Here is a 57671-nt window from a genome sequence, read left to right as displayed (position 1 = left end):
TACCCATCCAGCGTTATGACTTCACGTTTCATACCCCTGCCACTTTAATGTCACCGAACGACTTGCTCAACTGGTTGCCGAATGCCGTCAGGTCGTTGTCCAGCTTTTGCGTGGTTATCTTCGCATAGATTTGGGTGGTCTTGATGTTGGTATGACCCAAAACACGGCTTACGCTCTCTATCGGCATACCCTTGCAGAGAGCCAGGGTTGCGAATCCATGTCTTGAGCAATGGAAGCTAATCGACTTATTTACACCACATTCCCGTATCATCTTCTTCAACGGCTTGCATATAGACCAATAGTTCAGATTTGGGAAAACGAGATTGTCCTCTTGGAACGGACGGTAACGCTCAATTATCTGCAAGGGGATGCCCAGCAGCTTTACTTGGAACGGTACGCCCGTCTTGTGCCGTTTGGAAACAATCCACTTCTCGCCGTTCACCTCCACAATGCGGTCGGTGGTCAGTTCCTTGATGTCCACGAAAGAGAGGGCGGTGAAGCTCGCAAACACGAACAGGTCACGGATGTATGCAAGCTTCGGGTCTGCGAACTCGTGCGTCATCACCGCTTTCAACTCGTCCTCCGTCAGAAACTCACGCTCCTTGACGTTAGGGCTGATGTGGAACTGCGCAAACGGGTTTCTCGGTATCAGTCCGTTGAAGTGCGCACGCATCACCACGCCTTTCAGCCACATGCACTTCTCCCATATCGTGCCGTTGCGCAATCCCGCTTCCGTGGAGAGATATACCGCAAACTCCTTGATGAAGTCGGGCGTAAGTTCCAACATCGACATGTCGCTGCGCTTGTAGAACGACTTGATGAACGCCGCCACATAGTTCCTTGCCACTACCCTTGACTGATAGGTCGCCAGTTTCCTGTCCTTGCCGACACGCTTCTTGAACACCTCGTTCTCACGGTCGAAGGCTTTGAGCAGCGTCTCATACTCGCCGCCGATGCCCTGATAGGCGTTGCGCACCATCTCTGCCGTCACAAACGCCTCACGGTCGGATATGCGCTGGTAGTGTTTGATGATTTGCGCCTTGATGTTGTCGAGCGCAAGGTTTGTTTCCCTCGCCTCCACGCTCTTGCCTTTGGCACGATTGCCCTTTGCGTCCCATAATGTCTTTGGGATGCTCCGCTTGCAACTGAACTGCGCCACCGTTCCGTTGATTGTAACCCGTCCCATGATGGGGACAATTCCGTTCTTCTCCTTGCTGCCGTTCGCATAGAACAGCACGCGAAATGTGCTCCTTGTCATACTCGTTCTTTTTTGGTTGCAAAACTATAAATCAACGAGTTAAACCTTGACAAGCAAACCTACGCAGAGCGCAGCAAACGGAACGGTGACAGTTAAATCTGCACTTTCATCGGGTAACGAATAGGAAACCGTTCTCCTGCTTCAATCCGCTTAGAAACGGTTTTCAGCCCTCTTCCCAACTTCCGTGATTTTCCCCTAACTACTTAATTCACAGATTATATTGCGTTAATCTGCCGAATTTGCGAGGTTTTCCCATAGATTTTTCGTATTTTTGTCGGAAAATCCGAAAATAGATCCGACAAGATATGGAGTACAATTTCAAGGAGATCGAGCCAAAGTGGCAGCAGCGCTGGCGCGAACGGAAGACCTACAAGGTGGAGACGGACCCCTCGCGTCCGAAATTCTACGTGTTGGACATGTTCCCCTACCCCTCGGGGGCGGGACTTCACGTCGGGCACCCGCTGGGCTACATCGCCTCGGACATCTACGCACGCTACAAACGGCTGAAGGGTTTCAACGTCCTGCACCCGATGGGTTACGACGCCTTCGGACTTCCGGCCGAGCAGTATGCCATCCAGACGGGCCAGCATCCGGCCGTCACCACCGAACAGAACATCGCCCGCTATCGCGAGCAGCTGGACAAGATCGGCTTCTCGTTCGACTGGGACCGTGAGGTGCGCACGTGCGACCCCGCCTACTACAAGTGGACGCAGTGGGCCTTCCTCGAGATGTTCTCCCACTACTACGACCGCAAACGCCAGCAGGCCCGTCCCATCGAGGAGCTCACGGCCGCCTTCGCAAAGAGCGGCACCGAGGGGATCAACGCCGCCTTGACGCAGGAGCTGCACTTCACGGCCGACGAGTGGAACGCGTGGGACGAGAAGCGCCGCGAACAGGTCCTGCAGAACTACCGCCTCGCCTTCCGCGCCGACACGATGGTCAACTGGTGCCCGAAACTGGGCACCGTACTGGCCAACGACGAGGTGCACGACGGACTGTCGGTGCGCGGCGGCTATCCGGTCGAGCAGAAGCGCATGAAGCAGTGGCTGCTGCGCGTGACGGCCTATGCCCAGCGGATGCTTGACGGGCTGGACCGGCTCGAGTGGAGCGATTCGCTCAAGGAGATCCAGCGCAACTGGATCGGACGGTCGGAGGGCGCGCAGGTCTTCTTCGACATCCAGGGTTCGGAGAAGAAGCTGGAGATCTTCACGACGCGCCCCGATACGATCTTCGGCGTGACGTTCATGGTCATCGCCCCCGAGCACGAGTGGGTCGGCGAGCTGACCACCCCGGAGAACCGTGCTGCCGTCGAGGCCTATCTCCAGGAGACGAAGAAGCGCTCGGAGCGTGACCGCATCGCCGACACGAAACGCGTGAGCGGCGTGGCGACGGGCTCCTATGCCGTCAACCCCTTCACGGGGCGCGCCATTCCGATCTACATCTCGGACTACGTGCTGGCCGGCTACGGGACGGGCGCCATCATGGCCGTTCCGGCCCACGACTCGCGCGACTGGGCCTTTGCCCGCCACTTCGGGCTGCAGATCACGCCGGTGGTCGAGGGCGGCGACGTCGAAAAGGAGTCCTACGACGCCAAGTCGGGACGGATGATCAACTCGGACTTCCTCAACGGCATGGATGTCAAGGAGGCCATTCAGGTGATGTTCCGCGAGGTCGAGCGCCGCGGTCTGGGCAAACGCCTGGTCAACTACCGCCTGCGCGACGCCATCTTCTCGCGCCAGCGCTACTGGGGCGAGCCCTTCCCGATCTACTACAAGGACGACACGGCCTATCCGCTGCCGATGGACAAGCTGCCGCTCGAACTGCCGCCGATCGAGAACTTCGGCCCCACGGAGCAGGGCGAACCGCCGCTGGCCCGCGTCAAGGGGTGGCAGACTCCGGAGGGTTACCCCTATGAGCTGTCGACCATGCCGGGCTTCGCCGGATCGTCGGCCTACTACCTGCGCTACATGGACCCGCACAACGAACAAGCACTCGTGGGCCGGGAGGCCGACGAGTATTGGCGCAACGTCGACCTCTACGTCGGCGGCATCGAGCACGCCACGGGTCACCTCATGTACTCGCGTTTCTGGAACATGTTCCTCTACGACCTGGGCTACGTCTGCGAGGAGGAGCCCTTCAGGAAGCTCGTCAACCAGGGCATGATCCAGGGCCGGTCGAACTTCGTCTACCGCGTCGTCGGCACCAACAAGTTCGTCTCGCTCGGGCTGCGCGACCAGTACGAGACGCAGGAGATCCACGTCGACGTGAACATCGTCCGCAACGACCTGCTCGACCTCGACGCCTTCCGGGCGTGGCGTCCGGAGTTCCGCGATGCGGAGTTCATCCTCGAGGAGGGCAAGTATGTCTGCGGCTGGGCCATCGAGAAGATGTCGAAGTCGATGTACAACGTCGTCAACCCCGACTACATCGTCGATACCTACGGCGCCGACACGCTGCGCATGTACGAGATGTTCCTCGGACCGCTCGAGCAGTCGAAACCCTGGGACACGAACGGCATCGACGGTGTTCACAAGTTCCTGCGCCGCTTCTGGCGGCTCTTCTACAACCGCGACGGAGCGTTCAGCGTTTCGGACGAACAGCCCACCGAAAAGGAGCTGCGCACGCTGCACAAGACGATCAAAAAGGTGAGCGAGGATATCGAAAACTTCTCGTTCAACACCTCGGTGGCCGCCTTCATGATCTGCCTCAACGAACTGGGCGACTGCTCGAAACGGGCGATCCTCGAACCGCTCGTGGTGCTGATCGCCCCCTTCGCCCCGCACATCGCCGAGGAGCTCTGGGAGGCCCTCGGAAAGAGCGGCTCGGTATGCGATGCACAATACCCGACCTATGACGAAAAACACCTCGTACAGAGCTCGTTCGAATACCCGGTATCGGTCAACGGCAAGCTGCGCTTCAAGAAGGAGTACGCCACGTCGATGACCCCGGCCGAGATTCAGGCCGACGTCGTCACGGCCCCCGAGGCCCAGAAGTGGATCGAGGGCAAGACCCCGAAGAAGGTGATCGTCGTCCCGGGCAAGATCATCAACATCGTCATCTGACCCCGGGGCAACCGAACCGCCCACACCCCGATCAGCTCCGACGAACCGCCAAGAGAGAGAGTCCCGGCCACGCCCGGGACTCTTTTCCACCCGAAACCCCCAAAACCGGAAACCATGAACCGAACCCTTTTATCCATTCTGTCACTTCTGCTTATGAGCGTCAGCGCATCGGCTCGGGAGTATGGCCAGGCCGCCACGATCCGTATCTGGGACAACGCCTCAGCCCCCCACAGCAACGGAATCACCACCCCCGAAGAGGAGCCCGAACCCAACCGGCTGGCCAACACCTCGACGGCCGAACTCTTTCTCTATCCGGCCGACACCTCGCGCCATGCCTCGACGGGACTGGGCGTCGTGATCTGCCCGGGCGGCGGCTACTCGCGTCTGGCCATCGACCACGAAGGGGTCCAGGTGGCCCGCTGGCTTGCGGAGAACGGCATCACGGCTGCCGTCCTGAAGTACCGCCTGCCGAACGGTCATCCGGAGGTTCCGCTCGAGGATGCCGAACAGGCGCTGCGGCTGCTGCGCGGCGAGGTTCCCGGCGCCGAGGACTTCGTCTGCCGGGAGGTCGGCATCATGGGCTTCTCGGCCGGAGGCCATCTGGCTGCCTACACCTCGACGATGGGGAGCGTAAGACCGGACTTCTCGCTGCTCTTCTATCCGGTCATCACGGCGAATCCCGGACATCAGGGATCATTCAACCAGCTGGTGGGCAAGGAGAACCGCACGGCCGAGACCGACGCCCGCTATTCGCTCGAAAACCAGGTGACACGACAGACACCCCCGGCCCTGCTGCTGCTTTCGGACGACGACCGCACCGTACCGCCGGTGAGCAGCACGCGCTACTACAACGCCCTGAAGGAGCACGGCGTGAAGGCCTCGATGCACATCTACCCCACGGGCGGCCACGGATGGGGCATCCGCGACTCGTTCCGCTACAAGGCCGAGTGGCAGGCGGCACTGCTCGACTGGCTCAAAGCCTTCGAAGAGTAACCGGCCGGCCCGAACGGATGCGGCGGACACCCCCGAACGGGATGTCCGCCGCGTGATTTTCAACGCGGAGGGCCTTGCCGTTTCCCGATTATTCCGTATCTTTGTCACCAAAATACAACTATTCATGGCAGACAACTCCATATTGACCCGCCTCGACGGGCTGAAGCTCAAGTACGAGGAGATCGGGCAGAAACTCACCGACCCCGAGGTGATCGCCGACGTCAAGCAGTTCGTGCAGCTCAACAAGGAGTACAAGGAGCTCGAACCGATCATCGAAACCTCGGAGCGTTACCGCACGGCCCTGGCCAACCTGGCCGAGGCCAAGGATACCTACGCCAACGACAAGGACGAGGAGATGCGCGAGATGGCCCGCGAAATGATCACCGAACTCGAACCGCAGATCACCCAGTTCGAGGAGGAGATCAAGCTGCTCCTGATCCCGAAGGATCCGCAGGACTCGAAAAACGCCATCATGGAGATCCGCGGCGGCACGGGTGGCGACGAAGCCGCCCTCTTCGCCGGCGACCTGCTGCGCATGTATACGAAGTACATCGAGTCGAAGGGGTGGAAGTACGAGATCACCTCGGCCTCCGAGGGTGCCGCCGGCGGATACAAGGAGGTCGTCATGAAGGTCACGGGACAGAACGTCTACGGTACGCTCAAGTACGAATCGGGCGTCCACCGCGTGCAGCGCGTGCCGCAGACCGAAACGCAGGGACGCGTCCACACGTCGGCCGCTTCGGTGGCCGTGCTGCCCGAAGCCGAGGAGTTCGACGTCGAGATCTCGATGAACGACATCCGCAAGGATATCTTCTGCGCCTCGGGCCCCGGCGGACAGTCGGTCAACACGACCTATTCGGCCATCCGCCTGACCCACATCCCGACGGGTATCGTCGTGCAGTGCCAGGATCAGAAATCACAGCTCAAAAACTTTGACAAGGCCTTCGAGGAGCTGCGCACGCGCGTCTTCAACCTCGAATACTCGAAATACCTCGACGAGATCGCCTCGAAACGCAAGACCATGGTCTCGACGGGTGACCGCTCGGCCAAGATCCGAACCTACAACTATCCCCAGGGCCGGATCACCGACCACCGCATCAACTACACGATCTACAACCTGGCGGCCTTCATGGACGGCGACATCCAGGACTGCATCGACCACCTGATCGTGGCCGAGAACGCCGAACGTCTGAAGGAGAGCGAACTCTAAAGACAATATCCGGCGCCGGAACAACGTTTTATACAGAAATTTCCTGTTCCGCATGATGAAACGAACGATCACAGGGCTCCTTGGCGGAGTGTTTCTCCTCCTTTTCCTTTCGGCACACGCCGCAGCGCCGAAACCCGAACCGTTGTATATCGTCAACGGGAAGGTCGTGGAGCAGATCCGCACGATCCCGCCCGAAGAGATCGAACACGTCGAGATGCTGCCGGCCGACGAACAGACCATCGCCCGCTACGGCGAACGGGCCATGCACGGCGTGATGCTCATCACGTTGCGTTACGACGAGCCGGCCCGCTTTCAGGCCGACACCACCTTCGGAAGCTACATCGCCCGACAGGTGCGCTGGGACGATGACGAACCGGTCGCACGGGTCGTCCTGCGCTATACCATCACACCGGAGGGGACGATCCGCATCGACGACACCCTGGAATCGACCGACAACCGCCTCAAACGCCGGGTCGTGAAGGCCGTCGAAGAGGCGCCGCGCTGGCTGCCGGCCCAAAAGGACGGCAAGGCCATCGCCAGCCAGGGCATTCTGAGCATTCAGCTCCCCGAAGGGCGTCCGATGCCCCGGCGCGTGGAGCTGGTCTACCGTTAACAAGAACAAAGGAGACGGGCCGAAACCAACAGGACCGGACACAACATAAGACGAGGAGACAAGGGTCCAGAAACCCATGTCGAAACGCGAGCGAACCGAGAGTAAAGACTGGAAGAGCCAGAAAAAGGGCAAGGAGAGACCTGAAGAAAAACTCCGACACCCACACCCGCATTTCATGAATTCATCACCTCAAAAAACCGGAAACGTATGAAAACCAACTCCCTCAAGGCGTGGATCGTCGCCATACGGCCCTACAGTCTCGGCAATGCCGTCATTCTGATCCTCGTGGGTTCGGCGCTGGTCTGGACCGACGGTTCGTTCCACACGCTGCCGGCCGTGCTGTGCCTGGCCTTCGCCCTGTTGATGCAATGCACGGCCAATCTGGTCAACGACCTCTGGGACTTCCTCAAGGGGGCCGACCAGCCCGACCGGCTGGGCCCCGACCGCGCCTTCGCCAAGGGTTTCATCACCCTGCGCGCCATGAAGGCTGGCATCATCGGCTTCACACTGGCCTCGGCAGCCGCCGGAATCGGCATCCTCGCCTGGGCGCTGCATCACGACATGCTCGCCTGGGGCGGCTGGGAACTGGTGGCCGTCGGCGCCGCCTGCGTCCTCTTCGCCTACTTCTACACCGCTGGGCCATGGCCCCTGGCCTATCACGGACTGGGGGACGTGGCCGTCATCCTCTTCTTCGGACTCGTCCCCGTGAGTTTCACCTATTATGTGCTGACCGGCACGTGGACGTGGGAGGTCATCGTCACGGCGCTGGCCTGCGGACTGGTAATCGACACCATGCTGATGATCAATAATTTCCGCGACCGAGAGGAGGATGCCCGCTGTCAGAAGCGCACGATTGTCGTGGCGTTGGGCACGCGGTTCGGCAGCTGGAGCTACTTCTTGCTGGGCACCGCGGCCGTCGCACTCTGCCTGACACTGCTGGCCGGAGGCCGCCCATGGGCGGCCCTGCTGCCGCTGATCTATCTGGCGGGGCACGTGGCCACGTGGCGCAAGATGGTCCGCATCGACCACGGCGACCAGTTGAACGTCTGCCTCGGAGAGACGGCCCGCAACATCATGCTCTTCGGAGCGCTGCTTACCGTCGGAATCCTCCTCGGATGAGGATGACGCAAAAACATGAATGAATCCCGACATATTACCCTGAGCGAGCTGCAGCGCCGCGTGAAGGCGGCCCTCGAGGGGCAGTTTGCGCTGCCTCTGTGGGTGAGTGCCGAAATCTCCGACCTGAAGGTCAACTACTCGGGCCACTGCTATCTGGAACTGGTCGAAAAGGGTGGCGAAAACGGCGTCCCCACGGCCCAGGCCCGCGCCGTCATCTGGCGTTCGCAATACCCGCGCGTGACCGCCTACTTCGAGGCCGAAACCGGACAGCGGCTCGCTCCCGGACTGAAGATCCTCGCCAAGGTGCTGGTCACGTACCACGAGCTGTACGGCTTCTCGCTGCAGATCACGGAGATCGACCCCTCGTTCACGCTGGGCGATCTGGAGCGTCAGCGCCAGCAGACCATCGCGCAGCTGCAGCAGGACGGCGTCTGGGAGATGAACCGCGAAGTGGCGATGCCCGTCGTCGTACAGCGCGTAGCCATCGTCTCGAGCGCCAACGCCGCCGGCTATCAGGACTTCTGCAAGGAGCTCGCGAAGAGCCCCTACCGCTTTGAAACGCACCTCTTCGACGCCTTCATGCAGGGCGAAGCCGCCGAGCAGTCGATCATCGACGCGCTGTGCCGCGTGGCCGACCGCCTGGAGGAGTTCGATGCCGTGGTGATCATCCGCGGCGGAGGCTCGCGCAGCGACCTGAACTGCTTCAACGCCTACCGCCTCTGCTCCTATGTGGCGCAGTTTCCGCTGCCGGTCATCACCGGTATCGGCCACGACAAGGATACGAGTGTCGCCGACATGGTGGCCCATACGGCGCTGAAGACCCCGACGGCCGTCGCCGGATGGCTCGTCGAGCGAATGTCGGGGATTGAGGGGTGGCTCGACAACGCCGCCCTGCAGCTGCACGACGGCGTGCTGCGGCTGACCCGCGCACAGCAGCTGCGGCTCGAGGAGATGGCGGGTGATCTGCGCCATCTGCCGGCGGGGCTCATCCGCCAGCGCCGGCTGGAGCTGGAGGGCCGCAGCGAGGCTTTCCGGCAGGCCGTCGGGGCCTTCATCCGCCAGGAGCAGCAGCGCATAGTCACCTCGGCGGAGCTTATCGAGAGCCGCTCGCCGAGGCGCATCCTCCGCATGGGATTTGCCGTGGTGAGGGGGCAGGGGCGGGCCGTCCGGTCGATTGCCGAAGTGACAGCCGGGCAGCGGATGGAGGTCGAGGTGGCCGACGGCCGTTTTACGGTCGAGGCGCTCGCGGAGTCCGAAGCGGATCCCGACAAGGAGTAGAAAACAAGCGACCGGGAAAAAGCAGCCGGCAGAAACGGAAATTCAGTCTGCAGTCGCAGGAACCAACCGAACGACACAAAACTCAGAAGCCGGGAATCCGGCACCAACGATATGGCAAAAAAACAACAGGAGGAACCGAGTTACACGGAGGCCATTGCCGAGATCGAACGCATTCTCGGCCGCTTCCGCAGCGAAGAGATGGACGTGGACAGTCTGGCCGCCGAGGTCAAGCGCGCCACGGAGTTGATCGCCCTGTGCAAGGCGCGTCTGCACAAGGCCGAAGAGGAGGTGAACAAAATCCTCGAGGCATGAAACGGCTGATCCGCTGGGCGCTGAACCACATCCCGCGCCCCGTACTGCAACGCATGGCGTCGTGGACCGTGCCCGTCGTGGGGCTCTTCTACCGGGGACGCGGCGTGGAGTGTCCACTCTGCGGGTCGAAATTCCGCCGCTTCCTCCCCTACGGCTACGTCACTTCGCGGGCGAATGCCCTCTGCCCGCGGTGCCTCTCGCTCGAACGGCACCGCCTGCTGTGGCTCTACCTGACGCGCGAGACCGATCTGCTGACCGCCTTCCCGCGCACGCTGCACATCGCTCCCGAGGTCTGCATCATGCGCCACCTGAAGCCCCACTTCGCCGATCATCCCGGACAGTACGTCACGGCCGATCTCGAGAGCCCGCTGGCCGACCTGCACTTCGACGTGCAGCAGATCCCGCTGGCCGACAACTCGGTGGAGGTCGTCCTCTGCAACCACATCCTCGAACATGTGGCCGATGACCGCAAGGCGCTGCGCGAACTGCACCGCATCCTGAAGCCCGGCGGCTGGGGCATTCTCCTTTCGCCCGTCGACCGCGACTACGAGCACACTTACGAGGACGACTCGATCACCGATCCCGACGAGCGCACGCGCATCTTCGGGCAGTACGACCACCGCCGCATCTACGGCCAGGATTATGTCGAGCGGCTGCGCGGGGCAGGATTCGAAGCGGCCGACATCGACTACGCCGCATCGCTCACCGACGAGGAGCGACGTCGTTACGCGCTGCCCGACGACCACATCTACGTGGTCTACAAGCACTGACCCGGAGGCGAGGTCAGGAGCGTCGCGCCACGAGACAAAGAGCCCCCTCCGGATGGCGATGTTCGGTAACGTGGCTAAATCCCGCTCCGGAAAGTTGCCGCGTCAGGGTCGCCGCTGAATAAACGGTCATGCTACCGACCCGACGGGCCCATTTGATCCACCGGAGATCGTCGGGATCACCGGCTTCACAGACAATCAGAAAATAACCTCCGGAGCGCAAGACGCGCGCCATAGAATAAAAACGCCGTGAAAAATATCAGTAGAGGTAGAAGACAATGCCGATGAAGTGGCAGACAACCGCCAGATTGATCAGCAGATGCCATACCATGTGGTGGTAGCGGAACCCCTTGCGGGCGTAGAACCACGCCCCCACGGTATAGAACACCCCGCCGGCGGCAATCAACCACAACAGCTGCACGGAAGCATGACGGATGAAGAGCGGCAGAAAAAAGACGATCGTCCACCCCATCACCAGATAGATCGTCAGGCTCACGGCCGGAATCGACCGCCGCGACAGCGACTTGTAGAAAACCCCGAAAAGCACCATCACCCACTGCAGCACTGCAATCAGAATCCCCTGCCAGCCCCCGATCACCGACAGCGCAATGGGCGTATAGCTCCCGGCAATGGCCACGTAGATGAAGATGTGGTCCAGGATGTGGAAAACCTCCTTGTGTCGCGACGCCGGATGCATCGCGTGGTAGAGCGTCGAGGCCAGAAACATCAGAAAGATCGAGATCACGAAAACCGACACGCTCACCGATGCCACAAGCCCGTCGGGATCATGCACATAGGCCCATACCGCCGCAAAGGGCAACGACACGAGTGTCAGCATCGCCATCACGCCGTGGGTCACCGTATTGGCCACCTCTTCCCCCAAAGTCGGGACATAAAGCCCTTTTTTTGTCTTCATCACTCAACCATTAGATTCAACGTGTCAAATTTATAATTTTTTTTCATATCTTTGCCATCAAGGTTATCAGGTCAGGTTAAAGAGAGTCGAAAATGGACTTTTCACGCTACGAAAATCTCCGCACCCTGGTGCGGACCAACTTCTCGGAACAGACCCAGCGTCTGGTCGACGAAGCGCTCGAGTATGCCGAGTCCAAACTCGACGGCCTGACCCGCTACGACGGCTCGCCCCTCATCGGACATGGCGTCGCCGTGGCCCGGATCGTCATCTCCGAGATCGGCCTCGGACGGAATTCGACCCTCTCGTCGATCCTGCACGACGTGGTGCGCATCGCACACAAGCAGCTCCCCGACGAGGAGTTCCTCGCCCTGACCCGCGACATCCAGAGCCGATTCGGCGACCAGGTCGTCGGAATCACCATGGGGCTGGCCAACATCTCGGAACTCAAACTGAAGGTCGCCAAGGAGCAGGCCGACAACTTCCGCGATCTGATCGTCAGCTACTCCGAAGATCCCCGCGTGATCCTCATCAAGCTGGCCGACCGCCTCGAGGTGATGCGCTCGCTCGGGATCTTCCCCCACGAAAAGTGGCGCAAAAAGAGCTGGGAGTCGATGAACCTCTACGCACAGATCGCCCACAAGCTGGGTCTCTACTCGATCAAGAGCGAACTGGAGGACATCGCCCTCAAATACCTCGAACCGAAGGGCTACGAACACATCGTCAACAAACTCGAGGAGAGTGCCGACGAGCGCAAGGCCTTCATCGCCCGCTTCATCGTGCCGATCGAGCAGCGACTCAACCGCCTCGGCATCAAGTACCACATCAAGAGCCGCACCAAGTCGATCTTCTCGATCTGGAACAAGATGCAGAAGCAGCACGTGCCGTTCGAGGGTGTCTACGACATCTTCGCCATCCGCATCATTATCGACTGCCCGCGCGAACAGGAGAAACCCCTCTGCTGGACCGTCTACTCGATCGTCACGGACTTCTATACGCCCAACCCCAACCGCATGCGCGACTGGATCTCGATCCCCAAGTCGAACGGCTACGAGTCGCTGCACACCACCGTCTCGGCCGAAGGCCGCTGGGTCGAGGTACAGATCCGCACCGAACGCATGGACGAGGTCGCCGAACGCGGTATCGCCGCACACTGGCGCTACAAGGGGGTCGGCCAGGGGGCCCAGACCAGCGAAATGTGGCTCAGCCGTCTGCGCGAGCTGATGGAGGATACCACCCACTCGCTGGCACAACGCTTCGACGCCAAGCCCGCCTCGGGCGAGATCTTCGTCTTCACGCCCAACGGCGACCTGCGCAAACTGCCCGAAGGGGCCACGCTGCTCGACTTCGCCTTCGACATCCATACGTCGCTCGGCTCGACGTGCGTCGGCGGCAAGGTCAACAACCGCGCCGTCTCGATCCGCGAACCGCTCCACAACGGCGATATCGTCGAGATCCAGACCCAGAAGAACCAGACCCCGAAATCCGACTGGCTCTCGTTCGTGGTCACCTCGAAGGCCCGCAACAAGATCAAGTCCTTCCTGCGCGAGGAGCAGGCCAAACATACGCGCATGGGCCGCGAAGAGCTCGAGCGAAAACTCAAGAACTGGAAACTCCCGATCTCGATCGACGAGGCGGTGGCCTATCTGGCCCGCCACTTCCGGCTGCGGCTCGGCACGGAGGTCTACGGGCTGATCGCCACCCAGAAGCTCGACTTCGCAACCATCAAGGAGCTCTTGTCGCGCCACCTCTCGGGCGAGGCCGAGGAGGAGCGCCGCGCCGCGGCCGCCGAGGTCGAACGCCAGAAGGCCGCTCAGCACGCCGCTCAGGAAAAATCCCCCCAGCAGCAGGATGCCCTGGTCATCGACGACGACCTGTCGAAAATCCAGTACAAGCTGGCCAAGTGCTGCAACCCGATCAAGGGCGACGAGATCTTCGGCTTCGTGACGATCAACTCCGGCATCACGATCCACCGCTGCGACTGCCCCAATGCCAAGCGCATGCGCGAAAACTACCCCTATCGGGTGGTCGAAGCCCGCTGGCGAGAGTCGGCCGAGGGAGCCTTCCGTGTCTCGATCCGCATCGTCGCGGCCGACACCACCGGCATGGCCAACCACATCACCGAGGTGATCATCCGCGATCTGAAGCTCAACATCCGATCCATCAACTTCGCCGCGGCCGGCAACGGTTGCATCGCCGGTACGGTCTCGGTCGAGGTGCCCGGTACGGGGGTCGTCGATACGCTGATCCATCAGATCCTGCGAATCAAGGGGGTTCAGCGAGCCTACCGCGTCAACTGATCCCCCCGCCTCCGATCGAAACTCCTTTCGAAATCTTTTTTCATTTTTATCCACCTTACGATAAATGAATAACAACTCAATCAGCGTCGTATTTGCCGACTCGTCGCATGCGCACTACGCTCCGCGTATCTGCCAGTTGATCTACGAGTCCGCCTTGCAGCGGGGAACGGGTATCGCCAAGCGATCACCCGAATACATCGCAGCAAAAATGACCGGTGGCAAGGCCGTCGTGGCGCTGGACGGTGAAAAACTGGTCGGGTTCAGCTACATCGAGTGCTGGGGCCATGGCGATTTCGTCGCCACCTCGGGACTGATCGTCGCTCCCGAGTACCGACACATGGGACTCGCAGAGCAGATCAAACGACGAACCTTCGAGCTGGCCCGACGACGATTCCCGTACGCGAAGTTATTCAGTATCACCACGTCGCTGCCAGTCATGAAACTGAACTCACGCATGGGATACGTCCCCGTGACCTTCTCCGAACTCACCGAAGACGAGGAGTTCTGGAAGGGTTGCGAGGGGTGCTGCAACTACGACATCCTCCAGCGAAACAACCGCCGGATGTGTCTCTGCACCGGAATGCTCTACGACCCGGCCAAGGAGCCACCCAAAAAGCAGTCCCGCCTGGCCCCCTATGTCATGTTCCTGAAGAACAAGTTCAAAAAGATCTTTCACCTGAAGTAAAACCGAAAAAAGCAACGATCATGGATAACAAGAAGAAAAAAGTAGTGCTGGCTTTCAGCGGAGGTCTCGACACCTCGTTCTGTGCCAAATACCTCTCCGAAGAGAAGGGTTACGATGTCTACACGGCCATCGCCAATACGGGCGGTTTCTCGAAGGAGGAGCTCGCCCGCATCGAAAAACGCGCCATGGAGCTCGGCGCCGTCAAGCACGCCACGCTCGACATCGAGCAGGAGTACTACGAAAAGAGCATCCGATACATGGTCTTCGGCAATATCCTCCGCAACGGAACCTACCCCATCTCGGTGAGCTCGGAGCGTATCTTCCAGGCCATCGCCATCATCGAATACGCCAAGCAGATCGGCGCCGATGCCGTGGCCCACGGTTCGACGGGCGCCGGCAACGACCAGGTGCGCTTCGACCTGACGTTCCAGATCCTCGCCCCCGGCATCGAGATCATCACCCCGACACGTGACATGACCCTCACGCGCGAATACGAGATCGACTACCTGCGCAAGCACGGCATCACGGCCGACTACAAGAAGATGGAGTACTCGATCAACAAGGGGTTGTGGGGCACCTCGATCGGCGGCAAGGAGACCCTCCATTCGGAGCAGACCCTGCCCGAAGAGGCCTACCCGAGCCAGATCACGGCCCAGGGTGAGGAGCATCTGAAACTCTCGTTCGAAAAGGGCGAACTCTCGGCCGTCAACGGCAAACCCTACGCCGACAAGGTCGAGGCCATCCGCGCCGTGGAGGCCATCGGTTCGAAGTTCGGCATCGGCCGCGACATGCACATCGGCGACACGATCATCGGCATCAAGGGCCGTGTGGGCTTTGAGGCCGCCGCGCCGATGCTCATCATCGCCGCCCACAAGATGCTCGAAAAGCACACGCTCACCAAGTGGCAGATCTACTGGAAGGATCAGGTGGCCACGTGGTACGGCATGTTCCTCCACGAGGCGCAGTATCTCGAACCCGTCATGCGCGACATCGAGGCGATGCTCGTCTCCTCGCAGCGTAACGTCACGGGTACCGTCGAGCTGATCCTCCGCCCGCGGAACTACACGCTCGTGGGCGTCGATTCGACCTACGATCTGATGAAGACCGACTTCGGCGAGTACGGCGAGGTCAACAAGGCCTGGACGGCCGACGACGTGAAGGGTTTCACGAAGGTCCTCGGCAATCCGATCAAGATCTACTACAACGTCCAGAAACGCAACGAAAAGACCGAAAAATGATCCGCGTCGGTATCATCGGAGGCGCCGGCTACACGGCCGGTGAGCTGATCCGTCTGCTGATCAACCACCCGCAGGCGGAGATCCGCTTCGTCCACAGCTCGTCCAACGCCGGGAACCTCCTCACGGAGGTCCACGGCGGGCTGGAGGGCGAGACCCGCATGCGCTTCTGCGCGGAGTACGACCTGAGGGAGGTCGACATCGTCTTCCTCTGCTCGGCTCACGGTCAGAGCCGCACGTGGCTCGCGGAGCAGAAACTCCCCGAGGAGCTGCGGCTGATCGACCTGGCGCAGGACTTCCGCGACGAATCGGAGGGATTCGTCTACGGATTGCCGGAGATGAACCGCGAGCGGATCCGTCAGGCCCGCCGCGTCGCCAATCCGGGCTGTTTCGCCACGGCCATCCAACTGGCACTGCTGCCGCTGGCTGCCGCAGGTCTGCTCCGGGACGAGATCCACGTGACCGCCATTACGGGCTCGACCGGTGCCGGCGTGAAACCCTCGGCCACGACCCACTTCAGCTGGCGGGCCTCGAACCTCTCGGTCTACAAGGCCTTCACGCATCAACACCTGAAGGAGATCGGACGCAATCTGCAGCTGCTGGAGCCCTCATTCAACAGCGAGATCAACTTCGTGCCGATGCGCGGCGACTTTACGCGCGGCATTCTGGCCAGCGTCTACACCTCCTGTCCGCTCGACGAGGCCGAAGCCCGGCAACTCTATGCCGACTGCTATGCCACGGCCGCCTTCACCCACGCCGTAGAGCACGATGTCGACCTCAAACAGGTCGTCAACACCAACAAGGCCCTCGTGCAGGTGGCCAAGCACGGCTCGAAACTGCATGCCGTCTCGGTCGTCGACAACCTGCTGAAGGGTGCCTCGGGACAGGCCGTGCAGAACATGAACCTCATGTTCGGGCTCGACGAGCGCGAAGGATTGCGTCTGAAGGCCAGCGCCTTCTAACGAGGGGAGGGACACGAAGCCGGGAGCACAGGCCGAATGTCTGCGTGGGGATCCGGGGGATCCGAAGCGAGGCAACGGCCCGGGCGACACGGCCGGATGGCACAACAGGGCAACACGGCCGGGCGACATGGACCCGGGCGGCACGGCCGGATGGCACAACAGGGTAACACGGCCGGGCGACACGGCCCCGGGCGGCACGACCCCGGACGGCACGGCCCAGGCAACACGGCCCCGGACAACACGACCCCGGACAACACGACCCGGGCGGCACGGCCGCTCCCGAAAACGAAAACAACAGAACTTTCATCATGGAACTATTCAACGTATATTCACTCTATCCGATCGAGCCGGTGCGGGGCAAGGGGTGCTTCGTCTACGACGAGCAGGGTACCGAATACCTCGACCTCTACGGCGGTCATGCCGTCATCTCGATCGGCCACGCACAGCCTGACTACGTCAAGGCCGTCTCGGAGCAGGTCGGCCGGCTGGGCTTCTACTCCAACTCGGTGCAGAACTCGCTGCAGGTCGAACTCGCCCACCGGCTGGGCCGCGTCTCGGGATATGACGACTACCGGCTCTTCCTCTGCAACTCGGGCGCCGAGGCCAACGAAAACGCCCTGAAGCTCGCCTCGTTCCATACGGGCCGCAGCAAGGTGCTGGCCATCGAGCGGGCCTTCCACGGCCGCACGTCGGGCGCCGTAGCCGTGACGGACAACCCGGCCATCTCGTCGCCCTTCAACCGCACGCCCAACGTGGAGTTCACCCCGCTGAACGACCTCGAGACGGCCCGCGCGAAGCTCTCGACCCGGGAGTTCGCCGCCGTGATCGTCGAGGGCATCCAGGGCGTCTCGGGCATCCACTGCCCGACGGACGACTTCCTGCGCGAACTGCGCAAAGCGGCCTCCGAGACCGGCACGCAGCTCATTCTGGACGAAATCCAGTCGGGATACGGCCGCACGGGACGCTTCTTCGCCCACCAGCAGGCCGGCATCCGCCCCGACCTGATCACCACGGCCAAGGGAATGGCCAACGGTTTCCCGATCGGAGGCGTGCTGATCGCCCCCCACTTCGAGGCGCGGCCCGGCATGCTGGGAACCACCTTCGGAGGCAACCATCTGGCCTGCGCGGCGGCCATCGCCGTACTGAAGGTGATCGAGCGCGACGGTCTGGTCGAGAATGCCGCCCGGGTGGGGCAATACCTGCTCGACGAACTCCACGCCATGAAGGAGCTGAAGGAGGTCCGCGGACGCGGTCTGATGATCGGCATCGAGATCGACGGCTCGGGTTCGGAACTCCGCAAGCGGCTGCTCTTCGAGAAGCACATCTTCACGGGCGGAGCCGGCGCTTCGGTCGTGCGGCTGCTGCCGGCGCTGTGCCTCACGCGCGAGCTGGCCGACCGCTTCCTCGAGGCCTTCCGCGAGATGGTGCAGAACCGATAACCGGCGAAAGGCCGGCAGGACGGGGCTCCGATTGACGACGAACCCCGCAACCCAACCGCTGAAGTCCGGCTGAAGATCCGGAGCTCAGACCGCGACCCGGCCCGCCCGACGGTCGCACCGGGTTCCCGAAAACCCGCAACAAAAATGAGTCGGGAGAAGCTCGACACTCCTCCCGCCGCCGATTCCCGGCTGAAGGGGACCGGCGTTACAGGAAAAACAATCGATGAGATGAAAAAATTCACTTGTGTACAGGATATCGGCGATCTGAAACAAGCCCTCGCCGAGGCATTCGAAATCAAACGAAACCGCTTCCAGTTCACCGGACTGGGCCGCAACCGCACGCTGCTGATGCTCTTCTTCAACTCGAGCCTCCGCACGCGCCTCTCGACCCAGAAGGCCGCCATGAATCTGGGCATGAACGTCATGGTCCTCGACGTCAACCAGGGTGCCTGGAAACTCGAAACCGAACGCGGCGTGGTGATGGACGGCGACAAGGCCGAACACCTGCTCGAAGCCATTCCGGTCATGGGCTCCTACTGCGACGTGATCGGCGTGAGGTCGTTCGCCCGCTTCCAGAACAAGGCCGAGGATTACGAGGAGCGTGTCCTGGAGCAGTTTATCCGCTACTCGGGCCGCCCGGTCTTCTCGATGGAGGCCGCCACGCGCCACCCGCTGCAGAGCTTCGCCGATCTGATCACCATCGAGGAGTACAAGCAGACCGAACGCCCGAAGGTCGTCATGACCTGGGCTCCCCACCCCAACGCCCTGCCGCAAGCCGTGCCCAACTCCTTCGCCGAGTGGATGAACGCTGCCGGTTACGACTTCGTCATCACCCACCCCGAAGGCTATGAACTCGATCCGAAATTCGTCGGCTCGGCCCGCGTCGAGTATGACCAGCGCAAGGCCCTCGAGGGTGCCGACTTCGTCTACGCCAAGAGCTGGGCCGCCTATGCCGATCCGAACTACGGCAAGGTCCTCTCACGCGACCGCTCGTGGACGGTCGACTCGGAGAAGATGGCTCTGACGAACAACGCCTACTTCATGCACTGCCTGCCCGTGCGGCGCAACATGATCGTCACGGACGAAGTGATCGAATCGCCGCGCTCGCTGGTGATCCCCGAGGCCGCCAACCGCGAAATCTCGGCCCAGGTGGTGCTGAAACGTCTGCTGGAGGGGCTGCAATGAAATCGGTCACGGTCATGAAGATCGGGGGCAACGTCATCGACAACCCCGAAGCATTGAAGCGTTTTCTCCGCGAGTTCGCCGCCGTCGAAGGGGCCAAGATGCTGGTCCACGGCGGCGGGAAACTGGCCACGCGTCTTGCCGAACGCCTCGAACTGAAGGTGCAGATGGTCGACGGACGCCGCATTACGGACAAGGGTACGCTCGACGTGGTGACGATGGTCTATGCCGGGTTGGTCAACAAACAGATCGTCGCCGGGCTGCAGGCCGTCGGATGCAACGCCATCGGGTTGTCCGGGGCCGACGGAAACGTCGTGACGGCCCGCCGCCGCAACCCCGAACCGATCGACTACGGCTTCGTAGGCGACATCGAACGGGTCGACTCCGAACTGCTCGGACGACTGCTGGATGGGGGGCTGGTGCCCGTCTTCTCGGCCATCATGCACGACGGGCACGGCACGCTGCTCAACTGCAACGCCGACAGCGTCGCTTCGGCCGTGGCTCTCGGCGCCGCACGCCTGGCACCGGTCGATCTGGTCTACTGCTTCGAGAAGACCGGCGTGCTGCGCGATCCGGAGGACGAACGTTCGGTCATCCCCGAAATCACAGCCGAAAGTTTCGCGGCCCTCAAGGCCGACGGGACGATCAGCAAGGGGATGATCCCCAAGGTGGAGAATGCCCTGAAGGCCGTCAGCCAGGGGGTGCGCAGCGTCACGATCCGCAGCTCGGCCCACCTCGCGGACGGCATCGGAACCGTCATCCGCTAAACTTTGGGTCCCGTCCCTGTAAGTCCCGACAAATCCCAAAAACAGCATGAAGCCGAAAACCAAGGAAGCCGTCGAACTGCTGCAGGCGTTGATCGCAACGCCCTCCACGTCGCGTGACGAGGCCCGCACGGGCGATCTGCTCTTCGCCTTTCTGGCGGACCACGGAGCCGCCCCCGAACGACTCTACAACAACGTCTGGGCCCGCGCCGAGGGGTTCGACCCCCGACGCCCCACGCTGCTGCTGAACTCGCACCACGACACGGTGCGACCGGCCGCCTCCTACACGCGCGATCCCTATGCGCCGACCCTTGAAGAGGGGCGGCTCTACGGGCTGGGAAGCAACGACGCCGGAGCCTCGGTCGTCTCGCTGGCCGAGACCTTCCTCACGTTCCGCACGCGCCGGCTGCCCTTCAACCTCGTTGTGGCCCTCTCGGCCGAGGAGGAGTGCATGGGCGAACACGGCATGCGGGCCCTGCTGCCGGCCCTCGGACCGATCGACATGGCGCTGGTCGGCGAACCCACCGGCATGCAGGCCGCCACGGGTGAACGCGGGCTGGTCGTCCTGGACTGCACGGCCCACGGCCGCAGCGGACATGCCGCCCGCGGCGAAGGAGTCAATGCCCTCTACATTGCGATGGACGACATCGCCCGGCTGCGCACGTTCCGTTTCGAACGCGAATCGCAGCTGCTCGGCCCCGTCGGCATCGCCGTGACGCAGATCGGGGCCGGCACGCAGCACAACGTCGTTCCGGACACGTGCCGCTTCGTCGTCGACGTGCGTACGACCGACGCCTACTCGAACGAGGAGGTCGTCGAACAGCTCCGCGCCGCGCTGCACTCCGACGTCGTACCGCGCTCGACGCGCATCCGCGCCGCCGCCGTGGGCGACGACCATCCGCTGGTCCGCGCCGCACGGGCCGTCGGACGGCAGACCTTCGTCTCGCCCACAACCTCCGACCGCACGCTGATGCCCTTCCCGTCGCTCAAGATGGGACCCGGCGAGTCGGCCCGATCCCACTCGGCCGACGAATTCGTCCTCGTCGCGGAGATCGACGAGGCCATCACCATCTACGAACAATACATCGAACAATTAGCCAAACTGTACGCATGAGCAGCACCAAACTTTGGGACAAGGGTTTCGAACCCGACAAGATGATCGAAGAGTACACCGTCGGCAACGACCGCGAACTGGACCTCCAGCTGGCCCGTTACGACGTACAGGGGTCACTGGCCCACATCGCCATGCTCGAAAAGATCGGGCTCCTCACGGCCGACGAGCTCCGCACGCTGACGGCCGGTCTGCAGGAGATCGCCGCCGAGATCGAGGCCGGACGCTTCGCCATCGAACCCGACACGGAGGATGTCCACTCGCAGGTCGAGCTGATGCTGACCCGCCGGCTGGGCGACGTCGGCAAGAAGATCCACTCGGGGCGTTCGCGCAACGACCAGGTGCTGGTCGATCTGAAACTCTTCCTGCGCGACGAACTACGCCAGATCGCCGACGCCGTGCGCACGGTCTTCGACCGCCTGCAGGAGCAGAGCGAGCGTTACCGCGACGTGCTGATGCCCGGATACACCCATCTGCAGATCGCCATGCCCTCGTCGTTCGGATTGTGGTTCGGCGCCTATGCCGAGACGCTCGTCGACGACATGCGGCTGCTCACGGCCGCCTGGCACATCGCCAACCAGAATCCGCTCGGTTCGGCCGCCGGATACGGTTCGTCATTCCCCCTCGACCGCACGATGACCACCCGTCTGCTCCACTTCGAGACGCTCCACTACAACGTCGTCGCCGCCCAGATGAGCCGCGGAAAGAGCGAACGTGCCGCCGCTGCGGCCATCGCCGCCGTGGCCGCCACCATCGGACGGCTGGCCATGGATGCCTGCCTCTTCATGAGTCAGAACTTCGGATTCATCTCGCTGCCCGACGAGTTGACGACCGGTTCGAGCATCATGCCCCACAAGAAGAATCCCGACGTCTTCGAGATCATGCGCGGCCGCTGCAACCGCCTGCAGTCGCTGCCCAACGAGATCGCCCTGCTGACCACCAATCTCCCGGTCGGCTACCACCGCGATCTGCAACTGATGAAGGACATTCTCTTCCCGGCCATCGGGGAGATCAAGCGCACGCTCCGGATGTGCGACTTCATGCTGGCCCACGTGCGGGTCAACGACCACATCCTCGACGACAGCCGCTACGACTACCTCTTCACGGTGGAGGATGTCAACCGGCTGGTGCTGCAGGGCGTGCCCTTCCGTGAAGCCTACCGCCAGGTGGGCATGGCCGTCCAGCGCGGCGAGTACCGTCCCACGCGCGAGGTACACCACACCCACGAGGGGAGCATCGGAAATCTCTGCACCGCAGAAATCCGCCGCAAGATGGAGGCCGTCATGCGCGAATTCGAGACTCCGGGATTGCAGGAGGAGTTGTAATGAGGGGGCCGGGGGGGGGTAGAGCCCTGTGCCGTGTTGTGCGAGTTGATGGGTCCTGACGGCACAAGGGCCCGGCGTCCCGAAATCGAGGCTTTCGGACGTCGGCACCGCTGTCCCGTCGTCCCGGTCGACGGCTCCATCCGCTGTCGCAGCGCAAAAAACGAAAAATAAAAAAGGGCGAATCGACCGTTCCTGCACCGCGGAGACTAATCGCAAAGAAAGCCCTCATGCAAGCCCTTTCCGAAACGCGGAAATCTGTACCGGCAGGCAAAAGAGTCACAAGACAGCACGGCATATCCAAATTATTTTACCTATCTTTGCAAACAGGGTTTCCCTCAGAAGAAAGACTCGAAAATGAATTAGAGACATATAGACATATCGTTTACAAGGCGTCAGCTTTCATTCCTGTTCTTGAAACTTCGACACTTTCAGAGCAGCCAGGAGTAAAGCGGGGACGCCCACGGGAACGTGGGCTTTACTCGTTTATTTGGTTGCAAGGTAGTCGAAGACCTCAAGAACAGATAAAAGTACTGTCCCACGTCTTTTTTTATCGTATTCGGTCCTGCGGGGGCAGGCGGGACAACCTAACAACTAATCCGACATGAAGAAACTGCTGTTTTTGGGATGGCTCCTCGCCGCGGCACTGACCGCCTGCGACAAGGACAACGGACAAGACGGGGCCGGGCCCTGCCCCGTCACCGACATCGAACTCCCGCAATCGAGCGCACAGGCTCCCATCGAACCCGGAAGCACGGTCGAAATCCGGGGATACGGATTCGAGGCCGATTGCGAAATCTGGCTCTTCGAAGAGACCCGGACCGCAGCATCCGCAGGGGTGCAGGCCGAGATCCTCGAAGTTTCCGCCTCCGCCCTCCGCTTCACGGCTCCCGACCTCTGCGGGCCCCAAAGCATCGAACTCCGGCAGGACGGCGGGGCCTGGAATATCGGCACGCTGGTCTTTCCCGAAGAGGAGGAACAGCCGGCCGAGATACTTCCCCGACGAATCTCCCACATCAAGGTCACCTACCCGGACGACCTCTCCTTCGTCCAGCAATTCGCATACGACGAACAGGGCCGCATCACGTCCATCACGGAGATGGACCAGCAATACGCCTATTCCGGAACCACGGCCCAGGATGAAGTGACCGAAATCTCCTACGAGAACGACCGCATCGTCATCACCGAACCCTCCGGCGCACAGTCGATCCTCACGCTGGCCGACGGCCGGGCCACAACCATCACCGGCGTCGCGGCCAACAACCACTACCCCGACGACTACACCTTCACCTACGACGCAAACGGGTACATCGCAACCAGCACCTGGATCGAGAATCCCGAAAAGACCTACTCCGCAAAGAGCATCTATACCGTCGTGAACGGATGTATGACGCAGGTCCGGGAGGCCGAAGATTCCGAGGAGTGGTATGGCGGGAATGCCTCCTACACGAACAACCCCGAACGTCCGAACAACCTCAACATCGACCTCTACGGAATCAGCGACTTCATCACCTCGACCGATCTTGACCGGATCTATCTGGTCGGAGCCGGAGGGAACCGGCTGAAAAAGCTCCCGTCCACGGTCGATTACGGGGAGAACGGAATCGACACCTATCGCTATACAATGGAGGGCGAATACATCTCGAAGATCGAAATCGACGAGGACGGCGAACCCCTCACGATTCTGGAAATCTTCTACGCGGACTGAAATCCCGAACCCGACACAAAAAGGGCCCCGAACTTTCGGAGCCCTTTCTTTGCGTAATATCGCGCGGGGTGCGGACTACTTGATGCGCTCGTAGTATTCGCGCGTACGGGTGTCGACGCGGATCTTGTCGCCCGTGTTGATGAACAACGGCACGCGGATCGTGGCACCCGTGTTCACCGTCGCCGGCTTGAGCGAGTTCGTCGACGCCGTATCGCCCTTCACTCCCGGCTCCGTATAGGTCACCTCCATGTCGACGATCGGCGGGAGCTCGGCCGAAAGAACCGTCTCCTTCTCCGTGTGGAACATCACCTCGACGATCTGGCCGTCGGCCATCAGGTCGTAGTTGTTGATCAGGTTCTTGTCGATGATGATCTCCTCGAAGGTCTCCGTGTGCATGAAGTGCATGCCCAGGTCATCCTCGTAGGTAAACTGGTACGGACGACGCTCGACACGCACCGGCTCGATGCGGGCGCCGGCCGAGAAGGTGTTGTCCAGCACACGGCCGTTCTCCAGGTTCTTGAGTTTCGTACGTACGAAAGCCGGGCCCTTGCCGGGTTTCACATGCTGGAAATCGACAATCTGGAACGTCTTGCCGTCCAGCTCGATGCACATGCCGATCTTGATATCTGCGGTTGTTGCCATAGGTATTGTATTTTTTAAGTGTTTTTGCGTCGATGGATCTTGCGGCCCCAAAGGTACACAAAATATCCCGAAATTCCTAATCCCGGCCGGACAGGCCTCCGCGGAGGCAGAATCGCCAACCCGACAGCCCGCATCCGCCCCTCATGCCGCTCGGCTACAACTCGATCGCCTTGCAGCGAAGACCCAGCTGGCGGATCTTCTCCAGCGTCCGCGGAAGAGCGTAGCGCATGTTGCGGAAGGCCTTCTCGCTGTCGTGGAAGACGACGATCGCACCGGGGGCCAGATACTTCGTCACGTTCTTCAGACACGTGCGCGGCGAGAGCTGCCGGTTGTAGTCGCGCGAGATGATGTCCCACATCACCAGCTTGTAGCGCTGCCCCAGCAGGCGCGCCTGCGCCGGCGTGATCTGCGCGTAGGGCGGGCGGAAGAGCTCCGTATGCAGCAGATCGTTGGCAAAGTCGACATCCTCCGTATAGCGCTCGAGGCTCATGCCCCACCCCTTCTGATGCGAATAGGTATGATTGCCGATCTTGTGTCCGGCATCCAGAATCCGCTGGTAAAGGTCGGGGTACATCTCCACGTTCTTGCCCAGCACGAAGAAGGTCGCCTTGGCATCGTACTTCTCCAGCGTCGAGAGAATCCACTCGGTGATGCCCGGCGTGGGGCCGTCGTCGAAGGTCAGAAAGACCCCGTCCGGGTCGTTGATCTCCCAGATCAGGTCCGGCATCAGACGCCGGATGATTTTTGGCGGTTTCAAGCGCATACGTCCGCAAAAATAATCATTTTCCGTGCCTTTTGGAAAAATAGTTGTATATTTGTGGATGTTCAGTTCATTGCAATCGATTATGAAACGCTTTTTTCAGGGAATGGGGATCGTCATGATCCTGTTGACGATGGTGGGATGTGACGCCTTCAAGACGTTGAGCAAGAAGAAGGCTGCCCAGGGCCGCCCCTACGAACTCATCGTCGTATGCCCTCAGATGGAGTGGAACGGAGAGCTCGGCGACTCGCTGAGAGCCATCTTCACCGCACCGGTACCCTACCTGAACCAGGACGAACCCCTGTTCGACGTGCTGCGCGTCACCGAACGCGGTTTCAAGGACATGATTGCCGACCACCGCAACATCCTCAAGGTGGTCGTCGACCCTGCGCTCCAGGAGGCCTCGGCCGCCGTGGAGTATGACGTCACTTCCGAACCCCAGATCGTCATCACGCTCCAGGGCCCCGATGACAACGCCGTGGTCGGATACCTCTCCAAAAACCGCAACAACCTGCTGCACGTCCTCGAACAGGCCGAACGCGACCGGGACGTCAACTCCTATACCTCGTTCAACAACCCCGGCATCGAAGCCGCCGTCCGCAAACTCTTCGGCATGGAGATCCGCGTCCCGAAGGGCTACGTGCTGGCCAAGCAGACCGACGACTTCCTCTGGGCCCGTTACGAATACCCCACCGCCAGCCAGGGCTTCTTCATCTACGCCTACCCCTACGAAGGTCCCGAATCGCTCACGCCCGAGGCACTCGTCAAGGCCCGCAACGAATTTGCGGCGCTGATCCCCGGACCCTCCGACGGCTCCTACATGACCACTTCGGACGCCTTCGCCCCGGATTTCCGCATGTTCCGGCTCGAGGGTCGGCTCTGGTGTGAAATGCGAGGCTTTTGGGATGTCTACGGCGACTTCATGGGCGGTCCGTTCGTCAGCTACACCACCGTCGACACCAAGACCAACCGCGTCATCACCCTCGACGGCTACGTCTACGCGCCGGATCTGAACAAACCCCGCAAGCGCAACTACATCCGCGGCATCGAGCACCTGCTCTACACGATCCAGTTCCCCGACGCCGCCACGCAGAAATAAAACGCTGTGACGAAGGCCGGAAGACCCTTGCCGGAAACCCCGGATGAACCGCTCCGACGCCCCAGACCGGAGCTGCGAAACACGGCGCAAACCGACGAACAACGAAGAGATCCGGCAAACGGTCCGGCCGGATATGCAACGTACGTCAGACGGAACGTACGTAGGATGGAAAGTACATGCCGCAGATCCTGACATACCTCTTCATCGCGCTCTATTCGGTCACGATCCTCAGCATCATTCTGGTCATCATCACCGACAACCGGAACCCGCTGAAGACCCTGCCGTGGGTCATCGTGCTCCTCTTCGCACCCGTAGTCGGTCTGGTCTTCTACTTCTTCTTCGGGCAGAACCTCTCCAAACAGCGCATCATCTCCCGCCGGACCCGCAAACGCATCTCCATGCGGCTGGTCGAGGCCCAGGATCCCTCGCGGCCCGAGATTCCCGAACACTGGCAGCCTCTCGCCCGCCTGCTCAAGAGCACCATTCACGCCGTGCCGCTCTACGGCAGCCGCATCACCCCCTACACCGACGGTGCCTCCAAAATGGAGGCCCTGCTCGATGAAATAGCCCGCGCACGCCACCATATCCACCTCCAGTACTACATCCTCTGCAACGATCGGACCGGAAGCCGGCTGTGCGACGCCCTGCGCGCCAAGGCCCGCGAAGGGGTTCAGGTCCGCATCCTCTACGACGACGTCGGCAGCAGCAGCGTCAAGAAATCCTTCTTCGCGTCGCTCCGCCGCGACGGAATCGAGGTCCGCGCCTTCCTCCACGTCCGCTTCCCGCGCTTCACCAGCAAGATCAACTACCGCAACCACCGCAAAATCGCCGTCATCGACGGCCGCGTGGGATTCATCGGCGGCATGAACATCGCCGACCGATACGTCTACGGCACCGACTGGGGCATCTGGCGCGACACCCACTTCCGCATCGAGGGAAACGGCGTGGCCGGACTCCAGGCCTCGTTCCTGAGCGACTGGTCGGCCACCACCAAACAGCGCATCACCGGAGCCGAGTACTACCCGCCGACCCGGCACTTCACCCGCGACGTGCTGCAGATCGTCCCCAGCGGCCCCTTCGGCAAGTGGCGCACGCTGCTCCAGGCCGACAGTTACGCCGTCGCCCGGGCCTGCCACCGCATCTGGATCCAGACCCCCTACTACCTCCCCTCCGAGGTGCTGAACTCCGCCCTGCAGACCGCCGCACTGGCCGGAATCGACGTACGGCTGATGCTCCCGGCACGCTCCGATTCGCGCGTGGTCGACCTCGCCTCGCACTCCTATCTGGACGACATGATGAAGGCCGGGGTGAAGATTCTCTTCTACACCCCGGGATTTCTCCATTCCAAACTCCTGATTGTCGACGACGATCTGACGGTGATCGGCTCTGCGAACATGGATTTCCGCAGTTTCGAGCACAACTTCGAGGTCAACGCCTTCCTTTACGACGCCGAATTCACGGCCCGCATGGCCGCCATCTTCGACCACGACGCCTCGAACTCCCATCCGCTGACTCCGGCCGAATGGTTCAACCGCCCGCGGCCGCAGCGGTGGGCCGAATCGCTCATGCGCCTCTTCTCGCCGCTGCTCTGAGGCCGCGGCTACGGAACGTTGCTTCCGGGCTCTGACGCCCCCGGAACGACAGAAGCCGCCCTCGGGGAGCGGCTCGACAAATCGGGATCACGCGACAGGGCCCTACCGGCCGGGGGGGGGTCAGAGTTCCACAATGCCGTTGCGGATGGCGTAGACCACCAGCGAGGCCGTATTCTTGCAGCCGGTCTTTTCGAGGATATTGGCCCGGTGCTTGTCCACCGTACGCTTCGAGATGAAGAGGGCATCGGCGATCTCCTGGTTCGAAAGCCCCTGGCATACGGCCACCAGAATCTCCCGCTCACGTGCCGAAAGCTGTTCATCCGGCGCGTCGTCGCGGGTGCGCATCCGCCCCGTCAGCGACGAAAGCAGCTGCGGCGAGAAGTAGCTCCCGCCGGCCATCACCGCATCCATTGCCTCCAGCACGTCGCCGATGTCGGAATCCTTCAGCAGGAAGCCCTTCGCCCCGGCCTCCACCATGCGCGAATAGTAGCTCTCCTCGCCGAACATCGACAGCGTAATGATACGCAGTTCGGGATGGCGCGCCAAGGCCCGTTCGGTGGTCTGCGCCCCGTCCAGCCCCGGCATCGCAAAGTCCATGAAGACGATATCCGCCTCCACACGGTCGATCATCGCCAGAAACTCCTCGCCGCTGGCGGCTTCGCCCACGACGTGGCACCCGGCGCAATGCTCCAACAGCCCCCGCAGTCCGTTGCGGAAGAGCGAATGGTCGTCTACGAGGATGATGCGGCGGTCCATGTCAGCGGCGGCGTTTGCGTTTGCGCGGTGCGGGAGCCGGCTCCTGCTGCGTATTCACCCGGATGGCGGCCCGCATCCCCTTGCCCTTCGACGAGGTGATGTCGAACGTCCCGCCCAGCGAGTTGATCCGCGAGGCAATGTTCGAAAGCCCCATGCCGCAGTCCATCATCGCCTGCGGATTGAATCCCCGGCCATTGTCCGAATAGTCGAGCGCCAGCTCCGGTCCGTTCTGCGACAACGACAGGTTCACCTCCGTGCAGGCGGCATGTTTGAGCGAGTTGTTGATCAGCTCGCAGATCACCCGGTAGAGGATCACCTCGATGTCCGTATCATAACGCTCGCTGCGCAGGTTGGTCGTGAAGCGGATCTTCACGTTGTGCATCGCCGCGCTCTTGTCGATAAAGTTCTGCACGCCGCGCGCCAGTCCGAAATCGTTCAGCACGTGGGGCGAGAGGTTGTTCGAGATCTCGCGCAGCGAACGGATCGCCTCGTCGATCACATAGGTCGTATTGGCGATGATCTCGCGCTGTTCGGGGCTCTGCTCCCCGCGCGAAAGGGCCGACAGCGACATCTTGGCCGACGACAACAGCGGCCCCAGTCCGTCGTGCAGCTCCTTCGAGAAGCGCGAACGAGCCTTCTCCTCGGTGCGCAATACGGCCGTGAGGATCCGTTTGTTGAGCAGCGACCGCTGGCGGTTCAGCCGCGCAATGTACTTGAAGAGTTTGTGGGCATACATCACCCCGATCGAAAGGCAGACCGAGATCACGATGCCCAGATAGGCGAACCACCACCGCGAGATCACCTCCACGCCCGACTCCACGAGCAGCTGGATCAGCCGTTCGACGGACAACAGCGAGAAGCCCACGATGAAGAGGATCCACACCGAATTGTACTTCGTGGTGTGGACCAGACGCAGTGCATAACCCGTGGCCACGCACTGGATGACGATCGAAATGACCAACAGAATCCGGATGAGCATAGGCGGTACTCTTTTTCTACTCCCTACAAAGATACGAAACGGCAGCCAATCGGCCGCACGATTCGGCCGTTATTTTCGGGATTCGGGCTCTCCGTCGCACGCCGCGGGGAAAAAGCGCCGCAGATGCTTCAGCTGGCGGTAATCCGTCAGATCGGTATGTACGGGAACCACCGAGACGTATTTGTTGCGCAGGGCCCACTCGTCCGTATCCTCCGCCTCGGGCTCGCCGTCGACGAAGGCCCCCGTCAGCCAGAAATACTCCCGCCCGCGCGGATCCTCGTGGCGGTAGAACTCCTCGCGCCAGAAGCCCCGGTTCTGACGGCACAGCCGGATGCCGCGCAGCTCCTCGGGACGCCCGACGGGAACGTTCACGTTCAGACACAGCGGCAGCAGGATCTCCCCGGCGAGCAGGTCGCCGATGATCCGCCGCCCGTAGAGCACCGCCCCGTCGAAGTCGGCATCGGCGCCGTGGTCGTCGAGCGACAGCCCCACCGAGGGACATCCGTAGAAACTCCCCTCGATGGCTGCACCCATCGTCCCCGAATAGAGAATATTGACCGCCGAATTCGAGCCGTGGTTGATGCCCGAGATCACCAGGTCGATCCGCTGCTCGCGCAACAGGTAATCGAAGGCCATCTTCACGCAGTCGACCGGCGTCCCCGAAAAGGAGTAGACCTCAAGCCCCTCATCCTCGCGGATCTTGCGCAGGTAGAGCGGATTGTACATCGTGATGGCCTGGCTCATGCCGCTCTGCGGCGTCTCGGGGGCCACGGCCACCACCCGGCCGAAATTCCGCGCCACCTCGATAGCTGCGGCAAAGCCTTTCGATGCGTAGCCGTCATCGTTGGTGACCAGTATCAATCGTTCGTTTTCCATCTTCTTCGTTTTTTCGGTCTTGCCGTCCGAAGCGTTGTCCCGCGCAGTCGGGCTGCGATTCGGGGATCGCAGCCTCCCGTCGGCAGGCCACGTCCGGGGCATCCTCGTCGGGACCTTAGCCGGCCCCCTCACCGGGGAGGGACAATGCCGGCATGGCATCTGCGGCGGACTCTTCGTCGGGTCCTGCCGGAGTTGGAACGGCTCGGGAGGAGCTCTCCGGGGCGGACAGCGGAGACAAAGATACGAATAAATCGCTCTTTTTTCGCGCTTTCCTATGTCGTTTCGTTTTTTCTCCTTATCTTTGCGCTCCCGACAGGGCGTATATCGACCTCTTTCATTGGGCGGTAGAGCAACGCGGAGGGGGGGGTGAGCAACGGGAGGCTCGCAGCCGGTGGAGGACCGGGAAACGGACAATCCAACGGAGTGGACAAGCCTTCGCCGAGCACCTCTCACACCGCAGGATTATCGGAAAAAGTCCGGTATGGTAGCCAGACCACAGCGGGAATGTCGAGTGCGAAACTTTAAAAAATTTGTTGCAACAATGAACAAGGACGCAATCATCAAGCTCGTCAACGAGCAGATGTGGCCCAAGACGGATGCTGACGTACCGTCGTTCAAGGCCGGTGACACGATCACCGTATCTTACCGAATCATCGAGGGTAACAAGGAGCGCCTGCAGAGCTTCCGCGGTGTCGTGATCCAGATCAAGGGTTCGGGCAAAACCAAGATGTTCACCATCCGCAAGGTCTCGAACGGCGTAGGCGTAGAGCGTATCTTCCCCCTCTACTCCCCTCACATCGACAAGATCGAAGTCAACAAGATCGGTGTCGTACGTCGCGCCCGCATCTACTATCTCCGCGATCTGACCGGAAAGAAGGCCCGCATCAAGGAGAAGCGCATGACCCGCACGGAGAAATAGGCTTCGGCGGAAATCGCACGAAAAAATGTCTCACGGTTGTCCGTGAGACATTTTTTTTGCACCTCGAAACGGCATGGAGCACCCGTCAACGCACGCCCGTCAACGCACGCCCGTCTGTCCGCCGGGCCTTCCTCCTCTCAGCCGCTCCCTCCTCAGCCCCCTCCCTCAAAAAAACGGGGCACTCCCCATCGAGAGCGCCCCATTTTTCCGAATCCAGACTCCGCGGAACTACTCCACCGGAATATCCTTGTTCACGTTCTTCGAACCGATCAGTGCGTAGTAGAGCAGGAAGGCCAGGCTGACGATGATCACCCAGTAGCTCGACAGATAACCGGCGATGTCGGCCACGTAGCCCTGGATCAGCGGAAGGATACCGCCGCCGCAAACCATCATCATGAAGATACCCGAACCCATCGAGGTGTATTTGCCGAGGCCCTCGACCGCCAGGTTGAAGATGCCGCCCCACATCACCGACGTGCACAGTCCGCACAGCGTGAGGAACATCACGCCGATCGGCACCTCGATCATTGCGAAGCCCGTACCCGTGAAGACCGGCATGCGGCCCGCAACCGTCGTCGGGGCGAAGATGCCCAGCAGCACGAAGACGATGGCCAGCAGGCTCACGAATGTCAGCTGCACGCGGCTCGAGACCTTGCCGCCGATCATGCCGCCCAACAGCCGGCCGACCATCATCAGGAACCAGTAGGTGCCCACCAGCGATCCGGCCGCGGCGGCTGCCATGCCCATACCGCTCGTTGCGGCATCGGGAGCTGCCGTCAGGAAGAGGTTCATGAAGTTCGGAATACCCACCTCAATGCCGACATAGATGAAGATGGCTACCGTACCCAGCACGAAGTGACGGAACGACAAGGCGCTGTGCGTGTCCTTCTTCTCGGCCTTGGCCTCCTGAATGGCATACGGCTCGGGGATCTTCACGGCCAGCAGCACCACGAAGACCACGGCAAAGATACCCATGGCGATGAACAGGGCGGGAGCCGCATCGCTGATCGTCGCATTGGCGGCATTGCCCATCAGGTAACCCACCAGAATCGGCACGATCGTCGCCGAGATCGAGTTCAGCGAACCGCCGAACTGGATCAGCTGGTTGCCCTTCTTGCCGCCGCCGCCCAACGTGTTGAGCATCGGGTTGACCACCGTGTTGAGCATGCACATCGAGAAGCCCGAGATGAAGGCGCCGGCCAGATAGATGCCGAAGCTGCCCGCCTCACCCGAGAGAAACTGGATGCCCACGCCGATAAAGCCCACGGCAATGGCCACCAGTGCCGTCTTCTTGTAACCGATGCGCTTGAGCATCAGACCCGCCGGCAGCCCCATGAAGGCATAGGCAATGAAGTTGGCGGCGTTGCCCAGCTGCGACATCCAGTTCGCCACCGAGAACTGGTTCTTCACGATTACGCCCAGCGGGTTCGTGAGGCCCGTCACGAACGAAATCATCGCAAACAGCGCGAACATCATGATGATGGGCAACGTGTAGTTTTTCTTTTGCGTTTGTTCCATATGGTTTTAGAAATGTTAGGTTAATTGAGTCCGAGTCATCGGTCCCGCTCCGCCACATAGGCGCAGAGGTTCACAAGCGCCGAACGATACTCCGAATCTTCGTAGTCCGAAAGCATCTCGACGGCCCGCGTGATATAGCCCTGCATCACCTCGCCGGCCTGACGGAGGCCCCCCTCCTGCTCCACCGTCGAGCGGAGGTACTCCACCGCGGCATCATCCTCGTGGCAATGGGCAAGCCGTTCGAGGAGCTCCGCACGCCGTTGCTCCGCGGCGTCCTCGAGTATGACCAGCAGCGGAAGCGTGATCTTGCCTTCACGCAGGTCGTTGCAGGCCGGTTTGCCGGTCTGGGCCGTCGGCGTATAGTCCAGGATGTCGTCCTGGATCTGGAAAGCCATGCCCAGCGCCTCGCCGAAACGGCGCATCGTCGTCACCTTGTCGCGGGTCGCCCCCACGGCCAGGGCGCCGGCCGAGGAGCTGATCCCCAGCAGACAGGCCGTCTTCTTGTAGATGATTTCGAGATAGGACTTGCGTGTCATCGTCCGGTTGGCAGCACATTCGTCCTGCAATACCTCTCCCTCACATAATGCAGCCATGGATCCGCAGATGTGCGTCACCAGGTCGAACTGCCCGCTCTGAAGCCCGATATTCATATTCCGTGCCAGGATGTAGTCGCCCAGAATAACGGCCTTGTGCGACTGCCAGCGGGCATTCACCGAGGCCCGGCCCCGGCGCGTGTCGGATTCGTCGATCACGTCGTCGTGGATCAGCGACGCCACGTGGATCATCTCCACCAGCATGGCCGCCAGGCAGGCCCGACGCCCCGTCGAGGCCCCCTTGACCGAGGCATTCATCGCCGCAGAGAGCATCACCAGCGTCGGCCGGATCCCCTTTCCCCGCGCGGAAAGCGCATAGCGCAACATATCGGAGAGCAATTCGCCCTCGGCCGTGAACTGCCGTTCAACAAACTCTTCGAACGCGGCCAGTTCCGCCGTGACGGGCTTGCGGATGTTTTCAAGCGTAATCATACTCGCAAAGATAGTCATTTTTCCCAATCCTGACTCGGACTCTCGCGCTTTTTTCGTACCTTTGGCCGTTGATTAAGAGTCGATGAAATGAATTTCAACCGCAAGAACATCGTCGGGATGATCCCCGCGATCGCTGCCATCCTGATCTTTTTCGTGGCCGCGGCTCTCTACTGCGCCCCGCAGTTCCGCGGCGAGGTCCTCCCGCAGCACGACGTCATCCAATACGAAGGCATGGCCCGGGATATCTCCCGGATGAGGGCCCAGACCGGCGAGGACCCCCAGTGGACCGGAGGTATGTTCGGCGGAATGCCCGCCTATCTGATCAACGTCGCCTACCCCGCTCAGCTGGTCAAAAACCACGTCGGAAAGGTCGTCCGTTGGATCGACACCCCGGCGGCCTTCCTCTTCTTCGCCATGCTCTCGATGTGGCTCATGCTCCTGATCTGCGGCGTGAACCCCTGGGTCGGGGTCGTCCCGGCACTGGCCTACGGCTTCTCGACCTACTTCCTGCTGATCATCGGCGCCGGCCACATCACCAAGATGTGGGCGCTGGTCTACGCCCCGCTGATGATGGGCGGGGCGTGGGCAACCCTGCGCCGCAACGTCTGGGCCGGAATGGTCCTGACGGCGCTGGCCACCTCGCTCGAAATCGGCGCCAACCACCCGCAGATCACCTATTATTTCCTGGTGGCCATGGCCGCCCTCTGGATCAGCGAAGGCATCGTCGCGCTGCGGGAGAAGCACCTCAAACAATTCGCCGTACGCACGGCAGCCCTCGCCGCGGCCGGACTGCTGGCCCTGGGATCGAACTTCGCCCCGCTCTGGTACACCGCCCAGCACTCGAAGGAGACCATCCGCGGCGGCTCGGAGCTGGCCGCCGCAGACAACGGCGGCGCCACCTCGGAAAGCGACTCCCACGGTCTGGACCTCGACTACGCCACGGCCTGGAGCTACGGCAAGACCGAGAGCTTCAATCTGCTGATCCCCGACTTCATGGGCCGCGAATCGGCCGCGCCGCTCCCCGCCGACGGACAGACCGCCGCCGAACTGACCGACATCGGCCGGCAGCTGGGCGCCCCCTCGCTCGGAAGCTGGGCCGCCCAACTTCCCGCCTACTGGGGCGAACAGCCCTACACCGCCGGCCCGACCTATCTCGGGGCTGCGGCCATCTTCCTGGCCCTGCTCGGTGCCATCTGGACCAGCGGCCGAAACCGTTGGTGGATCCTGGCCGTCTCGCTGCTGATGCTGCTGCTGGCCTGGGGCCGCAACTGGATGGGATTCACCGAACTGGCCTTCCGATACCTGCCCGGATACAACAAGTTCCGCACCGTCTCGATGACGCTCGTCGTCATCCAGTGGGCCGTGCCGCTGCTCGGTGCCTTCGCCCTGATGCGCATCTGGCGCGAGGAGATCCCCCGCGAGCGCTTCTGGAAGGGATTGGCCTGGGCCGCCGGCGTCACCGGAGGTCTCTGTCTGCTCTTCGCCGTGGCCGGAGGCTCGCTCTTCGACTTCGGGCGCGCGGCCAGCGCCGAACAGATGGGCGAAACCTTCCGCCAGCTCTTCCAGGCCAACGGCCTCCAGAGCTACGTCGACCGCGGCATGGATGTCGAATGGGGCGACGCCGTGGCCCGCGGAATCGCAGCCGACCGGCAGGCCATGATGCAGGCCGACGCCTGGCGTTCGCTCCTCATGGTGCTCCTGGCCGCAGGCTGCATCGCCCTCTGGGGGCTGAAGAAGATGGGCCGCAGCGTGCTGATCGCCGCACTGGCCTGTGTAATGCTGATCGACCTGGTGCCGGTCGACCGCCGCTTCCTCTCCTCGGAGGATTTCGTCTCGCCCCGCAGCACGCAGGTCTCCCCCTCGGCCGCCGACCGGGCCATCATGCAGGACAAGGATCCCGGATACCGCGTGCTGAACCTCACGGTCAGCCCCTTCAACGACGCCACGACCTCCTATTTCCACCGCTCGGTAGGCGGTTATCACGGCGCCAAACTGGCCCGCTATCAGGATCTGATCGACCGCTATCTGAACGATCTGAACCCCGCGGTGCTCGACATGCTGAACACCCGCTACGTGATCGTCCCCGGCGAGGACGGCCAGCCGCAGGCCCAGCGCCGCACGACAGCCTGCGGTGCGGCGTGGTTCGTCGATTCGCTGGCCGGCGCCGCTTCGGCCCGGGAGGAGATCGACCTGTTAGGGCAGGTCAACCTCCGCACGACGGCCGTCGTAAACACCGCACAGGCCGAAGCGGTCGCCGCTCGGCAGATGCCCCTCGGGCAGGACTCCACGGCCCGCATCAAGCTGGTGGAGTACCGCCCCAACTACCTCCGTTACGAATATTCCACGCCCGAGGAGGCCGTCGCGGTCTTCTCCGAAATCTACTACGACAAGGGGTGGAAAGCCTATGTCGACGGTATCGAAAGCCCCGCCTTCCGCGCCGACTACGTGCTGCGCGCCATGCGCCTGCCGGCCGGGCAACACACCGTCGAGTGGCGTTTCCGCGCCCCGGCCTGGAACACCGTCGAGGCCGTCACGGGCATCTGCTCGGCGCTGATCCTGCTCGGAACCCTGGCCGCCATCATCGTATTTGCCCTTCGCAAGAAAAAATCCGCACACCATGAAGGATGACAAAAGACTCAAACGCAAGGTTCGGAACTCCTACATCATCTCGACCCTCAGCATCACGCTCGTCCTCTTTCTGCTGGGATCGGTCGGCTATCTGATGGCCGCCGCCCTGCAGGTCGCAAGGACCCTTCAGGAGAGCGTCGCCGTGACGGTCGAACTCTCGAACGACCTCTCCGAGGAGCAGCGCGCCGAGATCGAAAAGCGGCTCGCGGCCGAGGATCTCATCGCCACGATCACCTTCTCGTCGAAGGAGGCGAAGGCCGAAGATACGGAGTTCCGCCGCATGTTCGGCGCCGAATTCGAGGAGGTGCTCGAGGAGAATCCGCTGCTCGACTCGTTCGAACTGACGCTCACCGCCGCATCGGCCGACCAGGCCCTGCTCGACGACCTGATCGGTGCCCTCGAACGCATCCCCGGCGTCGAGCGGGTCTCCTATCCCGCCCGGGTCGCCGAACGCCTCCACGCCACGGTGAGCAAGATCCGCCTCATCCTGATCCTCTTCGGCGGAGCGCTGCTCGTCGTCTCGCTCGTGCTGCTGAACAACACCATCCGGCTGGCCATCTTCTCGAAACGCTATCTGATCAACACGATGAAGCTGGTCGGCGCCACCAAGTGGTTCATCATGAAGCCCTTCCTCGGAAACAGCATCACGCAGGGGATCATCGCCGGCGTGGCCGCCTCGCTGCTCTTCGGCCTCGCGGTCTACGGCCTCAACGAGGCGGTGCCCGAACTGCTCACGCTGGCCGAAATGCGCCGGCTGGGTATCATCCTCGGCGCCATGATCCTCGGCGGCGTGCTCATCTCGGGACTCTTCACCTGGGTGGCTCTCAACAAATTCGTCAACATGAAGTCAAACAAGATATACCTTTATTAAATGAAAAAGAATCCCGCCAAAACGCCCGAGCAGCAGCCGGAAAACCCCCGCATGCCCCTCTCGCGTAAAAACTACATCCTGCTGGTCATCGGCCTTGCCACCATCCTCGTCGGATTCCTCCTGATGGCCGGCGGTGGCAGCGACTCCCCCGACGAGTTCAACTACGCCATGTTCTCCTGGCGGAGAATCACCCTCGCACCGATCCTCGTGATCGGCGGTTTCGCCTTCGAGATCTACGCCATCCTGAAACGCTTCAATTAACCCGTTCGCCTTCACACGATGGATACACTGCAAGCCATTCTGCTCGGCATCGTACAGGGAATCACCGAATTCCTCCCCGTCTCGAGCAGCGGTCACCTCCAGATCGCCAAGGAGCTGCTCGGCGTCCAGCTCGAAGAGAACCTCACCTTCGACGTCACACTCCATGCCGCAACCGTTCTGAGCACAATCGTCGTCCTGTGGAGCCAGGTCCGCCGACTCCTCACGGGGCTCTTCTCCCGCAGGTTCAACGACGAACAGGCCTACGTCCTCAAGATCCTCCTCTCGATGATCCCCATCGGCATCGTCGGGTTTCTGCTCAAGGACCGGCTCGACGCCCTGCTCAACGCCCCCTATATTCTGGTTGTCGTCGGCGCCATGCTCCTGCTGACAGCCGTCCTGCTCGCCTTCGCCTACTGGGCCAAACCCCGCCAGAAGGAGTCGATCTCCTACCGCGACGCCCTGATCATCGGTCTGGCGCAGGCCTGCGCCGCCATGCCCGGACTCTCGCGATCGGGGTCGACCATCGCCACCGGGCTGCTCCTGGGCAACAAAAAAGCGGCTGTCGCCCAGTTCTCGTTCCTCATGGTGCTGCTGCCGATCCTCGGCGAGACGTTCCTCGAGGCGGTCAAGGGCGAACTCACCGCCGGCGTCGGGACCGTGCCCCTCATGGCCGGATTCCTCGCCTCGTTCATCACCGGATGTCTGGCCTGCCGCTTCATGCTCGAGATCGTACAGCGCGGACGGCTCATCTGGTTCGCCGTATACTGCGCCGCTGCCGGACTGGTATCCATCATAAGCTATCTCTGCTGATGAAACAGACCCCCGATCTGCACGGCATCAACTTCGAGGAGGGCTACATCGCCGTACTGGACAAACCGCTGCGCTGGACCTCGACCGACGTGGTCCGCAAGATCAAGTTCTCGCTCCGCAAACTCGGCTACCGCCGCATCAAGGTCGGCCACGCCGGAACGCTCGACCCCCTGGCCACGGGCGTCCTGCTGGTCTGCATCGGCCGCGCCACCAAGATGGTCGACGCCCTGCAGGCCGAGGAGAAGGAGTACATCGCCGACGTCATGCTCGGCGCCACGACCCCCAGCTTCGACCTCGAACACGAAATCGACCACACCTATCCCTGGGAGCACATCACCCGCCAGGCCGTGGAGAAGGCACTGGCCGACTTGACGGGCCAACGCCTCCAGACCCCGCCCGTCTACTCGGCCAAGAAGATCGACGGAACGCGCGCCTACGAACTGGCCCGCGCCGGCGAGGAGGTGGCCGTGCGGCAGGCGCTGATCACCATCTACGAAATGGAGCTGCTCGAGTGCGAGCTGCCGAAGATCCGCGTCCGCGTCCGCTGCAGCAAGGGTACCTACATCCGCTCGCTGGCCCGCGAGATCGGTGAGGCACTGCAGAGCGGCGCCCACCTGACGGCCCTGCGCCGCACCCGAAGCGGCGGTTTTACCGCCGAAAACGCCTGGTCGCTGGACGAATTCCTTGAAAATCTGCAAAATCTTGAAACAAAATGACGTCTTTTACGTATAGAGAATAATCTGTCTTATTTTTCTGAACGTAAAAAAGCGTTTTTTGCTATGAAGTTATCGCAATACGGCTACGAGTTCTCCCCCGAGATGCTGGCCAAATATCCGGCCGAGAATCGCGACGAAGCCCGTCTGATGGTCATCAACCGCGCCAAGGGAACCATCGAGCACCGCATCTTCAAGGACATCATCGAATATTTCGAGGAGAAGGACCTCTTCGTCTTCAACGACACGAAGGTCTTCCCCGCCCGCCTCTACGGAAACAAGGAGAAGACCGGCGCCGAAATCGAAATCTTCCTGCTGCGCGAACTCAACCGCGACCTGCGCCTGTGGGACGTGCTGGTCGACCCCGCCCGCAAGATCCGCATCGGAAACAAACTCTACTTCGGCGACGACGACCTGCTCGTGGCCGAGGTCATCGACAACACCACCTCACGCGGCCGTACGCTGCGCTTCCTCTTCGACGGTTCGTACGAGGAGTTCAAGAAAACGCTCTTCTCGCTGGGCGAAACGCCGCTGCCCAAGTGGGTCCGCGAAAAGGTCGAACCCGAAGACGCCGAACGCTATCAGACCATCTTCGCCCGCCACGAAGGCGCCGTGGCCGCCCCGACGGCCGGCATGCACTTCTCCAAGCACCTGATGAAACGCATGGAGATCAAGGGCATCGACAGCGCATTCATCACCCTGCACGTCGGGCTGGGAAACTTCCGCACGGTCGACGTCGAGGACCTCTCCAAACACAAGATGGACTCCGAACAGTTCTTCGTCACCGAAGAGGCCGCCCAGGCCGTCAACTCGGCCAAACGCGCCGGACACAAGGTCGTCGCCATCGGCACGACCGTCATGCGCACGCTCGAAACCGCCGTCTCGACCAACGGCATGATCACCCCCATGGAGGGCTGGACCAACAAGTTCATCTTCGCCCCCTACGACTTCACCGTCGCCAACGCCATGGTCAGCAACTTCCACCTCCCCTACTCCACCCAACTGATGATGGTGGCCGCCTTCGGAGGGTACGAAACCGTCATGAACGCCTACAAGATCGCCCGCGAAGAGGGGTACCGCTTCGGCACTTACGGCGACGCCATGCTCATTCTTTAAAAAATTTTTCGTATCTTTGCAGGTATAAACCCCCGGAACCATGGCAAACAAGATTCTGTACGTATGTCAGGAAATCACCCCCTATCTCCCCGAAACGGAGGGGTCCCGGCTTTGCCGTGAACTGATACAGGCCATGCAGGAGCGAGGAAACGAAATCCGCACCTTCATGCCCCGTTACGGCTGTATCAACGAACGCAGGCATCAGCTGCACGAGGTCATCCGCCTCTCCGGCATGAACCTCATCATCGACGACAACGACCACCAGCTCATCATCAAGGTCGCCTCGATCCCCGCCGCCCGCGTACAGATCTACTTCATCGACAACGACGACTACTTTTCCAGAAAAGCCGTCCTGACGGATCCCGACGGCAACTTCTTCCCCGACAACGACGAACGTGCCATCTTCTTCGCCCGCGGCGTGCTGGAGACCGTCAAGAAGCTGCGCTGGACCCCGACCGTGGTCCACTGCCACGGCTGGTTCGCCGGCGTGGTCCCCGTCTATCTGAAGAAGGTCTTTGCCGACGACCCCCTCTTCCGAAACGTCAAGGTCGTCGTCTCCCTCTACGGAGACTCGTTCCCCGGGAATCTCGACCCGCAAATCAAGGAGAAGATCGCCGGTGAAGGGGTCAAAGACAAAAATCTCGACCTTCTCGACCTCCCTTCATACGAAAATCTCTGCCGCTTCGTTATGCATTATGCCGACGGGGTGGTCGCCGCATCGCAGGATCTCGACCCCAAGGTGTTGGAGTGGGCCCGCAACTCGGGAAAACCCCTGCTCGAATACCAAAGCCCCGACGCAGAGGACTTTTTCGATAATTACAACCGATTCTATGAAGCGATTCCATAACGCCCGCCGCTGTGCGCTCCGCTACTCCCTGATCGGACTGGCCGGAGCCCTCCTGCTCGGCAGTTGCACCCAGGTCGACGATACGCTCGGCGGCAACCTTATCCCCGACAACCAGCAGATGCGCGCCGGATTCGTGACCATCGACGGAACAACCAAAACCATCGACGGGCTGAATCCCAGACGGTATGTCGAAACCCGGCTCTTCAAAACCGACTCGATCGTCGGTTCGAACCTCTCGTACGGCTATTTCGGCACCCAGATGAACGATTCGATCGGAACGCGGACCGCCGGATTCCTCTCCCAGATGGTCAGTTACTATGCCGTGCCGGAAGGCTACTTCGGCTATATGCCGATCTTCGACTCGGCCCAGATCCTGTTGAGCATCAAGAGCCTCGGACGCGACTCCCTGACCGAACAGCACTTTGCCGTCTACGAGATCCGCAACAACGACTACATTACCCAGCGCGAGCGGAGCGATACGGTCTTCTATCTGGGCTTCACCCCCGACAAGCAGACCGTCAACACCGACGAGGAGCCGCTCTTCCGCTTCACGCTCGGCGGCGAGGACAAGTCCCCCTCCACCACCTCGGCCGTCACCATGACCGCAACCCGACAGGGCGAAGCCTACATCAGACGACTCATGCTGCAGGAGGGCACCTACAAGGATAAATACTCGATCTACACGACCGACAGCCTCAAGTACTTCATCGAAGAGTTCCCCGGACTCTATATTGCCCCGGATCCCGCCTACCGGCTCGACAAGACGGGCAAGAGCAACGTCGGAACGATCTTTGCCACGCAGCTCGATGCCTCGGGACTCTCGATCTACGGACGTAACCGCGTCAAGGGGGATCCTGCCCTCATCCAGGATACGATCGGCATGGTCTTCTACTTTTATGACTCATACGCTTCGAACGGAAACGTCTCGGTCAACTCAATCCAGCATGACTATGCGCAGATCACAGTCCCGGAACTGAAGTTCGACGCCGCGACCAACGCCCAGGAGCCGGAATCCGGCGCCGAGGATACGCGCCAGCCCGTCACGCAGCTGCGCGTCGAGGGAATGGGCGGTGCCATTACCGAGATGACCTTCACCCCCGAATTCTTCGCCAAACTCGAGGAGGTCATCGCCCAGGAGAATGCCAAGGACGGCAAGAACTTCCGCACGCTGGCCTTCAGCCAGGCCCGCATGTCGATCTACTTCTCCGAAAGCAGCTACGACTGGGGCGATCTCGACCCGAATCCGTCGACGGACGGAGGCGCCTCGCCCCTGCTGTCGCTCATCGAGGAGATGAACGCCGCACCGAACCGGCTGGGCCTCTACACCAACTACAAATCGCTGTCGCCCGTCTCGGACTACGCCTACAGCTACGAGCAGAACTACAGCACGACGCTCGCCTACGGCGGATACATCAACCGCAGCCGCGGCTGCTACGTACTCAACATCACGGGCTATCTGCAGCAGCTGTGGAACAGTTACATCAAGGTCAAGGAGGCCGCCGGCGCCGTCTATCCCATGCTGCCGCAGGCCGATGCACAGGGCAGCATCCCGGCCGGAGATCTGGCCGCCTTCCAGACGGGTTACGAAGCCTGGGAGAAGGCCGTCGACTGGGACAAGGTGGCCAACCGCACGGTCTACATCGGGCCGGAAGCCTACAGCTTCTTCACCAACTCGTTCGGCGTGATGCAGGGAGCCTCGACCGCAGACAACGAACTCAACAGTCCGATCCGTTTCGATCTGGCCTACAACCTGATCAAGTAACCGTAGTGACAAACCCTTTGGCGGAACCTAAGTGCAAAACTTAGGTTTTCGCATTTACAAGCCATCAATATACCATTCATGCAGGAGAATCTAGTAATCGTCGAGTCCCCGGCCAAAGCCAAGACCATCGAGAAGTTCCTCGGGAAGGACTTCGTCGTCAAATCGAGCTTCGGACACATCCGCGATCTGGCGAAAAAGGACCTCGGCATCAATATCGAAGAGGGCTTCAAACCCATCTACGAAATCCCAGCCGACAAGAAAAAGGTCGTCGACGAACTCAACAAACTGGCCAAAAAGAAGACCGTCTGGCTCGCCTCCGATGAAGACCGCGAAGGAGAAGCCATCGCATGGCACCTCACCGAAGTGTTGGGGCTCCCCGTCGACCAGACCAAACGCATCGTCTTCCACGAAATTACCAAACGCGCCATCCTCGAGGCCATCGAGAAACCGCGTACGGTCAACATGAATCTGGTCAACGCCCAGCAGGCCCGCCGCATCCTCGACCGCCTGGTGGGTTTCGAACTCTCGCCCGTGCTGTGGAAAAAGGTGCGGCCGTCGCTCTCGGCCGGACGCGTGCAGTCGGTGGCCGTACGGCTGATCGTCGAGCGCGAACGCGAGATCATCGCCTTCCATTCGACCCCCTATTTCCGGGTCGTGGCGCAGTTCCACGCCGCAGAGAATCCCGACAAGACCCTCTTCAGGGCCGAACTCCCGACCCGCTTCGAGACGGCCGAGGAGGCCGAATCGTTCCTGCGGTCGTGCATCGGCGCCACGTTCACCGTCGCCAGGTCGGAGGAGAAACCCGCCCAGCGCTACCCCGCCCCGCCGTTCACCACCTCGACGCTGCAGCAGGAGGCCGGCCGCAAACTGGGCATGTCGGTCTCGCGGACAATGGCCGTCGCACAGCGGCTCTACGAACAGGGATTGATTACCTACATGCGTACCGACTCAGTGAACCTCTCGCAGCAGGCGCTGGCCCAGTGCAAGGAGGAGGTCATCAAGCTCTACGGCGAGAAGTACTCGCGCTGGTATAACTACAAGACCAAGACCAAAGGGGCCCAGGAGGCGCACGAGGCCATCCGTCCGTCGTACATCGACCGCCAGTCGATCGAGGGCACGGCCGAGGAGAAGCGGCTCTACGACCTGATCTGGAAGCGCACGGTCGCCTCGCAGATGGTCTGCGCCGAGCTGGACCGCACGACGATCACCATCGACATGTCGGGATCGCAGCACCAGTTCGTGGCTCAGGGCGAAGTGATCCGTTTCGACGGTTTCCTGCGCCTCTACTCCGAGTCGACGGATGACGACCAGGCGGCCGAAAGCGGCGAAGGACGTCTGCCAAAACTCGCCACGGGCGACCGCCTCGAGGCCGCACAGATCACCGCGACGGAGCGCTTTACGTCGGCTCCGGCCCGCTACAACGAGGCCTCGCTGGTCAAACGCCTCGAGGAACTCGGCATCGGGCGCCCGTCGACCTACGCCCCGACCATCACGACGATCATCAACCGCGGCTACGTCGTCAAGCAGAACCGCGACGGACAGAAACGCAGCTACACGCAGCTGACGCTCAAGGAGGGCAAGATCGCCGGCGAAACCCTCACGGAGAACTACGGCAAGGAGAAGAACCGCCTCTCGCCCACGGATATCGGCATGGTGGTCAACGACTACCTCGAGGAGCAGTTCGGACCGATCATCGACTACAACTTCACGGCCAACGTCGAGAAGGAGTTCGACCGCATCGCCGAAGGAGACATCACCTGGGAGAAGATGATCGGCGACTTCTACGGACCGTTCCACAAGATGGTCGACGCGGCCATCACCTCGCAGAACACCAAACCCCGCGAGGTCCGCATCCTGGGCACCGATCCCAAAACGGGCCACACGGTCAAGGCCCGCATCGGCCGCTACGGCCCGATGGTCGAGATCGAAGGGGCCGAGGGCGAGAAGAGCCGCTTCGCTTCGCTCAAGAAGGGGCAGCTCATCGAGTCGATCACCCTGGACGAGGCGCTGGAGCTCTTCGCCCTGCCGCGCGAGGTCGGCGAACTCGACGGCGAAAAACTGACGATCGGAATCGGCAAATACGGACCCTACGTCCGCTACGGCAGCTCGTTCGCCTCGCTGCCCAAGGGCGACGACCCCTACACGCTGACCCACGAACGGGCCGTGGAGATCGTCCGCGAACATCAGGCTGCCGCAGCTGCCGCCCACACGCCGCTGCGCAGTTTCGAGGAGGATCCCGACATGCTCGTCAAGAACGGCCGCTACGGCGCCTACATCGCCTACAAGGGCAAGAACTACCGCATCCCCAAAGGGACGAAACCCGAGGAGCTGACCCTCGAGGAGTGCCTGAAGATCGTTGCGGCCTCGAAAAAATAGATCACACCAAAAACCTCAAGGATACGATGAAAAACCTGCTTACGACGGCTCTCGCACTCTGCCTCGCACTCGGAGCCGCAGCCCAGACACCCGATTCGACCCAAGGGTACCGCTTCACCGAAGGCAAGATCCTCCGCACGACGCCGGTCAAGGACCAGAGCCGCAGCGGCACCTGCTGGTGCTACTCGACGATGACGATGCTCGAGAGCGAGATCCTCCGCGCCGGAGGTCCCGAGATGCACCTCTCGGAGATGTGGATCGTCCGCCACTCATTCATGGACAAGGGCGAGAAATACGTCCGCCTGCACGGGAAGCTCAACTTCGCCGAAGGCGGCGCCTCGCACGATGTGACCGAGGGAATCAAACGCCACGGAATCGTCCCCTTCGAGGTCTATCCCGGATTGAACTACGGTACGGAGAAGCCCGACTTCCATGAGATTTCGGCCGTACTGAAGGCTTATCTCGATGCCGTCATCGAGGCTTCGGGCGAGAAGAAGCCCCTCTCCACGGCCTGGAAACGCGGTTTCAACGCCATTCTCGACGAATACTTCGGTCCCCTGCCCGAGCGTTTCACCTACCAGGGCAAGGAGTATACCCCGCAGACGTTTGCCGAATCGCTTCCGATCCGCATGGACGACTATGTCGATCTCTCCTCCTTCACGCACCACCCCTTCTACGAGCCCTTCATGATCGAGGTGCCCGACAACTGGATGTGGGCTTCGGTCTGGAACCTGCCGCTCGACGAGATGATGCAGACCATCGACCATGCCCTCGAAAACGGCTATACGGTAGCCTGGGGCACGGACGTCAGCGAAAAGGGATTCAGCCGTACGAAGGGCATCGGCATCATCCCCGAGGCCAGTCTCGAAGGGATGAGCGGCACGGAGGCCGAGAAATGGGGCAAACTCACAGACCGTGAGAAGGAGGCTGCCCTCTATAGCTTCGACAAACCCGGCAAGGAGCGCACGATCGACCAGCAGATGCGCCAGGAGGCCTTCGACAACTACGAAACCACGGACGACCACGGCATGGTGATCGTCGGCACGGCCACGGATCAGATCGGGAACCGATACTACAAGGTTCAGAATTCGTGGGACGTCGTACCGCCCTACGACGGTTTCTGGTACTTCTCGCGTCCGTTCGTCGCCTACAAGACCACCTCAATCATGGTCAACCGCAATGCCGTTCCCAAGGAGATCCGCAAGAAACTCGGCTGGTAACCCCCCCCAACCGATCTTCCCAAAAGGGAAGCGCCCGGCTCCATGGTGAGTCGGGCGCTTCCCTTTTTATTGAAGTTTTAAATTTAAGTCGTTGTTAAAGGGAGATTTACATCTCACGATACTTGATGCTCTCTCCCAACATAATCAGAGCAGTACGTAACCACTCACCAAGCTTTGCCTTCATAGTAAATAATTTTAAATAATTATTAAAATATTTTATCATTAAAGCGACGGCAAAGGTAATGCGGCGGAAGCAAACTTGCAAATATTTTATTAAGATTTTTTACGAAATATATAAATTTTTTGAAGAATACCTTGAAGGTCGGTTGCACACACAAGGGATACACCCACGCAGTATACTGTATTACAATAGATTACACTACGCCCGGAGAAGAAACGGGGGCGGTCCGACGTCCGGATAAAATTCCAAGAAGAGCCTCTCAACAAAAAGAGACCACCAGAAAACCGTCGGAACAGGCCGAGGAGAGCGTTACCGGCCTACCGGAACCAATACGCCCGACCAGCCGGCCACCGGCCAGATCGGCCGCTTCGATATGGAGATCCTCGCGGAAATCGAGCCCGCTCCGACCGGCCAGTTTGTAGAGAGCCTCCTTGGCACACCACACATAGCCCGGCCACAACGGATCCGTTGACAGACAGCGCTCGGCCGACGTCATATAACGGTCGGCCACACGGGAGAAATCCCGGCCGGACGGTTCGATATCAATGGCACAAGGATGTTGGGAGAGGCAGACAGCCACCCGTCCGTCGCAGTGCGAGACCGAAACGAAGGCCTCCCCGTCGGGAAGAATCGGGGCTCCCAGGTCGTTATACGCAATCCGGACATCCCGTCCCAGCTCGCGTCTTACCAGGGTCCGCCAGGTGAGGTATTCGCTGCGGCGGCGTTCGTTGCGGAACGTGGCGGCACGGAACTGCTCCCCGGGAGTGGTCCATGCGGCCGTTTCGTCGGGTGTCATCGGCCGTTCGATGATCAGACGGGGTATCATGGAAGATCGACGCGGATTTTGTCGATCCGGTGCCCCTCCATCTCCTGAACCGTGAAGCGGATACCATGTGAGAAGAAGGTATCCCCCTTGCGCGGGAAGTCCCGCTTGAGCTCGAGCATCAGACCGGCCAGGGTATCGGCCTCGCCCTTCACGTCGGCGAAGGTATCCTCGTCGAGTTCGAGGATCCGCTCGAAGTCGCCCAGATGGGTCTTGCCCTCGAAGAGGTAGGTCTTGGCATCGAGACGCGTATAGAAGGTCTCTTCGTTGTCGCTTTCGTCCGAAATCTCCCCGACGATCTCCTCGATGATGTCTTCGAGCGAAACCAGCCCCAGCGTCGAACCGTACTCGTCAACCACAATGGCCATGTGCACCTTGTTCGTCTGGAAATCGGCCAGCAGATCGTTGATCTTCTTATGCTCGGGGACAAAGTAGGGTTTGCGCATCAGCTGCTGCCAGGCAAAATCCTTCCCGTTGTTGATATAGGGGAGCAGATCCTTCACGTAGAGGGTTCCGCGGATGTTGTCCATATCCTCCTCGTAGACCGGAATGCGCGAGAAGCCCGACTCGATGATCGTATGCTTCACATGGTCGTAGTCGTCCGTGATGTCGAGAGCCGTCATGTCGACGCGCGGCTTCATGATCTCCTGCACCTCGGTGTTGACAAAGTTGACGATGCCCGAGAGCATCTCGTGCTCCTCGGGGCTCGAGCTCTGGGTCATGTCCACGGCGTCGGCCAGCTCGTCGAGCGAAATCTCGCTCTTGTGGGCGGCCTTCTCGCTGATGCGGCTGCTGGCATGGACCAGCAGGTAGGAGAGCGGGTAGAAGATCCACCGCAGGACCGACAGCGGACGGGCCACCATGAGGGCGAAACGCACGGGCATGGTCTGCGCCAGCACCTTCGGAAGAATCTCGCCGAACAACAGCAGCAGGAAGGTGACCAGCACCGTCTTGAAGAGGAATTCGAAACGCAGGAAGGTGAACAGCGAATCGATGATCCCGGCCGTGAGGATGACGATGCAGATATTGACCAGGTTGTTGACCACCAGAATCGTGGCCAGCAGCAGATCGACATCCGAGAGCATGCGCAGGACAGCCGCGGCCCGGGGGTTGCGACTCTTCTGAAACTGGCGGATATCGTTGTGCGAAAGCGAGAAGAACGAGGTTTCGGAGCCGGATACCAGCGCCGAAATACTCAACAAGAAGAGTGTCACCGCACACAGTACGACGACATGCGGCGTAAACCCGTGAAAGGCGATCCAGGAATAAGCGGCTTCTTCCAAGTTTTCCGGTTATTGGTTAATCAAACAGCGATCCGCCCTTCGGCTCTTCACGCTGCGTATTTTTTGCGGGGGTCTCCTCCTTGATCACCTCCTTGCGCCCGCCGGGCATCTGGACGATGAACTTCGAATTGCGCGTCTGGTAGGCCGGTTTGGCCAGCAACGCATCGATATCTCCATAACGGGAGGATTTCGCACCCAGCATCACCTGCTCGGGCTGACGAACAACCGGTTTAGGCGCCGCAGGCTTGATCGGCTCCAGCACCGGAGGTACGGAGGCCTGCTCGGGCTTCGGCGTCGTCTGTTCTGCCGTACGCTGCGCCGGGATAATGGGCTTCATGCCATGGGCCTCCTCGTCGCCGTCGAATCCCGTGGCGACCACCACCAGCTCGATGGCATTGCCCAGCTGCGGCTTCTCGCTCGTACCCCAGATGATGTTGGCATTGTGGATGACCCCCTGTTCGTCCTGCACGCTGGCATGCGACTGGATGTACTCCAGAATCTTGACCACCTCCTCGTACATCAGGCTGTCGGCATTCGACACCGAGATGTTCAGCAGGATATTCTTGGCTCCGGAGATCAGATTGTGGTCCAGCAGCGGCGAGCGCAGTGAAGCCTCGGCAACCGCCTCGGCACGGTTGTCGCCCTCGGCCGTGGCAACGGCCATGTGGGCCCGGCCGCTGTCGCGCATCACCTTCGAGACATCGGCAAAGTCGACATTCACCAGATCGCTCTCCACGGTGATGATCTCGGCAATGCCCTTGGCCGCCGAGGCCAGAATGTCATCGGCCTTTCCGAAAGCCTGCTTGAGCGAGAGGCGTCCGTAGATCTCCAGAATGTTTTCGTTGTTGATAATCAGCAGCGAATCGGTCGTACCGCGCAGTTCGTCGATACCGCGGAAGGCCTGTTCGTAACGGATCTTACCCTCGACAGCCAGCGGCGAGGTGACGATGGCCACCGTCAGAAGCCCCATCTCCTTGGCAAGTTTCGCAATCACGGGCGAGGCTCCCGTACCGGTTCCGCCGCCCATGCCGGCCGTGATGAAGAGCATCTTGGTGCCGGCCTCCTCAAGTGCCTGCCGGATCTCGGGGAGTGTCTCGACGGCCGCACGGCGTCCGTTTTCGGGATCGTTGCCCGCTCCGAGGCCCTCGGACCCCAGGCGGATCTTCTTCTCCACGGGGCTCTTGTCCAGCGCCTGCTGGTCGGTATTGCACACCATGAAGGTGACGCCCCGGATTCCGAGGTTCCACATGTGATTCACGGCATTGCCTCCGGCTCCGCCCACGCCGACCACCATGATAATCGATCCATCGGTACGCGGAACCTTGATTTCCGACATCAATTCGTCTGTCATATCTGAATTCTCTTTTTTTATCGTCTCCATTCGAGGCGGGTCGGGGACTTCGGCAAACCGGCCTCCCAAAACCCACACTCCATATCTTTTCCTGCTCTCACTGTCCGCCATCACGGTCCGTCCCCGGCTTCGGCAGTCCCTTCTCGGCGCCCACATTCTCCGGCGGCCCCTCCTTCTCAGATGCCCCTCGGCGGCCCCTCCTTCTCAGATACCCCTCGGCGGCCCTTCTTCGCCCCCCCTCGATCAGATTTCCTCGTCCTCGGCGGCCGAGAAGCTCTTGTTGATCTTGTCGAAGGTATTCTGGAAGATCGAGCGCCAGTCACGTTTGCGACGGGTTTCGGGCTGATGCTTCTCCTCCTGCGACTCCTCGGCGGGAGCTACCGGCTCCGATTCGGCCGGCTCGGGAGCAACGGCCGCAGGAGTCGGCTGCGGCTGGCGCGGCGGCACGTGGCGGAAGCTCTCCGGGGCCGGAGGCGTCGGCGTATAGGGCTGACGCATGCCTGAAGGCCGCACCGGATTGGGAATATTCATCCCCGGAGCAGCTGCTGCCGAAGCAGCACTCTGCGTCGTGGCGGCCGGGGCCACCGGATTCTCGATGACCATACAACCGCCCAGCTCAGCGCCGTGAAGCAGGATGCCGACCACCGTCGAAAGAGCCGGATCGGCCACCTTGGCCTTCGACGTCCCGGTGATCCCCTCTTCGGGGAGCGCAACACGGACATCCATGCCCGTTATGCGGCGAAAGAGCTCGTCGAGATGTTTGAGTTTGGCCGAGCCGCCCGTCAGCACAATGCCGTAGACCAGTTTGTCGGCAAAACCCGAATCCTTGATCTCCTGCTGCACGAACTCCACGATATCCGTGGCCCGGGCCTCGATCACCGTGGCCAGGTTCCGCAACAGGATGTCCTTGGCCTCGCGGGGCGTACGTCCGTTGACGCGGACGAGTTTGTCCTCGGGGGCCAGTTCGGCCACTGCCGAACCATATTTGAGTTTGAGGCTTTCGACCAGCTTCTCGGGCACGCTCATCGTGCGGATGTCGCTGTTGATGGCCGAGGCGCCCATCGGGATCGAGGCGATGTAGCGGATCACGTTGCGGTAGTAGACCGTCACGTCGGTCACACCGGCGCCGACGTTGACCACCGCAGCCCCCTCCTCCTTCTCGTCGGGGAGCAGCACGGCCTCGGGCGTGGCCATCGCATCGGAGACCACCCCCAGCATCCGGATGCCGAGACGTTTCAGAGCCATGTCGAGACGCTGTATCGGCGTCTTCTGGCAGAGGATGAAGTTGAATGTCGAGCCGAGTTTCTTGCCGAACGACCCCACGGGGTTATGCACCTCCTGGCTGTCGTCGACCACGTAGTTCTGGGGGACACGCTCCATGATCGTCTCGTCGTCGGGCGCCTGGACGTTGCGCATCCGGTCAAACAGGGCGTCGACATCCTTCTGGTTGACGCCGTTCTGAGGATCGTAGACAAAGACGTGGTCCGTGTGGCGGGCGCAGCGTACGAACTCGCCGGAGATCCCCGCATAAGCCTCCGTGATGCGGATGCCGAACTGCTCTTCGACCTCCGAAACCGCCGACCGGATAGCCTGACTCACCAGTTCGATGTTCTCGATCAGGCCCGCATGAACACCCTCCTTCACGGGCTTCGTGACGACACACGCCACATCGAGCAAACCCTCCGGAGTCCGCTCCCCGACGGCTACCTTCACCGACGAGCACCCCAGATCGATCGCTACGGTATAATTTTTTCTTTCCACGGTATATTGTTCCTTTACTTTTTGCAGACTACCTGATTGTCGTATCGGATGTCGATCACCCGGTAGGTGTCCCAGCCCAGCGTCGAAAGACCGTTGCGGTAGAAGCGCAACAGTTTGTCGAACTTGCGGTCCACCTCCTCCAACCGACCGAAAAGGATCGTATAGCTGCCGCTGCGCGGGGTCAGCTCTACCTCCAATGCTCCGCTGGGGGTCGTATAAGCGGCTATCTGCACCACCTCCGACCTCCAGAAATCATCCTCTTCGACAGTCTCCACAAAGGTAAGGAGTTTCATGAAATCTTCGTAGCTTTTCTCCAACTTTTTTTGTTTGCGGAGCTCGGCCTCCTGCTGGCGGTCGATCCGTTCGAGCTCGTCGCGAATCACCCGCGTGCGGTAACGCCACGTCCGACGCGCCTGCGCCTTCTTCTCCCGCAGCTGTTCGACGCGTTTGTCGAAAGCCCCGGCACTCTCGCCCTTCCACCAGCGGCGCCTCAGCCGTTCGCGACGAATCATCCGATATTCATTCTCGTAGGTCTGTTCACGCCGGTAAACCGGAATCTTCGACCGTTCGAGTTCGGCAATCCGCTCGTCGCACTGCCGCAACCGCTCGTCCAGGTAATCGCGCGCATCGCCCACATAATCCGTCGGGAAGGGAGGCCTGTAGGAGCCCGTCACCACCGGCACGTAGAGCGACGAGGCCCGCGGTGCCGCAAAGACATATCCCGCCGAGGTGACATAGGCGTTCATCCCGTCGGTCAGCAGTCGCAGCAGCGGCTCGCGCGGCGCGATCTTCACGTGCAGCACCCCCGGATCGGAGACGTAGGCCACCACCCGCTCCACAAAGCCGTTGCGGGCGATCAGCCGTTCGATTGCGTGCAGATCCACCTCTCCAACTGCCGTGCCGATCGTGCCGATTCCGCTCTGTGCAATCCAGCTCCGCACCTGCCGGCCCGTCACCAGATAGCCCTGCGACGTACTGTCGACCACCTCGATCTCCAGACTCCGGACCTGCCGGACCCTGCGTGCACGGCACACCGAGATCCCCGCCCACACCATGTAGACGAGAACACCCAGCCACAGGGCTCCCAGAATGACCGGTCGGAGATATTTCAGGGTCGGTTTCGCCATCGGGCTTCGGGATCAGGATTTCCGTTTGAGCACCTCGGCCAGCGCCTCGCAGCAGGCGTCGATGTTCCCGGCTCCGAAGCTGATCACCACGTCGGTATCCATCGCGGCGACCGTCTCGGCCAGATGTTCGCGGTCGACGATGCGGCACGGGACCGTCACCCGTTGGGCGATGATCTCCGACGTGATCCCCTCGATGGGCTCCTCGCGGGCCGGGTAGATCGGCAGCAGCACCACCTCGTCGGCATGCGACAGCGCCTCGGCAAACTCCACGTAGAGGTCCCGCGTGCGGGTATAGAGGTGAGGCTGGAACAGTGCCGTGATGCGCCGTCCGGGGAACATCTTCCGCACCGACGTCAGCGTGGCGGCCAGTTCGCGCGGATGGTGCGCATAGTCGTCCATGTAGACCTGCTTCGGCGTATTGACATAGAACTCGAAGCGGCGCTTCACCCCCGAGAAGGTGGCCAGCGCCTCACGAATCCGATCGGCGTCCAGCTCCTGACCCACGAAATGGGCCGCACACCAGACGGCCGCCACGGCTCCCACCGAGTTTTCGATGTTGACCCACCCCGGGACGCCGAGCGTACACCCCTCGATCGCCCCCGACGGCGTGACGATGTCGTAGCGATAGTGTCCGCCGCCGATCAGCTCGACGTTGCGGGCGTAGAAGTCGCACGGCGTATCATAGGCGTAGCGATAGACGGTGATCTCCGAATTGTCGATCGTCAGATCAAGCCCCTGCTTGATGATGAGGTAGCCGTCGGGGCGGATCTGGCGGATGAACTGCACGAAGGCCACCTTCAGAGCCTCGTGCGTACCGTAAATGTCCAGGTGGTCCGGGTCGGCCGAGGTGACCACCGCCACGTCGGGGTACAGGTGCAGGAACGAACGGTCGAATTCATCGGCCTCGACGGCCAGCCGTTTGCCGTCGCCCAGCACCAGATTGCCGTCGAAGTTCTTCGAGATGCCGCCCAGAAAGGCCGAGCCGCCGCCCGTCAGCGCACGGTTCAACCATGCGATGAGGGTCGAGGTGGTCGTTTTGCCGTGCGTGCCGGCCACCGCCATCACGTATTTCCCCTCGGAGAGATGTCCCAGCATCTGCGAACGCTTCTCGATACGGAAGCCGTGTTCGCGGAAGTAGGTGTATTCGCTGTGGTCGTGCGGCACGGCCGGCGTGTAGACCACAATCGTGCGGGCCGGGTCGAGGAACTCCGCCGGGATCAGCCGCACGTCGTCCTCGTAGTGGACGGCGGCCCCTTCGGCCTCCAGCTGATCGGTCAGACGGGTCCGCGTGCGGTCGTAACCGCCCACCCGGCACCTTTCGTGCAGAAAATAACGCGCCAGGGCACTCATTCCGATGCCCCCGATTCCGAGAAAATAGACACTCTTGCGTTCCATCATTTTATCACTTTGAGGATCTCATCGACAATATCGTCCGCTGCGTGGGGTTTGGCCAGCAGCTCCAGATTGCGGCTCATCGCCGCCAGCCGTTCACGGTCGCCCAACAGCTCCAGGGCCAGCGGCATGGCCCGCGTGCGGCACTCCGCGTCGGGAACCACCACGGCCGCCCCCTTCGCTTCAAGGGCCCGGGCATTCTTCGTCTGGTGGTCTTCGGCCACGTTGGGCGAGGGCACGAAGAGCACCGGACGGGCCACCAGACACAGCTCCGAAACCGTGCCGGCACCGCTGCGCGAGACGACCAGATCGGCCGCCGCATAGGCGTAGTCCATGCGTTCGATGAAGGCCCCCTGCCAGACATGCGCCGCGGGGTGGGCCGCCAAAAAGGCCTGCATCTCCCGCTCGTAATACTTGCCCGTCTGCCAGATCACCTGCACGGGTGCCTTACCCCCCGTATCGAGGATCCATTGCTTCATCATCTCGTTGAGCGAACGCGTCCCGAGCGATCCGCCTACGACCAGAATCGTCGGCAGATCGGCCGTCAGTCCATAGTATTTCAGCGCCTCGGTGCGGTCGGCCCCCTGCTTCGAGAAGCGTCCCCGCAGCGGATTGCCTGTCAGCGTGATGCGGTCGGACGGGAAGAAGCGCTCCATTCCCTCATAGGCCGTGCAGATGCGCCGTGCCCGCCGGGCCAGGATCTTGTTCGTCACCCCGGCGTAGGAGTTCTGCTCCTGGATCACCGTCGGGACGCCCATGTGCTGGGCCGCCCACAGCACCGGAGCACTCGCATAGCCGCCGAAGCCCACCACGGCATCGGCCCCGAAATCACGGATCACGCGCCGCGCCATCCGCAGGCTTCGCAGCACCTTCAGCGGCACGAGCAGATTGTGCCAGTCCAGACGGCGCTGCAGACCGGCGATCGGCAGACCGACGATCCGGTAACCCAGCGCCGGGACCTTCTCCATCTCCATCTTCCCTTCGGCGCCGACGAACAGCAGTTCGACCTCGTCGCCCAGACGGCGTTTCAACGCCTCGGCAACCGCCACGGCCGGATAGATATGGCCGCCCGTACCGCCGCCCGAAAGAATAATTCGTTTCATATCGTTTTTCCGTTTCAACTTTTCCATTTTCTCCAGCCGAATCGGAACCCGGAAAACCCACGTCTTCGGTTTCTACATCCGACTCTTTGTTCGGGAACCGGGGTTTTGGGTTCGGGCCATTTGTCCGCCCCGCCCTTTAGCCAACTCCCTCATCCTCCTTTCATCACCGCCTCGCCTCCCTTTCATCGTCATCGCCCGTTCGTCGCCTCTTTATCCTCCCGTTCGTCACCTCTTCATCATCTCTTTGCCGTCCTTCGCCGTCTCTCCATCGGTCCTTTATCGGCCCCAGGTCCCGCGGTCCAGCGAGCGGTAGCCGATCGCTTCGGCCACGTCCGCCGCGGCAATCTCCCGGCGACCGGCCAGATCGGCAATCGTGCGGGCCACCTTCAGAATCCGGTCGTAGGCCCGAGCCGACAGCGACAACTGCTCCATGGCCCGCTGAAGCAACGCCTCCGAAGCACTGTCCAACCGGCAATACTCGCGTAGCAGACGCGAATTCATCATCGAGTTGGTATGCACCCCCTCGACGTCGCGGAAGCGTTCGGCCTGAAACTCCCGGGCCCGGATCACCCGCTCGCGAATCGCGGCACTCGGTTCGCCCGGGGCCGCCGAGGCCAGTTCCGCGGGGGTGACGGGCGTCACCTCAACCTGCAGGTCGATGCGGTCCAGCAGCGGACCCGAGATGCGCCCCATGTAGCGGTGCACGGCCCCCGGCGAACAGGTACAGGGTTTGGTCGGATGGTTGTAGTAGCCGCACGGGCAGGGATTCATCGCCGCCACGAGCGTAAAGTTGGCCGGATACTCGACGCTGTACTTCGCCCGCGAGACCACGATGCGCTTCTCCTCGAGCGGCTGGCGCAGCACCTCGAGGACACTCCGTCCGAATTCGGGCAGCTCGTCGAGGAACAGCACGCCGTTGTGGGCCAGCGACACCTCGCCCGGACGCGGCGACTGTCCGCCGCCGATCAGCGCCACCTGCGAGGTGAGGTGGTGCGGAGCCCGGAAGGGGCGCAGCGTCATCAGTCCGCCGGCAAAGCCGCTCTTCCCGGCTACGGAATGGATCTTCGTCGTCTCGAGGGCCTCCTCGCGCGTCAGCGGCGGGAGGATCGTCGGCAGACGCCGCGCCAGCATCGTCTTGCCCGAACCCGGAGCGCCGATCATCAGCACGTTGTGGCCTCCGGCCGCAGCGATCTCCAACGCCCGCTTGACGTGGGTCTGCCCCCTGACATCGGCGAAATCCTCGGCATAGTGCATCCGCGAGGCGTCGAACGGATCCTCTGCGGACGGAAGGGTCGGCGCGATCGTCCGTTCGCCGTTCAGGTGGGCGATGACCTCGCCGAGCGTGGCGGCGCCCACCACCTCGATCCCCTCGACCACGGCCGCCTCGGCGGCATTCTCCGCCGGGAGGATCAACCGCCGCAACCCCTCGCGCCGCGCCGCAACAGCCAGCGGAAGCACCCCGCGCACGGGTCTCAGCGAGCCGTCGAGCGACAACTCGCCGACGAACATCGTATCGGCCACCGCGTCGGCCGCGATGCGCTCCATCGCCGCGAGGATTCCCACGGCGATCGGCAGATCGAATCCCGACCCCTCCTTGCGCAGGTCGGCCGGAGCCAGGCTCACAACCACCTTGCGGCCCGACATCCG

At 61.5% G+C, this 57671-nt stretch carries 49 protein-coding genes and 1 pseudogene (2 of these 50 running past the window's edge); 32 read left to right on the top strand and 18 right to left on the bottom strand.

The genetic code is table 11. The features are described 5' to 3' along the window. A protein-coding gene (locus B5E60_RS04535; protein ID WP_087309771.1) for a hypothetical protein crosses the window boundary here: on the bottom strand, positions 1-32 show its beginning. It extends 313 nt beyond the left edge of the window; only the first 32 of its 345 coding nucleotides appear in the window; the start codon lies at positions 30-32; the stop codon falls past the left edge of the window. Continuing rightward, positions 29-1258 (bottom strand): site-specific integrase, encoded by a 1230-nt coding sequence (locus B5E60_RS04530; protein ID WP_087309769.1) that lies wholly within the window; start codon positions 1256-1258, stop codon positions 29-31. Before B5E60_RS04530 ends, B5E60_RS04535 begins: the two co-directional genes overlap by 4 nt. A 305-nt stretch (positions 1259-1563) precedes the next feature. Between B5E60_RS04530 and leuS the strand changes: the two genes are divergently transcribed. The 8 genes from leuS (at position 1564) to B5E60_RS04490 (ending at position 10615) form a co-directional block, all read left to right on the top strand. Beyond that, entirely contained in the window at positions 1564-4320 is a 2757-nt protein-coding gene (gene leuS, locus B5E60_RS04525) for a leucine--tRNA ligase (protein ID WP_087309767.1), read from the top strand. Between the two features lie 114 nt (positions 4321-4434). After that, positions 4435-5313, top strand: a complete 879-nt coding sequence (locus tag B5E60_RS04520) for an alpha/beta hydrolase (RefSeq protein ID WP_446697992.1) — start codon at positions 4435-4437, stop codon at positions 5311-5313. Between the two features lie 124 nt (positions 5314-5437). After that, complete coding sequence (prfA, locus tag B5E60_RS04515; protein ID WP_087309763.1) at positions 5438-6523, top strand: peptide chain release factor 1; 1086 nt, start codon at positions 5438-5440, stop codon at positions 6521-6523. 55 nt (positions 6524-6578) lie between these two features. Further along, positions 6579-7136, top strand: a complete 558-nt coding sequence (locus tag B5E60_RS04510; protein WP_232009134.1) for a TonB-dependent receptor — start codon at positions 6579-6581, stop codon at positions 7134-7136. Positions 7137-7343: 207 nt separating this feature from the next. Next, positions 7344-8255: a 1,4-dihydroxy-2-naphthoate octaprenyltransferase gene (gene menA, locus B5E60_RS04505; protein WP_087309759.1), complete on the top strand. Its 912-nt coding sequence runs from the start codon at positions 7344-7346 to the stop codon at positions 8253-8255. Between the two features lie 15 nt (positions 8256-8270). Next, a complete protein-coding gene (xseA, locus tag B5E60_RS04500) occupies positions 8271-9533 on the top strand; it encodes an exodeoxyribonuclease VII large subunit (RefSeq protein ID WP_087309757.1) in 1263 nt (420 codons plus the stop codon). A gap of 111 nt (positions 9534-9644) precedes the next feature. Continuing rightward, positions 9645-9845, top strand: coding sequence for an exodeoxyribonuclease VII small subunit (gene xseB / locus B5E60_RS04495; protein ID WP_087309755.1), 201 nt, complete (start codon positions 9645-9647; stop codon positions 9843-9845). Beyond that, entirely contained in the window at positions 9842-10615 is a 774-nt protein-coding gene (locus B5E60_RS04490; RefSeq protein ID WP_087309753.1) for a class I SAM-dependent methyltransferase, read from the top strand. The genes xseB and B5E60_RS04490 overlap by 4 nt, the downstream gene beginning before the upstream one ends. Before the next feature lie 256 nt (positions 10616-10871). On the opposite strand, the gene trhA is transcribed toward B5E60_RS04490, so the two are convergent. After that, positions 10872-11528: a PAQR family membrane homeostasis protein TrhA gene (trhA, locus tag B5E60_RS04485; RefSeq protein WP_087309751.1), complete on the bottom strand. Its 657-nt coding sequence runs from the start codon at positions 11526-11528 to the stop codon at positions 10872-10874. A gap of 92 nt (positions 11529-11620) precedes the next feature. Here trhA and B5E60_RS04480 point away from each other — a divergent pair, with 92 nt between their 5' ends. The 11 genes and pseudogenes from B5E60_RS04480 to B5E60_RS04430 all read left to right on the top strand — a co-directional run bounded on the left by B5E60_RS04480 (position 11621) and on the right by B5E60_RS04430 (position 24233). Continuing rightward, positions 11621-13825: a RelA/SpoT family protein gene (locus tag B5E60_RS04480; protein ID WP_087309749.1), complete on the top strand. Its 2205-nt coding sequence runs from the start codon at positions 11621-11623 to the stop codon at positions 13823-13825. Positions 13826-13889: 64 nt separating this feature from the next. After that, positions 13890-14510 (top strand): GNAT family N-acetyltransferase, encoded by a 621-nt coding sequence (locus B5E60_RS04475; RefSeq protein WP_087309747.1) that lies wholly within the window; start codon positions 13890-13892, stop codon positions 14508-14510. A 20-nt stretch (positions 14511-14530) separates the two neighbouring features. Next, the gene (argG, locus tag B5E60_RS04470) at positions 14531-15748 is read left to right on the top strand and encodes an argininosuccinate synthase (protein WP_087309745.1); all 1218 of its coding nucleotides are present in this window, start codon (positions 14531-14533) and stop codon (positions 15746-15748) included. After that, positions 15745-16707 (top strand): N-acetyl-gamma-glutamyl-phosphate reductase, encoded by a 963-nt coding sequence (gene argC / locus B5E60_RS04465; RefSeq protein ID WP_087309743.1) that lies wholly within the window; start codon positions 15745-15747, stop codon positions 16705-16707. The genes argG and argC overlap by 4 nt, the downstream gene beginning before the upstream one ends. Before the next feature lie 308 nt (positions 16708-17015). Then, positions 17016-18146 carry an aspartate aminotransferase family protein gene (locus B5E60_RS04460; protein WP_087309740.1) on the top strand — a complete coding sequence of 377 codons (1131 nt, stop codon included), beginning with the start codon at positions 17016-17018 and terminating at the stop codon, positions 18144-18146. Between the two features lie 228 nt (positions 18147-18374). Then, positions 18375-19331, top strand: coding sequence for an N-acetylornithine carbamoyltransferase (locus tag B5E60_RS04455; protein WP_087309738.1), 957 nt, complete (start codon positions 18375-18377; stop codon positions 19329-19331). Beyond that, positions 19328-20095: an acetylglutamate kinase gene (gene argB / locus B5E60_RS04450; RefSeq protein WP_087309736.1), complete on the top strand. Its 768-nt coding sequence runs from the start codon at positions 19328-19330 to the stop codon at positions 20093-20095. The genes B5E60_RS04455 and argB overlap by 4 nt, the downstream gene beginning before the upstream one ends. A gap of 46 nt (positions 20096-20141) precedes the next feature. Continuing rightward, entirely contained in the window at positions 20142-21206 is a 1065-nt protein-coding gene (locus B5E60_RS04445) for a M20 family metallo-hydrolase (protein WP_087309734.1), read from the top strand. Next, positions 21203-22528 (top strand): argininosuccinate lyase, encoded by a 1326-nt coding sequence (gene argH / locus B5E60_RS04440; RefSeq protein ID WP_087309732.1) that lies wholly within the window; start codon positions 21203-21205, stop codon positions 22526-22528. The genes B5E60_RS04445 and argH overlap by 4 nt, the downstream gene beginning before the upstream one ends. 27 nt (positions 22529-22555) lie before the next feature. Further along, positions 22556-22699 (top strand): annotated as a pseudogene (locus B5E60_RS14420) (3,4-dihydroxy-2-butanone-4-phosphate synthase); the annotation flags it as partial. A 430-nt stretch (positions 22700-23129) separates the two neighbouring features. Beyond that, on the top strand, positions 23130-24233 hold the full coding sequence (locus tag B5E60_RS04430; RefSeq protein WP_087309728.1) for a DUF4595 domain-containing protein: 1104 nt from the start codon (positions 23130-23132) through the stop codon (positions 24231-24233). A 75-nt stretch (positions 24234-24308) separates the two neighbouring features. Here the strand turns inward: B5E60_RS04430 and efp are convergent, their stop codons facing one another. Further along, positions 24309-24875 (bottom strand): elongation factor P, encoded by a 567-nt coding sequence (gene efp / locus B5E60_RS04425; protein ID WP_087309726.1) that lies wholly within the window; start codon positions 24873-24875, stop codon positions 24309-24311. Positions 24876-25029: 154 nt separating this feature from the next. Further along, positions 25030-25602 (bottom strand): polysaccharide deacetylase family protein, encoded by a 573-nt coding sequence (locus B5E60_RS04420; protein WP_087309813.1) that lies wholly within the window; start codon positions 25600-25602, stop codon positions 25030-25032. Positions 25603-25720: 118 nt separating this feature from the next. On the opposite strand from B5E60_RS04420, the gene B5E60_RS04415 reads away from it, so the two are divergent. Together B5E60_RS04415 and cls are read left to right on the top strand one after the other, a co-directional pair. Beyond that, positions 25721-26734: a DUF4837 family protein gene (locus B5E60_RS04415; RefSeq protein WP_087309724.1), complete on the top strand. Its 1014-nt coding sequence runs from the start codon at positions 25721-25723 to the stop codon at positions 26732-26734. A gap of 176 nt (positions 26735-26910) precedes the next feature. Then, positions 26911-28326 carry a cardiolipin synthase gene (gene cls / locus B5E60_RS04410; RefSeq protein ID WP_087309722.1) on the top strand — a complete coding sequence of 472 codons (1416 nt, stop codon included), beginning with the start codon at positions 26911-26913 and terminating at the stop codon, positions 28324-28326. A 120-nt stretch (positions 28327-28446) separates the two neighbouring features. Here cls and B5E60_RS04405 read toward each other — a convergent pair whose 3' ends face one another. From B5E60_RS04405 to surE, 3 genes are all read right to left on the bottom strand, one after another. Next, complete coding sequence (locus B5E60_RS04405; RefSeq protein ID WP_087309720.1) at positions 28447-29082, bottom strand: response regulator; 636 nt, start codon at positions 29080-29082, stop codon at positions 28447-28449. A gap of 1 nt (position 29083) precedes the next feature. Next, positions 29084-30061: a sensor histidine kinase gene (locus B5E60_RS04400; RefSeq protein ID WP_087309718.1), complete on the bottom strand. Its 978-nt coding sequence runs from the start codon at positions 30059-30061 to the stop codon at positions 29084-29086. A gap of 69 nt (positions 30062-30130) precedes the next feature. Further along, positions 30131-30937, bottom strand: coding sequence for a 5'/3'-nucleotidase SurE (gene surE, locus B5E60_RS04395; RefSeq protein WP_087309716.1), 807 nt, complete (start codon positions 30935-30937; stop codon positions 30131-30133). 541 nt (positions 30938-31478) lie between these two features. On the opposite strand from surE, the gene rplS reads away from it, so the two are divergent. Next, complete coding sequence (rplS, locus tag B5E60_RS04390; protein WP_087309714.1) at positions 31479-31856, top strand: 50S ribosomal protein L19; 378 nt, start codon at positions 31479-31481, stop codon at positions 31854-31856. Positions 31857-32084: 228 nt separating this feature from the next. Here rplS and B5E60_RS04385 read toward each other — a convergent pair whose 3' ends face one another. Both B5E60_RS04385 and B5E60_RS04380 read right to left on the bottom strand, forming a co-directional pair. Further along, a complete protein-coding gene (locus tag B5E60_RS04385) occupies positions 32085-33374 on the bottom strand; it encodes an MFS transporter (RefSeq protein ID WP_087309712.1) in 1290 nt (429 codons plus the stop codon). A gap of 35 nt (positions 33375-33409) precedes the next feature. Beyond that, positions 33410-34399, bottom strand: coding sequence for a polyprenyl synthetase family protein (locus tag B5E60_RS04380; protein WP_087309710.1), 990 nt, complete (start codon positions 34397-34399; stop codon positions 33410-33412). A gap of 87 nt (positions 34400-34486) precedes the next feature. Here B5E60_RS04380 and B5E60_RS04375 point away from each other — a divergent pair, with 87 nt between their 5' ends. The 10 genes from B5E60_RS04375 to B5E60_RS04330 all read left to right on the top strand — a co-directional run bounded on the left by B5E60_RS04375 (position 34487) and on the right by B5E60_RS04330 (position 47003). Next, positions 34487-37027: a YfhO family protein gene (locus B5E60_RS04375; RefSeq protein WP_087309709.1), complete on the top strand. Its 2541-nt coding sequence runs from the start codon at positions 34487-34489 to the stop codon at positions 37025-37027. Then, the gene (locus B5E60_RS04370; protein WP_087309707.1) at positions 37017-37898 is read left to right on the top strand and encodes a cell division protein FtsX; all 882 of its coding nucleotides are present in this window, start codon (positions 37017-37019) and stop codon (positions 37896-37898) included. The genes B5E60_RS04375 and B5E60_RS04370 overlap by 11 nt, the downstream gene beginning before the upstream one ends. Beyond that, the gene (locus B5E60_RS04365; protein WP_087309705.1) at positions 37899-38159 is read left to right on the top strand and encodes a DUF3098 domain-containing protein; all 261 of its coding nucleotides are present in this window, start codon (positions 37899-37901) and stop codon (positions 38157-38159) included. 18 nt (positions 38160-38177) lie between these two features. Then, the gene (locus B5E60_RS04360) at positions 38178-38969 is read left to right on the top strand and encodes an undecaprenyl-diphosphate phosphatase (protein ID WP_087309703.1); all 792 of its coding nucleotides are present in this window, start codon (positions 38178-38180) and stop codon (positions 38967-38969) included. A 26-nt stretch (positions 38970-38995) separates the two neighbouring features. Continuing rightward, positions 38996-39685, top strand: coding sequence for a tRNA pseudouridine(55) synthase TruB (truB, locus tag B5E60_RS04355; RefSeq protein WP_204246443.1), 690 nt, complete (start codon positions 38996-38998; stop codon positions 39683-39685). 63 nt (positions 39686-39748) lie between these two features. Next, on the top strand, positions 39749-40798 hold the full coding sequence (gene queA / locus B5E60_RS04350) for a tRNA preQ1(34) S-adenosylmethionine ribosyltransferase-isomerase QueA (RefSeq protein ID WP_087309699.1): 1050 nt from the start codon (positions 39749-39751) through the stop codon (positions 40796-40798). 40 nt (positions 40799-40838) lie between these two features. After that, positions 40839-41645: a glycogen/starch synthase gene (locus B5E60_RS04345; protein ID WP_087309697.1), complete on the top strand. Its 807-nt coding sequence runs from the start codon at positions 40839-40841 to the stop codon at positions 41643-41645. Continuing rightward, on the top strand, positions 41629-43407 hold the full coding sequence (locus B5E60_RS04340; protein ID WP_087309695.1) for a DUF4270 family protein: 1779 nt from the start codon (positions 41629-41631) through the stop codon (positions 43405-43407). Before B5E60_RS04345 ends, B5E60_RS04340 begins: the two co-directional genes overlap by 17 nt. Positions 43408-43485: 78 nt before the next feature. Continuing rightward, positions 43486-45783, top strand: a complete 2298-nt coding sequence (gene topA / locus B5E60_RS04335; protein ID WP_087309693.1) for a type I DNA topoisomerase — start codon at positions 43486-43488, stop codon at positions 45781-45783. Positions 45784-45809: 26 nt separating this feature from the next. Further along, a complete protein-coding gene (locus tag B5E60_RS04330; RefSeq protein ID WP_087309691.1) occupies positions 45810-47003 on the top strand; it encodes an aminopeptidase C in 1194 nt (397 codons plus the stop codon). A gap of 440 nt (positions 47004-47443) precedes the next feature. On the opposite strand, the gene B5E60_RS04325 is transcribed toward B5E60_RS04330, so the two are convergent. From B5E60_RS04325 to B5E60_RS04290, 8 genes are all read right to left on the bottom strand, one after another. Then, positions 47444-48010 (bottom strand): 4'-phosphopantetheinyl transferase family protein, encoded by a 567-nt coding sequence (locus tag B5E60_RS04325; protein ID WP_087309689.1) that lies wholly within the window; start codon positions 48008-48010, stop codon positions 47444-47446. Further along, positions 48007-49290, bottom strand: coding sequence for a gliding motility-associated protein GldE (gldE, locus tag B5E60_RS04320; RefSeq protein WP_087309687.1), 1284 nt, complete (start codon positions 49288-49290; stop codon positions 48007-48009). Before gldE ends, B5E60_RS04325 begins: the two co-directional genes overlap by 4 nt. A 16-nt stretch (positions 49291-49306) precedes the next feature. Continuing rightward, the gene (gene ftsZ, locus B5E60_RS04315) at positions 49307-50641 is read right to left on the bottom strand and encodes a cell division protein FtsZ (RefSeq protein WP_087309685.1); all 1335 of its coding nucleotides are present in this window, start codon (positions 50639-50641) and stop codon (positions 49307-49309) included. A 243-nt stretch (positions 50642-50884) separates the two neighbouring features. After that, entirely contained in the window at positions 50885-52402 is a 1518-nt protein-coding gene (gene ftsA / locus B5E60_RS04310) for a cell division protein FtsA (protein ID WP_087309683.1), read from the bottom strand. Positions 52403-52416: 14 nt separating this feature from the next. Continuing rightward, positions 52417-53529 carry a cell division protein FtsQ/DivIB gene (locus B5E60_RS04305; RefSeq protein WP_087309681.1) on the bottom strand — a complete coding sequence of 371 codons (1113 nt, stop codon included), beginning with the start codon at positions 53527-53529 and terminating at the stop codon, positions 52417-52419. Positions 53530-53541: 12 nt separating this feature from the next. Then, on the bottom strand, positions 53542-54924 hold the full coding sequence (murC, locus tag B5E60_RS04300; RefSeq protein ID WP_087309811.1) for a UDP-N-acetylmuramate--L-alanine ligase: 1383 nt from the start codon (positions 54922-54924) through the stop codon (positions 53542-53544). Further along, a complete protein-coding gene (gene murG, locus B5E60_RS04295) occupies positions 54924-56024 on the bottom strand; it encodes an undecaprenyldiphospho-muramoylpentapeptide beta-N-acetylglucosaminyltransferase (protein WP_087309809.1) in 1101 nt (366 codons plus the stop codon). The genes murC and murG overlap by 1 nt, the downstream gene beginning before the upstream one ends. Before the next feature lie 276 nt (positions 56025-56300). Beyond that, positions 56301-57671 carry the 3' portion of a YifB family Mg chelatase-like AAA ATPase gene (locus B5E60_RS04290; protein WP_087309679.1) on the bottom strand. 171 nt of this gene lie beyond the right edge of the window, so the window shows 1371 of its 1542 coding nt (coding positions 172-1542); its start codon lies beyond the right edge, outside the window; the stop codon is at positions 56301-56303.

This window comes from Alistipes sp. An116 (assembly GCF_002161005.1).
Lineage (GTDB): Bacteria > Bacteroidota > Bacteroidia > Bacteroidales > Rikenellaceae > Alistipes > Alistipes megaguti.
The sequence above is the reverse complement of the archived record's forward strand: the minus strand, read 5'-3'. Positions and strand labels throughout refer to the sequence as shown.

What these genes read in the sequence shown, in the direction of transcription:
- B5E60_RS04530 (WP_087309769.1), bottom strand. Translation starts at nt 1,258, where the DNA reads ATGACAAGGAGCACATTTCGCGTGCTGTTCTATGCGAACGGCAGCAAG.
- leuS (WP_087309767.1), top strand. Translation starts at nt 1,564, where the DNA reads ATGGAGTACAATTTCAAGGAGATCGAGCCAAAGTGGCAGCAGCGCTGG.
- B5E60_RS04520 (WP_446697992.1), top strand. Translation starts at nt 4,435, where the DNA reads ATGAACCGAACCCTTTTATCCATTCTGTCACTTCTGCTTATGAGCGTC.
- prfA (WP_087309763.1), top strand. Translation starts at nt 5,438, where the DNA reads ATGGCAGACAACTCCATATTGACCCGCCTCGACGGGCTGAAGCTCAAG.
- B5E60_RS04510 (WP_232009134.1), top strand. Translation starts at nt 6,579, where the DNA reads ATGAAACGAACGATCACAGGGCTCCTTGGCGGAGTGTTTCTCCTCCTT.
- menA (WP_087309759.1), top strand. Translation starts at nt 7,344, where the DNA reads ATGAAAACCAACTCCCTCAAGGCGTGGATCGTCGCCATACGGCCCTAC.
- xseA (WP_087309757.1), top strand. Translation starts at nt 8,271, where the DNA reads ATGAATGAATCCCGACATATTACCCTGAGCGAGCTGCAGCGCCGCGTG.
- xseB (WP_087309755.1), top strand. Translation starts at nt 9,645, where the DNA reads ATGGCAAAAAAACAACAGGAGGAACCGAGTTACACGGAGGCCATTGCC.
- B5E60_RS04490 (WP_087309753.1), top strand. Translation starts at nt 9,842, where the DNA reads ATGAAACGGCTGATCCGCTGGGCGCTGAACCACATCCCGCGCCCCGTA.
- trhA (WP_087309751.1), bottom strand. Translation starts at nt 11,528, where the DNA reads ATGAAGACAAAAAAAGGGCTTTATGTCCCGACTTTGGGGGAAGAGGTG.
- B5E60_RS04480 (WP_087309749.1), top strand. Translation starts at nt 11,621, where the DNA reads ATGGACTTTTCACGCTACGAAAATCTCCGCACCCTGGTGCGGACCAAC.
- B5E60_RS04475 (WP_087309747.1), top strand. Translation starts at nt 13,890, where the DNA reads ATGAATAACAACTCAATCAGCGTCGTATTTGCCGACTCGTCGCATGCG.
- argG (WP_087309745.1), top strand. Translation starts at nt 14,531, where the DNA reads ATGGATAACAAGAAGAAAAAAGTAGTGCTGGCTTTCAGCGGAGGTCTC.
- argC (WP_087309743.1), top strand. Translation starts at nt 15,745, where the DNA reads ATGATCCGCGTCGGTATCATCGGAGGCGCCGGCTACACGGCCGGTGAG.
- B5E60_RS04460 (WP_087309740.1), top strand. Translation starts at nt 17,016, where the DNA reads ATGGAACTATTCAACGTATATTCACTCTATCCGATCGAGCCGGTGCGG.
- B5E60_RS04455 (WP_087309738.1), top strand. Translation starts at nt 18,375, where the DNA reads ATGAAAAAATTCACTTGTGTACAGGATATCGGCGATCTGAAACAAGCC.
- argB (WP_087309736.1), top strand. Translation starts at nt 19,328, where the DNA reads ATGAAATCGGTCACGGTCATGAAGATCGGGGGCAACGTCATCGACAAC.
- B5E60_RS04445 (WP_087309734.1), top strand. Translation starts at nt 20,142, where the DNA reads ATGAAGCCGAAAACCAAGGAAGCCGTCGAACTGCTGCAGGCGTTGATC.
- argH (WP_087309732.1), top strand. Translation starts at nt 21,203, where the DNA reads ATGAGCAGCACCAAACTTTGGGACAAGGGTTTCGAACCCGACAAGATG.
- B5E60_RS04430 (WP_087309728.1), top strand. Translation starts at nt 23,130, where the DNA reads ATGAAGAAACTGCTGTTTTTGGGATGGCTCCTCGCCGCGGCACTGACC.
- efp (WP_087309726.1), bottom strand. Translation starts at nt 24,875, where the DNA reads ATGGCAACAACCGCAGATATCAAGATCGGCATGTGCATCGAGCTGGAC.
- B5E60_RS04420 (WP_087309813.1), bottom strand. Translation starts at nt 25,602, where the DNA reads ATGCCGGACCTGATCTGGGAGATCAACGACCCGGACGGGGTCTTTCTG.
- B5E60_RS04415 (WP_087309724.1), top strand. Translation starts at nt 25,721, where the DNA reads ATGAAACGCTTTTTTCAGGGAATGGGGATCGTCATGATCCTGTTGACG.
- cls (WP_087309722.1), top strand. Translation starts at nt 26,911, where the DNA reads ATGCCGCAGATCCTGACATACCTCTTCATCGCGCTCTATTCGGTCACG.
- B5E60_RS04405 (WP_087309720.1), bottom strand. Translation starts at nt 29,082, where the DNA reads ATGGACCGCCGCATCATCCTCGTAGACGACCATTCGCTCTTCCGCAAC.
- B5E60_RS04400 (WP_087309718.1), bottom strand. Translation starts at nt 30,061, where the DNA reads ATGCTCATCCGGATTCTGTTGGTCATTTCGATCGTCATCCAGTGCGTG.
- surE (WP_087309716.1), bottom strand. Translation starts at nt 30,937, where the DNA reads ATGGAAAACGAACGATTGATACTGGTCACCAACGATGACGGCTACGCA.
- rplS (WP_087309714.1), top strand. Translation starts at nt 31,479, where the DNA reads ATGAACAAGGACGCAATCATCAAGCTCGTCAACGAGCAGATGTGGCCC.
- B5E60_RS04385 (WP_087309712.1), bottom strand. Translation starts at nt 33,374, where the DNA reads ATGGAACAAACGCAAAAGAAAAACTACACGTTGCCCATCATCATGATG.
- B5E60_RS04380 (WP_087309710.1), bottom strand. Translation starts at nt 34,399, where the DNA reads ATGATTACGCTTGAAAACATCCGCAAGCCCGTCACGGCGGAACTGGCC.
- B5E60_RS04375 (WP_087309709.1), top strand. Translation starts at nt 34,487, where the DNA reads ATGAATTTCAACCGCAAGAACATCGTCGGGATGATCCCCGCGATCGCT.
- B5E60_RS04370 (WP_087309707.1), top strand. Translation starts at nt 37,017, where the DNA reads ATGAAGGATGACAAAAGACTCAAACGCAAGGTTCGGAACTCCTACATC.
- B5E60_RS04365 (WP_087309705.1), top strand. Translation starts at nt 37,899, where the DNA reads ATGAAAAAGAATCCCGCCAAAACGCCCGAGCAGCAGCCGGAAAACCCC.
- B5E60_RS04360 (WP_087309703.1), top strand. Translation starts at nt 38,178, where the DNA reads ATGGATACACTGCAAGCCATTCTGCTCGGCATCGTACAGGGAATCACC.
- queA (WP_087309699.1), top strand. Translation starts at nt 39,749, where the DNA reads ATGAAGTTATCGCAATACGGCTACGAGTTCTCCCCCGAGATGCTGGCC.
- B5E60_RS04345 (WP_087309697.1), top strand. Translation starts at nt 40,839, where the DNA reads ATGGCAAACAAGATTCTGTACGTATGTCAGGAAATCACCCCCTATCTC.
- B5E60_RS04340 (WP_087309695.1), top strand. Translation starts at nt 41,629, where the DNA reads ATGAAGCGATTCCATAACGCCCGCCGCTGTGCGCTCCGCTACTCCCTG.
- topA (WP_087309693.1), top strand. Translation starts at nt 43,486, where the DNA reads ATGCAGGAGAATCTAGTAATCGTCGAGTCCCCGGCCAAAGCCAAGACC.
- B5E60_RS04330 (WP_087309691.1), top strand. Translation starts at nt 45,810, where the DNA reads ATGAAAAACCTGCTTACGACGGCTCTCGCACTCTGCCTCGCACTCGGA.
- B5E60_RS04325 (WP_087309689.1), bottom strand. Translation starts at nt 48,010, where the DNA reads ATGATACCCCGTCTGATCATCGAACGGCCGATGACACCCGACGAAACG.
- ftsZ (WP_087309685.1), bottom strand. Translation starts at nt 50,641, where the DNA reads ATGACAGACGAATTGATGTCGGAAATCAAGGTTCCGCGTACCGATGGA.
- B5E60_RS04305 (WP_087309681.1), bottom strand. Translation starts at nt 53,529, where the DNA reads ATGGCGAAACCGACCCTGAAATATCTCCGACCGGTCATTCTGGGAGCC.
- murC (WP_087309811.1), bottom strand. Translation starts at nt 54,924, where the DNA reads ATGGAACGCAAGAGTGTCTATTTTCTCGGAATCGGGGGCATCGGAATG.
- murG (WP_087309809.1), bottom strand. Translation starts at nt 56,024, where the DNA reads ATGAAACGAATTATTCTTTCGGGCGGCGGTACGGGCGGCCATATCTAT.